Annotated in this window: 48 protein-coding genes and 1 pseudogene (2 of these 49 cut by a window edge); 26 read left to right on the plus strand and 23 right to left on the minus strand. The window is 61.5% G+C overall.

Annotation, left to right across the window (positions count from 1 at the left end; all coding sequences use genetic code 11):
- Positions 1 to 1,677: the 3' portion of a sensor domain-containing phosphodiesterase gene (locus H6851_03840; protein ID MCB9942740.1), read on the plus strand. 1,137 nt of this gene lie to the left of the window's left edge; 1,677 of the gene's 2,814 nt are visible here — the last part of the coding sequence; the start codon falls outside the window, past its left edge; its stop codon occupies positions 1,675 to 1,677.
- On the opposite strand, the gene H6851_03845 is transcribed toward H6851_03840, so the two are convergent.
- The gene (locus H6851_03845; protein ID MCB9942741.1) at positions 1,639 to 2,142 is read right to left on the minus strand and encodes a pentapeptide repeat-containing protein; all 504 of its coding nucleotides are present in this window, start codon (positions 2,140 to 2,142) and stop codon (positions 1,639 to 1,641) included. The genes H6851_03840 and H6851_03845 overlap by 39 nt on opposite strands.
- A 46-nt stretch (positions 2,143 to 2,188) precedes the next feature.
- Positions 2,189 to 2,809, minus strand: a complete 621-nt coding sequence (gene lipB, locus H6851_03850; protein MCB9942742.1) for a lipoyl(octanoyl) transferase LipB — start codon at positions 2,807 to 2,809, stop codon at positions 2,189 to 2,191.
- 143 nt (positions 2,810 to 2,952) lie between these two features.
- Here lipB and H6851_03855 point away from each other — a divergent pair, with 143 nt between their 5' ends.
- From H6851_03855 to H6851_03865, 3 genes are all read left to right on the plus strand, one after another.
- Positions 2,953 to 5,241 carry an NADP-dependent malic enzyme gene (locus H6851_03855; GenBank protein ID MCB9942743.1) on the plus strand — a complete coding sequence of 763 codons (2,289 nt, stop codon included), beginning with the start codon at positions 2,953 to 2,955 and terminating at the stop codon, positions 5,239 to 5,241.
- On the plus strand, positions 5,238 to 6,641 hold the full coding sequence (mgtE, locus tag H6851_03860; protein ID MCB9942744.1) for a magnesium transporter: 1,404 nt from the start codon (positions 5,238 to 5,240) through the stop codon (positions 6,639 to 6,641). The genes H6851_03855 and mgtE overlap by 4 nt, the downstream gene beginning before the upstream one ends.
- Before the next feature lie 70 nt (positions 6,642 to 6,711).
- A complete protein-coding gene (locus tag H6851_03865) occupies positions 6,712 to 8,118 on the plus strand; it encodes a hypothetical protein (GenBank protein ID MCB9942745.1) in 1,407 nt (468 codons plus the stop codon).
- Here H6851_03865 and H6851_03870 read toward each other — a convergent pair.
- The 7 genes from H6851_03870 to H6851_03900 all read right to left on the minus strand — a co-directional run bounded on the left by H6851_03870 (position 8,075) and on the right by H6851_03900 (position 16,843).
- Positions 8,075 to 8,569, minus strand: coding sequence for an RNA pyrophosphohydrolase (locus H6851_03870; protein MCB9942746.1), 495 nt, complete (start codon positions 8,567 to 8,569; stop codon positions 8,075 to 8,077). The two genes, H6851_03865 and H6851_03870, sit on opposite strands and share 44 nt — an antisense overlap.
- A gap of 168 nt (positions 8,570 to 8,737) precedes the next feature.
- Entirely contained in the window at positions 8,738 to 9,817 is a 1,080-nt protein-coding gene (locus tag H6851_03875) for a divergent polysaccharide deacetylase family protein (GenBank protein ID MCB9942747.1), read from the minus strand.
- A gap of 33 nt (positions 9,818 to 9,850) precedes the next feature.
- A complete protein-coding gene (locus tag H6851_03880; protein ID MCB9942748.1) occupies positions 9,851 to 11,161 on the minus strand; it encodes a S41 family peptidase in 1,311 nt (436 codons plus the stop codon).
- The gene (locus tag H6851_03885) at positions 11,125 to 12,456 is read right to left on the minus strand and encodes a peptidoglycan DD-metalloendopeptidase family protein (protein MCB9942749.1); all 1,332 of its coding nucleotides are present in this window, start codon (positions 12,454 to 12,456) and stop codon (positions 11,125 to 11,127) included. Before H6851_03885 ends, H6851_03880 begins: the two co-directional genes overlap by 37 nt.
- 4 nt (positions 12,457 to 12,460) lie before the next feature.
- Positions 12,461 to 13,993 carry a 2,3-bisphosphoglycerate-independent phosphoglycerate mutase gene (locus H6851_03890; protein ID MCB9942750.1) on the minus strand — a complete coding sequence of 511 codons (1,533 nt, stop codon included), beginning with the start codon at positions 13,991 to 13,993 and terminating at the stop codon, positions 12,461 to 12,463.
- A gap of 218 nt (positions 13,994 to 14,211) precedes the next feature.
- Positions 14,212 to 14,652 carry a hypothetical protein gene (locus tag H6851_03895; protein MCB9942751.1) on the minus strand — a complete coding sequence of 147 codons (441 nt, stop codon included), beginning with the start codon at positions 14,650 to 14,652 and terminating at the stop codon, positions 14,212 to 14,214.
- A gap of 199 nt (positions 14,653 to 14,851) precedes the next feature.
- Positions 14,852 to 16,843 carry a TolC family outer membrane protein gene (locus H6851_03900; protein ID MCB9942752.1) on the minus strand — a complete coding sequence of 664 codons (1,992 nt, stop codon included), beginning with the start codon at positions 16,841 to 16,843 and terminating at the stop codon, positions 14,852 to 14,854.
- Positions 16,844 to 17,174: 331 nt separating this feature from the next.
- Here H6851_03900 and H6851_03905 point away from each other — a divergent pair, with 331 nt between their 5' ends.
- The 4 genes from H6851_03905 (at position 17,175) to H6851_03920 (ending at position 23,250) form a co-directional block, all read left to right on the plus strand.
- Positions 17,175 to 19,406: a type I secretion system permease/ATPase gene (locus H6851_03905; protein ID MCB9942753.1), complete on the plus strand. Its 2,232-nt coding sequence runs from the start codon at positions 17,175 to 17,177 to the stop codon at positions 19,404 to 19,406.
- Positions 19,407 to 19,410: 4 nt separating this feature from the next.
- Positions 19,411 to 20,754, plus strand: coding sequence for an HlyD family type I secretion periplasmic adaptor subunit (locus H6851_03910; protein MCB9942754.1), 1,344 nt, complete (start codon positions 19,411 to 19,413; stop codon positions 20,752 to 20,754).
- 175 nt (positions 20,755 to 20,929) lie between these two features.
- Positions 20,930 to 22,423, plus strand: a complete 1,494-nt coding sequence (locus H6851_03915; protein ID MCB9942755.1) for a UbiD family decarboxylase — start codon at positions 20,930 to 20,932, stop codon at positions 22,421 to 22,423.
- A complete protein-coding gene (locus H6851_03920; GenBank protein MCB9942756.1) occupies positions 22,420 to 23,250 on the plus strand; it encodes a 3'(2'),5'-bisphosphate nucleotidase CysQ in 831 nt (276 codons plus the stop codon). Before H6851_03915 ends, H6851_03920 begins: the two co-directional genes overlap by 4 nt.
- Here the strand turns inward: H6851_03920 and H6851_03925 are convergent.
- Together H6851_03925 and kynU are read right to left on the minus strand one after the other, a co-directional pair.
- Positions 23,184 to 24,002, minus strand: coding sequence for a tryptophan 2,3-dioxygenase (locus H6851_03925; GenBank protein MCB9942757.1), 819 nt, complete (start codon positions 24,000 to 24,002; stop codon positions 23,184 to 23,186). The two genes, H6851_03920 and H6851_03925, sit on opposite strands and share 67 nt — an antisense overlap.
- A complete protein-coding gene (kynU, locus tag H6851_03930; GenBank protein MCB9942758.1) occupies positions 23,999 to 25,246 on the minus strand; it encodes a kynureninase in 1,248 nt (415 codons plus the stop codon). Before kynU ends, H6851_03925 begins: the two co-directional genes overlap by 4 nt.
- Positions 25,247 to 25,351: 105 nt before the next feature.
- Between kynU and H6851_03935 the strand changes: the two genes are divergently transcribed.
- The 5 genes from H6851_03935 (at position 25,352) to H6851_03955 (ending at position 30,014) form a co-directional block, all read left to right on the plus strand.
- Positions 25,352 to 26,437: a malate/lactate/ureidoglycolate dehydrogenase gene (locus tag H6851_03935; protein ID MCB9942759.1), complete on the plus strand. Its 1,086-nt coding sequence runs from the start codon at positions 25,352 to 25,354 to the stop codon at positions 26,435 to 26,437.
- A 4-nt stretch (positions 26,438 to 26,441) separates the two neighbouring features.
- The gene (locus H6851_03940) at positions 26,442 to 27,545 is read left to right on the plus strand and encodes an NAD(P)/FAD-dependent oxidoreductase (protein MCB9942760.1); all 1,104 of its coding nucleotides are present in this window, start codon (positions 26,442 to 26,444) and stop codon (positions 27,543 to 27,545) included.
- 170 nt (positions 27,546 to 27,715) lie between these two features.
- Positions 27,716 to 27,907 (plus strand): hypothetical protein, encoded by a 192-nt coding sequence (locus tag H6851_03945; protein ID MCB9942761.1) that lies wholly within the window; start codon positions 27,716 to 27,718, stop codon positions 27,905 to 27,907.
- A 209-nt stretch (positions 27,908 to 28,116) separates the two neighbouring features.
- The gene (locus H6851_03950; GenBank protein ID MCB9942762.1) at positions 28,117 to 29,454 is read left to right on the plus strand and encodes a GGDEF domain-containing protein; all 1,338 of its coding nucleotides are present in this window, start codon (positions 28,117 to 28,119) and stop codon (positions 29,452 to 29,454) included.
- Between the two features lie 128 nt (positions 29,455 to 29,582).
- A complete protein-coding gene (locus tag H6851_03955) occupies positions 29,583 to 30,014 on the plus strand; it encodes an EF-hand domain-containing protein (GenBank protein ID MCB9942763.1) in 432 nt (143 codons plus the stop codon).
- A 74-nt stretch (positions 30,015 to 30,088) separates the two neighbouring features.
- Here the strand turns inward: H6851_03955 and dnaE are convergent, their stop codons facing one another.
- Both dnaE and fghA read right to left on the minus strand, forming a co-directional pair.
- Complete coding sequence (dnaE, locus tag H6851_03960; GenBank protein ID MCB9942764.1) at positions 30,089 to 33,562, minus strand: DNA polymerase III subunit alpha; 3,474 nt, start codon at positions 33,560 to 33,562, stop codon at positions 30,089 to 30,091.
- Between the two features lie 108 nt (positions 33,563 to 33,670).
- Positions 33,671 to 34,507: an S-formylglutathione hydrolase gene (gene fghA / locus H6851_03965; protein ID MCB9942765.1), complete on the minus strand. Its 837-nt coding sequence runs from the start codon at positions 34,505 to 34,507 to the stop codon at positions 33,671 to 33,673.
- A gap of 331 nt (positions 34,508 to 34,838) precedes the next feature.
- Here fghA and H6851_03970 point away from each other — a divergent pair, with 331 nt between their 5' ends.
- From H6851_03970 to H6851_03980, 3 genes are read left to right on the plus strand one after another with little or no spacing between them, the layout of a single operon-like run.
- Complete coding sequence (locus tag H6851_03970; protein MCB9942766.1) at positions 34,839 to 36,767, plus strand: propionyl-CoA synthetase; 1,929 nt, start codon at positions 34,839 to 34,841, stop codon at positions 36,765 to 36,767.
- A gap of 36 nt (positions 36,768 to 36,803) precedes the next feature.
- Positions 36,804 to 37,460, plus strand: a complete 657-nt coding sequence (locus H6851_03975; GenBank protein ID MCB9942767.1) for a rhomboid family intramembrane serine protease — start codon at positions 36,804 to 36,806, stop codon at positions 37,458 to 37,460.
- A gap of 28 nt (positions 37,461 to 37,488) precedes the next feature.
- A complete protein-coding gene (locus H6851_03980; protein ID MCB9942768.1) occupies positions 37,489 to 38,226 on the plus strand; it encodes a sulfite exporter TauE/SafE family protein in 738 nt (245 codons plus the stop codon).
- A gap of 356 nt (positions 38,227 to 38,582) precedes the next feature.
- Here H6851_03980 and H6851_03985 read toward each other — a convergent pair whose 3' ends face one another.
- The 3 genes from H6851_03985 to H6851_03995 form a co-directional block, all read right to left on the minus strand.
- Positions 38,583 to 39,305 carry a Bax inhibitor-1/YccA family protein gene (locus H6851_03985; protein ID MCB9942769.1) on the minus strand — a complete coding sequence of 241 codons (723 nt, stop codon included), beginning with the start codon at positions 39,303 to 39,305 and terminating at the stop codon, positions 38,583 to 38,585.
- Between the two features lie 103 nt (positions 39,306 to 39,408).
- Positions 39,409 to 41,934: a hypothetical protein gene (locus H6851_03990; protein MCB9942770.1), complete on the minus strand. Its 2,526-nt coding sequence runs from the start codon at positions 41,932 to 41,934 to the stop codon at positions 39,409 to 39,411.
- Positions 41,931 to 42,644, minus strand: coding sequence for an ABC transporter ATP-binding protein (locus H6851_03995; protein ID MCB9942771.1), 714 nt, complete (start codon positions 42,642 to 42,644; stop codon positions 41,931 to 41,933). Before H6851_03995 ends, H6851_03990 begins: the two co-directional genes overlap by 4 nt.
- Before the next feature lie 77 nt (positions 42,645 to 42,721).
- Between H6851_03995 and H6851_04000 the strand changes: the two genes are divergently transcribed.
- From H6851_04000 to H6851_04025, 6 genes are all read left to right on the plus strand, one after another.
- Positions 42,722 to 43,357, plus strand: a complete 636-nt coding sequence (locus H6851_04000) for an arylesterase (GenBank protein ID MCB9942772.1) — start codon at positions 42,722 to 42,724, stop codon at positions 43,355 to 43,357.
- A gap of 373 nt (positions 43,358 to 43,730) precedes the next feature.
- The gene (gene acs, locus H6851_04005; GenBank protein ID MCB9942773.1) at positions 43,731 to 45,662 is read left to right on the plus strand and encodes an acetate--CoA ligase; all 1,932 of its coding nucleotides are present in this window, start codon (positions 43,731 to 43,733) and stop codon (positions 45,660 to 45,662) included.
- A 454-nt stretch (positions 45,663 to 46,116) separates the two neighbouring features.
- Positions 46,117 to 46,605 carry a hypothetical protein gene (locus H6851_04010; GenBank protein MCB9942774.1) on the plus strand — a complete coding sequence of 163 codons (489 nt, stop codon included), beginning with the start codon at positions 46,117 to 46,119 and terminating at the stop codon, positions 46,603 to 46,605.
- A gap of 395 nt (positions 46,606 to 47,000) precedes the next feature.
- Positions 47,001 to 47,354: an HPr-rel-A system PqqD family peptide chaperone gene (locus H6851_04015; GenBank protein ID MCB9942775.1), complete on the plus strand. Its 354-nt coding sequence runs from the start codon at positions 47,001 to 47,003 to the stop codon at positions 47,352 to 47,354.
- The gene (locus tag H6851_04020) at positions 47,351 to 48,268 is read left to right on the plus strand and encodes an HprK-related kinase A (GenBank protein ID MCB9942776.1); all 918 of its coding nucleotides are present in this window, start codon (positions 47,351 to 47,353) and stop codon (positions 48,266 to 48,268) included. Before H6851_04015 ends, H6851_04020 begins: the two co-directional genes overlap by 4 nt.
- Positions 48,265 to 49,374 (plus strand): nucleotidyltransferase family protein, encoded by a 1,110-nt coding sequence (locus tag H6851_04025; protein ID MCB9942777.1) that lies wholly within the window; start codon positions 48,265 to 48,267, stop codon positions 49,372 to 49,374. The genes H6851_04020 and H6851_04025 overlap by 4 nt, the downstream gene beginning before the upstream one ends.
- 44 nt (positions 49,375 to 49,418) lie before the next feature.
- Here the strand turns inward: H6851_04025 and hisN are convergent, their stop codons facing one another.
- Positions 49,419 to 50,189, minus strand: coding sequence for a histidinol-phosphatase (hisN, locus tag H6851_04030; GenBank protein ID MCB9942778.1), 771 nt, complete (start codon positions 50,187 to 50,189; stop codon positions 49,419 to 49,421).
- 472 nt (positions 50,190 to 50,661) lie between these two features.
- Between hisN and H6851_04035 the strand changes: the two genes are divergently transcribed.
- Positions 50,662 to 50,970: a hypothetical protein gene (locus tag H6851_04035; GenBank protein ID MCB9942779.1), complete on the plus strand. Its 309-nt coding sequence runs from the start codon at positions 50,662 to 50,664 to the stop codon at positions 50,968 to 50,970.
- Positions 50,971 to 51,216: 246 nt separating this feature from the next.
- The gene (locus H6851_04040) at positions 51,217 to 51,906 is read left to right on the plus strand and encodes a hypothetical protein (protein ID MCB9942780.1); all 690 of its coding nucleotides are present in this window, start codon (positions 51,217 to 51,219) and stop codon (positions 51,904 to 51,906) included.
- Between the two features lie 41 nt (positions 51,907 to 51,947).
- Here the strand turns inward: H6851_04040 and H6851_04045 are convergent.
- A pseudogene (locus tag H6851_04045) lies at positions 51,948 to 52,748 on the minus strand (IS630 family transposase).
- Between the two features lie 304 nt (positions 52,749 to 53,052).
- Here H6851_04045 and H6851_04050 point away from each other — a divergent pair.
- Positions 53,053 to 53,328 (plus strand): AbrB/MazE/SpoVT family DNA-binding domain-containing protein, encoded by a 276-nt coding sequence (locus tag H6851_04050; protein ID MCB9942781.1) that lies wholly within the window; start codon positions 53,053 to 53,055, stop codon positions 53,326 to 53,328.
- The gene (locus H6851_04055; GenBank protein ID MCB9942782.1) at positions 53,315 to 53,704 is read left to right on the plus strand and encodes a type II toxin-antitoxin system VapC family toxin; all 390 of its coding nucleotides are present in this window, start codon (positions 53,315 to 53,317) and stop codon (positions 53,702 to 53,704) included. The genes H6851_04050 and H6851_04055 overlap by 14 nt, the downstream gene beginning before the upstream one ends.
- A gap of 80 nt (positions 53,705 to 53,784) precedes the next feature.
- Here H6851_04055 and H6851_04060 read toward each other — a convergent pair whose 3' ends face one another.
- The 5 genes in view from H6851_04060 to trbL are tightly spaced (at most 3 nt apart) and all read right to left on the minus strand, a layout consistent with a single transcriptional unit that may run on beyond the window.
- Positions 53,785 to 54,006 (minus strand): DUF2274 domain-containing protein, encoded by a 222-nt coding sequence (locus tag H6851_04060; GenBank protein MCB9942783.1) that lies wholly within the window; start codon positions 54,004 to 54,006, stop codon positions 53,785 to 53,787.
- Positions 54,007 to 54,009: 3 nt separating this feature from the next.
- A complete protein-coding gene (locus H6851_04065) occupies positions 54,010 to 55,140 on the minus strand; it encodes a TrbI/VirB10 family protein (GenBank protein ID MCB9942784.1) in 1,131 nt (376 codons plus the stop codon).
- Positions 55,130 to 56,134 carry a P-type conjugative transfer protein TrbG gene (gene trbG / locus H6851_04070; protein MCB9942785.1) on the minus strand — a complete coding sequence of 335 codons (1,005 nt, stop codon included), beginning with the start codon at positions 56,132 to 56,134 and terminating at the stop codon, positions 55,130 to 55,132. Before trbG ends, H6851_04065 begins: the two co-directional genes overlap by 11 nt.
- Positions 56,131 to 56,820 (minus strand): conjugal transfer protein TrbF, encoded by a 690-nt coding sequence (locus tag H6851_04075; protein ID MCB9942786.1) that lies wholly within the window; start codon positions 56,818 to 56,820, stop codon positions 56,131 to 56,133. Before H6851_04075 ends, trbG begins: the two co-directional genes overlap by 4 nt.
- Positions 56,817 to 57,671 carry the 3' portion of a P-type conjugative transfer protein TrbL gene (gene trbL, locus H6851_04080; protein ID MCB9942787.1) on the minus strand. It continues 498 nt past the right edge of the window, so the window shows 855 of its 1,353 coding nt (coding positions 499–1,353); the start codon falls outside the window, past its right edge — the gene reads right to left on this strand; the stop codon is at positions 56,817 to 56,819. The genes H6851_04075 and trbL overlap by 4 nt, the downstream gene beginning before the upstream one ends.

The following is a 57,671-nucleotide window of genomic DNA, read 5'->3' on the forward strand; positions in this document are numbered from 1 at the left end:
CACAACCTGCACATTCATCTCGCGACGACGGCGGCGTCAGGATTGTGGCACCTGTCGCCATCCGAACTGGAAGGTCAACCAATCAGCGCATGGCTGGACCCTGGAGACGATGCCATCGGCTTCGATCCGACAATGGCCACCTTCCGGCTGGACGATCAGGAAATGCGCTTCAATGCGCATTGCCGGCGCGCCGATGGCAGCCGACTCGCCGTCGGCGTACGCCTGCTCAGGTCCCCTTCCCTGGCCATTGGCGCGTTCGTCCTGCTGTTCAACGAACAGCATGATCGGGACAGCGACCGCGACCATTTCCATCAGCTCGCCTATCACGATCCTGTGACCCGCCTGCCCAACCGACTGCTGTTTGCCGACAGTCTCGCGACACTGATCGAGCGGGCGGAACGGGATGGACGGTCTCTGGCGGTGATGATCATCGATATCGACAGATTTCACATGTTCAACCAGTCATTGGGCATGATCTCGGGCGACCGGCTGCTCGAGGCGTTCGCCGACCGGTTGGCCGGGCAGGCGGCCGGACGCGGGCACGTCGCGCGCCTGTCTGCCGACCATTTCCTGCTTGCCATCGAGAACCTGACGGGTTCGATGGATCTTGAAAGGGATGCCCGCACCCTTCTCGCGCGCATTGAGGAACCGCTTCGTCTTGACGACCAGCAACTCACCATTTCAGCTCGCGCCGGCCTTGCCATCCACCCTGAAGCGGGCCGCGATGCCGAGACCTTGGTCAGGCATGCCGATATCGCGCTGAGTCATGCGCGGCCGCAGGGGCATGGCCGGCTCGTGCGTTTCACCGACGAGATGACGTCGCGCGCCATCCTGCGGCTGACGCTGGAGACACAACTGCGCAAGGCGCTCGAACATCGTCAGTTGACGGTCTACTATCAGCCACAGATTTCCGTGAGCGACGGGTCGCTGATCGGCTTCGAGGCGCTGATGCGCTGGCAGCATCCCGAGCTCGGCATGGTTTCACCCGCCGACTTCATTCCGGTGGCCGAGGAAACCGGCCTCATCATCGAAATCGGCCAGTGGGCGCTGACCCGGGCCATGCGCCAGGTCCGCCGCTGGCACGAAGCCGGTCACGATGGCCTTAGGCTGGGCATCAACCTCTCGGCCCGCCAGTTCGAGCAGGAAGACCTGCCGCAGAAAATCCGCGAGGCCATCGAAGATACGGGTTTTCCCGCCTCGATGCTGGAACTGGAGCTTACAGAGAGCATGGTCATGAAGGACAGCAGCGATGTCGTCGAGCGGCTGTCCCTCCTGACCACATCAGGAGCCAGTCTCGCCGTGGATGATTTCGGCACCGGTTACTCTTCTCTCGCCTACCTCAAGCGTTTCCCCATCCGTTCGCTCAAGATCGACCGCTCGTTCATCGCCGACATCGACCATGACTCCAACAGCGCTGCCATCGTTCAGGCGATCATTGCCATGGGCAGAACATTGGATCTGAAGATCGTCGGAGAAGGAATCGAAAGCGAAGGTCAGCTCAAAGTTCTGCGCGATTTCGGCTGCGACGAGGTTCAGGGATTTTTCTTCGCAAAACCCATGCCGCCCCAGGACGTGGCCGAATTTCTGGCACGCAGCAGCGATGGCCGCCGCCCATCGTCCAGACGTCGCAACGGTCGGTCAGCGCGCCCGATGACACCGCCCGATCGACCCGGCTGAACAGCGGGTCTCGCCATCGGTCCAAAGAGCTCCCGAAAAGTCGGCCCGCAACATATCGGCCCCCTCGAGGCGGGCGCCGGTCAGGTCAACACCACGCATGTTGGTGTTGAACAGCTTGGTACGGCTGAGATCGGCATCGCGCAGGATGGCTCCTTCAAGGTCGGCGCTGGTAAGATCCGCCAGGCCGAGATTCGCCCCCACCAGACTGGCACCGCGTAGCGAAGCCGATACCAGCTTCACCCGCCTCGCATCGACACCATCGAGAATGCTGCCATCGAAGACGCTCCTCTTGAACGAGGAATCACGAAACACCGCGCCGCTGAAATCCACGCCGCCCAGATCCTGCCCATCGAGAACACAGCGGCGCCAGTGCACCTCCGGTGCAGCAAAATCCGCGCACTCCGCTCTGGCCTCCATCGGCGGGAGAAGTGCGGACAACACCGGCCCGGCCAGCAGCACAAGCATCCGTCCCGCAGCGGACACGCGGCTCATGGTTCGCCCGGTCCTGCCCTTACGAAAAAACACGATCAAAGCTCTCCTTCAGGGCCCTGTCGACATCATCCATGCCCGCACCGGCCCCCAGTGCCGCGAGCGAGGTCACACCATAATCACCCAGACCACAAGGAATGATCGCGTCGAAGTGGCCAAGATCGGGATCGACATTGATCGAGATGCCATGCCAGGTCACCCATCGGCGTACACGCACTCCCAGCGCCGCGATCTTGGCCTCGCTGCCATCGTCCCGAACGACCCAGATGCCGATGCGGCCCTCGCGTCGCTCGCCCCTGATGCCCAGCGAGGCGAGCGCCAGGATAATCCATTCCTCCAGATTGTGGACATATCGGCGCAGATCACGGCCGCGGCGTTCGAGATCGAGCATGCAGTAGGCCACGCGCTGTCCTGGTCCATGGTAGGTATAGCGACCTCCGCGTCCGGCATTGTGAACGGGGAACCGCATCGGGTCGATGAGTTCGGAAGGGTCGGCCGAGGTGCCGGCAGTCAGCAAGGGCGGGTGTTCGAGCAGCCAGACGAGTTCGGGGGCCTCCCCGGTGCGGATGGCGGCAACCCGCTGCTCCATGACCTTGAGAGCCCGGACGTAGTCGACCGGACCCGACTGGCCTCGCCATTCCACAGATGCACCGCCGCCCTTCATCCCCTCCACATCCCGCTGATATATTGCCCCGCTCATCGACTTCATCTACCTCATTTCTTCAACATGCAAATTACCCGTCGGCACGGCCGACACATTCACAAAACTGTGGTGAGGATGCCGCCATGCCAAGCCGCCTCGATCAGGATGCGCTCGAATACCACCGTGGCCCGGTAGCCGGAAAGCTCGAGGTCACGGCAACCAAACCGCTTGCCACGCAGCGCGACCTGTCGCTGGCCTATTCACCGGGAGTGGCAGCGGCCTGCCGGGCCATTGCCGAGGATCCCGCCGAGGCATCGTTGCTCACCACCCGAGGCAATCTCGTGGCGGTGGTGACCAATGGGACCGCTGTGCTCGGACTGGGATCGATCGGTCCATTGGCGGCCAAGCCCGTCATGGAGGGCAAAGCCGTCCTGTTCAAGAAATTTGCCGGTATCGATGCGTTCGATATCGAGATCAACGAACAGGACCCGATAAAACTTGCGGATATCGTCGAGTCACTCGAACCGACCTTCGGCGCCATAAATCTTGAAGATATCAAGGCTCCGGACTGCTTCATCATCGAAAAGCGCCTGCGCGAGCGGATGAACATTCCGGTGTTCCACGACGACCAGCACGGCACTGCCATCATCGTCGCCGCCGCCGTCGTCAACGGCCTGCATCTCGTCGGCAAGGAGCTTGAGGAGGTCAAGCTCGTGAGCAGCGGTGCGGGTGCGGCGGCCCTGGCTTGCCTCGACCTGCTCATCAGCATGGGGCTGAAGCCTGAAAACCTCATCCCGACCGATATCGAAGGTGTGGTCTACAAGGGGCGGACGGCACTCATGGACCCCTGGAAGGAGCGCTTCGCTGCCGACACCGGAGCTCGCACCCTGGCCGAGGCCATCGTCGATGCCGACGTATTTCTCGGTCTGTCCGCGGGAAATGTTCTCAAGCCCGAAATGCTCGCGAGCATGGCGAAGGACCCGCTGGTGCTGGCGTTGGCCAACCCGACCCCCGAGATCGACCCGCAGCTTGCCCGCGAGGTTCGCGAAGACGCAGTCATTGCCACCGGCCGCTCGGATTATCCCAATCAGGTCAACAATGTCCTGTGCTTCCCCTTCATCTTCCGCGGTGCACTCGACGTCGGTGCGACGACCATCAATGACGAGATGAAGCGCGCCTGCGTCACGGCGATTGCCGGTCTTGCCCGGATGACCACCCCCGACACGGTGGCGTCGGTCTATGGCATCGAGAACCTCGCCTTCGGTCGGGATTATCTCATTCCGAAGCCCTTCGACCCAAGGCTCATGGTCGAGGTTCCGGCGGCAGTCGCACAGGCCGGCATGAGTTCTGGTGTCGCCACACGTCCCATCGAGGATATCGACGCTTATCGTCAGACACTTTCGCAACGGGTATTCCGCTCGGGCCTGTTGATGAAACCGCTGTTCGAGAGGGCCAAGAGCGACCCCCAGCGCCTTGTCTACGCCGACGGCGAGGATGTCAGAGTGCTGCGCGCCGTGCAGGTGGTGCTCGACGAAAGGCTGGCCATGCCTATCCTCGTCGGCCGACCCGAGGTCATCGAGACCAGAATCCACAGGCTCGGACTGCGGATGTCGATGGGCCGCGACTTCGAGGTGTGCAATCCCGACAGCGACCCCCGATATAACGATTACGTTGCGTATTATCTCGAACGGATGGAGCGGCGAGGCATCACCCCGGATGCGGCGCGGGACATCGTCCGCACCCGCCGTACCGTCATCGGCTCGATCATGGTCTCGCGCGGCGAGGCGGACGCGCTCATTACGGGACCGGTGGGTTCCTTCGGCAGCCATCTGCGCCACGTGCACGACGTCATCGGTCTCACGGACCAACTGACCGAAGCCTCGACGCTGCACGCGCTTGTTCTCGATTCGGGCATCCTGTTCATTGCTGATACCTATGTCAGCTTCGATCCGCCCGCCGAGGAGATTGCCACCACCACGCTCAAGGCGAGTGACGCCGTGCGTCGTTTCGGCCTCCAGCCCAAGGTTGCCCTCATTTCCCACAGCAATTTCGGCAATCGCGTCAACCCGTCGTCACGCAAGATGCGCGATGCGCTGGAAATCGTGCGCCAGGCCGCTCCAGACCTCGAAGTCGATGGCGAAATGCACGCCGACTCGGCCCTGTCGGAGACCATCCGCCACCGGCTCCTGCCCAGCTCGTCGCTGACCGGCCGAGCCAACCTGCTGATCATGCCCAATCTCGACGCCGCCAATATCGCCTACAATCTGGTCAAGTCGGTGACCGGCACCGTATCCATAGGACCTATCCTGCTGGGCGTGCGCAAACCCGCCCATATCGTGACCTCGTCGATCACGACCCGGGGACTCGTCAACATGAGTGCGCTGGCCTGTGTCGATGCCATCACCCAGAAGATCGAGCATGAAAACGCATGAGCGAAGACCAGCTCGAAGAGGCCCGCAAGACAAGTGACGGCGAGGAAGGCACTTCGGCGCATATCGGCCTTGAGGATGGCCTGGTCAAGGAGGTCCGCCATGCGCTGGCGGAGAACAACGAAGCCCTGGTGGCGGCCCTTTGCGCTCCGTTGCATCCGGCCGATCTCGCGGACCTGCTGCAACTCGTCGATCACGAGGACCGGCAGTTCATCGTCAATGCTCTGGGGCCGGCGTTCGATCCCGATACGCTGCCCTATCTCGATGACGGCGTTCGCGAGGAACTGTTCGACAGTCTCAAGCCCGAGGACGCGAGCAAGCTCATCTCCGAGCTGGAGACGGATGACGCCATCGACGTTCTCGTCGACCTCGACGACGACCAGAAGGATGCGATCCTCGCATCCCTGCCGCATCCCGATCGGGCGCTGCTCGAACAGGGCCTCGCCTATCCCGAGGACAGCGCCGGGCGCCTCATGCAGCGGGACACCGTCATGGTGCCCGACTACTGGGTTGTAGGCCAGACCATCGACTATCTCCGCGCTACGCCCGACCTGCCCGACGAATTCTACGACATCTACATCATCGATTCGCAGTTCCGTCCCGTGGGATCGGTGCCTTTGAGCAATGTTCTCCGGAACAAGCGCAACGTGCCGATGAGCGATCTCAAGATGAAGGAATTGCATCTCGTTCCGGCGACCATGGATCAGGAGGAAGTGGCCTTCCTGTTTCGCCAGTATGGTCTCGTTTCGGCACCGGTCGTCGATGAATCCAACAGGTTGCTCGGTGTGATCACCATCGACGATGCCGTGGACGTCATGCACGAGGAGGCGGAGGAAGACATCCTCAAGCTCGGAGGCGTCAGTGAGACCGATACCTTCCGTTCGCCCGTCCGGACCCTGATCCAGCGCCTGCCATGGCTCATGATCAATCTCGTCACCGCGGTGGTGGCCTCGATGGTCATCGCCCAGTTCGACGAGGCCATCGCTAGGGTGGTGGCTCTCGCCGTGCTGATGCCCATCGTAGCGTCAATGGGCGGCAATGCCGGTACCCAGACACTGACCGTCACCGTTCGCTCCCTTGCCGTTCGCGAACTGACCACGGCCAACGCGTGGAGAATGCTGACCAAGGAATTCCTTGTCAGCGTGATGAACGGCGCCATCTTCGTCGTCATAGGCTTTGCCCTTGCGCTGGCATGGTTTGGCGACTGGACTTTGGCATGGGTTTTTTCTGCAGCGATGCTGATCAATCTCATCGCCGCAGGTCTCGCCGGTATCGCGATCCCGCTGGTCATTGACCGTTTTGGCAGCGACCCTGCCGTATCCTCGGGGGTGTTCTTGACAACCGTGACGGATGTTGTGGGATTCTTTTCGTTTTTGGGCTTGGCTGTTTATGTGCTGAACTGACTCCGATCCCGACTAGGGATCGAAGGGTCTTGTGCAACGGGTGCGTCCAACGACACAAGAAGGCGTAACTTTGAGCAACGACGTTCAACTTCTGGTCGCCCTTCGCGACTTCAATTGCTGCGAAGCCTCCCTGCAGGCATGGCTCGTCCTGAGGCTTGGCGGACTACCCTTCGAAGCCCACTGCGACGTGATAGAAAGACCGCCTCATGCGCCCCCCCTTCCGATGGGGCGACTGCCGGTGCTGTTCGCCAGCGAGTGGCCGATATGGGACAGCCTTGCCATCAGCGAATTCATCGCCGAACTGCAACCGGGCGTATGGCCGCATGACCCTCAGGCGCGTGCGCACGCCCGATCGCTTGCGGGTGAAGCGCATGCCGGTTTTCAGGGATTGCGCCACCTCCTCCCGCTCGACCTGCTGGGACATTTCAGCCCCCCCGGCAAGCTCACACGGAAAGTCCATACCGAGCTGAACCGCCTAGTCGAGATATGCGATCATTGCGCCAGCCATTACAGTGCCGACGGTCCCTTCCTGTTCGGCGCCTATTCGATCGTCGATGCGATCTTCACGCCGCTTGCCGCCCGCATCATCACCTACTCCCTTGACGTCACCGGATCAGCTGCCGCCTATGTCGACAACCTGATGACCTGGCCACCAATGATCGAATGGCAGGAACTGGCGAGTGCGCGAATCGAAGCCGTTTCAGCAGGTGACGATCCGGACGATATCCCCAGCCGCTGGATCATGGACGGGAACGCAACGATTATCAGCCAGACGGACACCCGGAATCCCGCAAATCAGTCCAATCGTTCGACGGTTCCCACGATATCCGTCGAATTGGAACCGAGAGTGGTGGCAGCGACAGAAAAAGAGCAACCATCGGGTGCCGATGATCCTCATGCCACGCCGGAAATGCCGGTAGACGACGAACCTGATCCCTTCCTCCAGCACGGCAGGATGACCGTGCGTGCGCACGACGCCCCCGCCGATGATGAAGATGAAGATGAAGATTTGGACGAACAGGTAGTTTCCGCCCTTTGCCTGGATCTTCCTGATCAGCCCCGAGCCCGACCAGAGGAAACCGAACCTGAATTCCGCCCCCCCCCACCGATCCTGCCCGAGCCAGAAACCGGGGAAGAACCTCTTCGCAGGCGCCCTATCAAGCCGCGTAACCTGCCTTGGCTGCGCGATCCCGAGACGGAGCAGTCCGGTCATGACGAGGATGGAAGCGCCATGAATGCGCCCCGACCGGCTCCCGCGCTGCCGGAAGCGATGCCTGTCCCGCAGAATCCGCGTAGCGGCGGGCTTCGTCGCCGGCCGCCGGAGCGCGACCTTCCGGCTCCACCGTCGCCACCAAGCCGTCCCGCCGGCACCGACGATGGCCAGCCTCGCCGGGCGGCAACAGAGGAACAGCCCCCGCCACGGGAACGGCCCATCACGATTCAGCCCATAGGTGCCGGAACTCGTCGACGACGCTGAGATAGACATCGCGTTTGAATGGAACGATCAGGTCGATGATGTCATCGGGATCGGCCCATTGCCACTGGCTGAACTCGGGGTGCCGGGTGTGGATATTGATTTCCCGGTCAACGCCCGTGAAACGAAAGGCCATCCATCGTTGGGTCTGACCGAGGTAGGCACCGTTCCACATGCGTTGCGCTATTTCGGCGGGCAGGTCATAGGAGCGCCAGACATTGCTTCCCATGAGCAGGTCGGCGGAGCGTGTGCCGATTTCCTCACTCATCTCGCGCAAGGCGGCGGCATGCTCGTCTTCATTATCGTCGATGCCGCCTTGAGGCATCTGCCAGCCCCCATTGTTGCCCGCGTCAATTCGTCGTCCCACAAGGACACGATGCTCGCCATTGAGCAGCAGGATGCCAACACACTTGCGATAGCCCGGCTTTGGCCCGGTGGTGACGTGACAGCCCATGCTTCCCCCAAACTGCACTTATTGCGACCGTCAGAGCATTGTACGGCCATTCCCGGTTGCTCGAATGGTATTGCCCTCATCTCAAACCGGCAAAAGGCTCGTCAGCCGCCACCTTCACCCCTGCGCATCCTGTTATCGAACAGGTAACGGCTCCGACAGACAAGGAACTCAGCCTGGTGACTGCATCAACTCGGACACGGGCACCAGAGTGATCCCTTTTTCCGATAACCCCTGGCTCCAGTTCCAGATGCGATCGAGAACGACCGGAACGGGTCTTGTATAGGCCGTCCCCACACCACTGGCCAGTGCAAGCCGCTCGAGGTCGCGAAGCTGTCGGTCAATCAGGGCGGGTGTGAGATCATTGTCCAGAGCCATGGTCATGGCGGTGTAGGGAAGTCCTTGTTCCGCGGCAATCTGCTGGAGAAAGGTTCCGCCGATTTCGACGAACCCCAGCCCGCGCCCGGCCAGATCGCCCGCAACCGCAGCGAAAGCCTCCGGTTCGACGGCGAAGCTGTTGGCAGCTCCGGTCAGACCGATGTAACCCAGCCCCCGCGACATGACCTGCTGGGCTTCGTCAATGCGGTCGGCATCACTTCCGTCCACGGTCAATGCAAGGGCGCCTTCATCCTTTTCATTGGGGTTGGAGGTCTCGACCGGCATCATGGTGAGTGTTTCGTGTCCGTTCCAGCGCATGAAGCGCTGCCAGTCCGCAGTCGTCGAAACGTACGGCGAAACTCCAAACGACAACGCCGGCGGCAACGCCACGCTCTGACTCGATACCTGCTTGTCGAGGCCAAGGTCGATCACCATGATCGCGATCCGAGGCCCCGACGCCACCGCATTCACCGCGGGCCCGGAACCGCCCTTTGCCTCGGCAACCGGCTCCGCCGCAGCGTAGGTACGAAGCGACGTGCTGCCATCCTCCGACCGCCGAGGAATACGGCCATATGGGGAATTTTCCAGGAGTTTGGTAAAAATCTCCACCGGAGGCCGTGTATTGATCCGTTCCTCCTTGGGCAATGGTCCCGGGCCCGGACTGTGCCAGTCAACTCCATAGATCATTTCGGTAGGTGCCGGCACCTCTTCATGCAGGGTGGCCGGCAACGGCATCACCACCTCACCCTGCGTTCCCTCGAGCGAGACATCGCCACGAATGTCAAACAGCCACATCGTGGCCGCTCCGAGCCCGATACCGAGCAACAAAGCGACCATGCCGAAAAACGGCAACCGCGAAGATTTCAGGTCCATGGTGTCACGACCGGACAGATATGCCGGCCAGTCCTATTGACGGGCCTCGTAGAGCGAAATACCACGCAGCAGGTCGATCGCCCGGGCAAGCTGGTAGTCCTCGGCATCGACCATGTGGGACTCGTTTCCGGGTGTTTCCCCTTCCTTCAGCTGGTCATTCTCCAGCCTGCCACGCAGATCCGCCTCCCGGCGCCCCGGGCCCTGATCGAGGACCTCGACATTGGCCGGCAACACCTCGATATCCGGCGTGATCCCCTTGGCCTGAATGGAAGTTCCGGCCGGCGTGTAATACCGGGCCGTGGTCAGACGGATGGCTCCCTGATTGCCGATCGGCATGATCGTCTGCACCGAGCCCTTGCCGAATGACTGGGTTCCCATGACAATTCCGCGACGATGATCCTGCAGTGCCCCGGCAACGATCTCGGAAGCCGAGGCCGAGCCACCATTGATGAGAACGACCAGAGGTAGCCCCTCGATGATGTCTCCGGGACGCGCGTTGAAACGCTGGATGCTGTCGGGGCGACGACCGCGTGTCGAAACGATTTCCCCGCTGTCGAGGAAGGCGTCCGACACGGCTACCGCCTGATCGAGCAGACCGCCGGGATTGTTGCGCAAATCGAGCACCACGCCCACGGTATCTTCGGTGAGCAACTCCTCAACCTTTTCGCGCATGGTGCTGTTGGTCTGCTCATTGAACGTGGTCAGGCGGACATAGAGCGTATTGTCCTCAACCCGTGCGCGAACCGGCGAGATCTTGATGACCGCACGATCAAGGCTGACATCGAAGGGTTCGTCCTTGCCCTTGCGAATCACCTTCAGCGTGATCGAGGTGTCCACCGGACCGCGCATCCGTTCGACGGCCTCGTTCAGGGTGAGCCCCATGACCGGCTCGCCGTCGATATGGGTAATCAGATCGCCGGCTTCCATGCCGGCGCGCCACGCCGGTGTATCGTCGATGGGCGAGACCACCTTGACCAGGCCGCCTTCCATCGTGACCTCGATGCCGAGACCGCCGAACTCGCCGCGGGTCTGGACCTGCATGTCACGATACTTGCTGGTATCGAGATAGGAGCTGTGCGGGTCAAGCGACGTCAGCATGCCGTTGATCGCCGATTCGATCAGTTCCTGATCGCTGACTTCCTCGACATATTCCGCGCGAACCCTCTCGTAGACTTCACCGAAAAGCTTGAGATAGCGGAAGGTATCGTTCGAGTTTTCGGCGTTGGCAGGTGTGGCCAGGATCATGGTGGATCCGAGTGCCAGCACGGAGACCGCACGAATGATAGGGTTCGAAGCCGTTTTGCTCATCAACCACGCACCTTGTCTGACCTTGCCGCCAACCATGGCAGCGGATTGACCGGGATCCCTCTCGAGCGGAGCTCAAGATATAACCGGGGGTTGCTGTCCTGGCGTTGTGCCAGTCTGCCGACCTTTTGGCCAGCCCTGACTATGTCTCCCTCCGCAGCATCGATCTCGTCGAAGCCGGTCAATAGCGTATGATACTCATTCCCATGATCAATGATCAACAGCAGACCATAGTCCTTGAATGCCCCTGAGAAAACGACACGACCGCCGACGGGAGCAATCACCTCGTCCCCTGCCTCACCCGCAATCGTAATACCGCTGCTCATCCGGACACCATCGTGCTCACCGAATTTGTGCAGAATCCGGCCTTGAATCGGCAACGCATCGAGCTGGATGGACGGACCGCCACCGAAACTGCGTTCACCATCGCCGTCAGCGAGAGCGGCCAGGCGCTGGTCGCCGGCACCCGATCCGGACTCGTCCGCAGAATCATCCGGATGCGACGCTCCGACATCCGCGACAATCACCGCCAATGCGCCTGCGGAAGGATGCTCGCGGCGGCGGCGTTCACGGTCATCGGCTGCCATCCAGACCTGCTGCCGCACCGTACGCAACCTCTTTTCCGCTGCCAGCAGCTTCCATTCCTGACGGGTCAACAGCAGGTCCTGGAAATGCCTCACGCCAAGCCGTGGTTCGAGTTGCCGGTCGAGTTGGGCCATCGACAAGCCCAGGGCCTTGAGGGAACGCTCCATCGCGGCGCCACGTCCAGCCAGGTTCTCGCCACTTTTGCGCATGGCTGCCTGCTGCTGCCTGGCCAAGGCCCGCTTGCTGCCCAGCGTCGCGATCCACGCCCTCAGGCCAAGCGTCTTCTCCTCGCGATCGCCGGATGATGCCTGCCGTTCCTGACGAACCAACGCCACGCTCGCAGCCTGCAACGCCTCGTCGAGATCGCCTACCCGCTTGTCGATCCCGGCGCGCTCACCCTCGAGCGCGCGCTTGTCCGCATGGACGGCATCCAGCATCTGCTTGAGGCGCTCGATCGCCGCAAGCATTGCACGCCGGTCGGCGGTGAGAGCCTGCCGCTCCAGTTGCATGGCTTCAAGCTTGCCCTCGATACGTCGCGCGATCGAACGTTCGTGTTCAACTTCCAGGCGGACAAGGGCGATGGCAATGGCGGGATCGTCACTCCCGTCACGACGAACCAGAGCCCCGTTGGCATGGTGCACGACCAGCAAGGTCGAAACACCCGCCAGCGCCACCATCGCGGGCCGCCAGGGCAGGCGGGCCGTGCCGGACGGTCGTCCATCCCGGCGGAAGCGCAGGTGAAACCTCACCCGATCAGGCCCCGGACAACAGACTGGAACCCGTCATTTCAGCGGGTTGCCCGATATGCATGAGATCAAGAATGGTCGGCGCGACATCGGCAAGAATGCCGTCACGGAGCGTCGCTCCCATCGGAGCTCCAGCAAGGAAGCACGGCACCCGGTTGGTGGTGTGGGCGGTATGCGGCTTGCCCGTCTGCGGATCGATCATCTGTTCGCAATTACCATGATCTGCGGTGACGAATACCCGGCCACCGAGGCCCAGAATACAGTCCAGCACGCGACCGAGGCAGGTATCAACCGTCTCCACCGCCTTGATCGCCGCTTCAAGAATGCCAGTATGCCCCACCATGTCCGGATTAGCAAAATTCACCAACACGAAATCAGGGCGTTCGCGTTCGATCCTTTCCACCAGTCTGTCGGTCAATTCGATGGCGGACATCTCCGGCTGGAGATCGTAGGTTGCAACCTTGGGGGAACTGACCAGCAAGCGGGACTCCCCTTCACGCGGCGTTTCTTCACCGCCATTGAAGAAGAACGTCACGTGCGGATATTTTTCCGTTTCGGCCGCACGTATCTGCGTGCAGCCGTGATCCGCCAGCACATCACCCAGAATGTTGGTCATGCTGTGAGGCTCGAACAGGGTCGTCATATGTTCCGCGAGGTCATCAGAATAGCGGGTCATGCCCGCCACTGCGGACCACTGATGGCGGCCACGGTCGAAGGTATCGAATTCCGGCAACACCAGAGCGCGCATGATCTGCCGCACACGGTCGGCGCGGAAATTGGCGCAAAGGAAGGCGTCGCCATCCCTTGCCCCGTCATACTTGCCAATCACGTGCGGTTCGATGAATTCATCGCCGACATTGGCCGCATAGGCCCGGCGGATCCCCTCGATCAGGCTTTCCGCCCGGTTACCGCGCGCATCGACAATCGCCCGATAGGACTTCTCGGTCCGCTCAGCACGATTATCCCGATCCATCGCATAGTACCGACCCGAAAAGGTCGCGACAGACCAACCTTCCACATCCTCCAAATCGTCAAGGAACTTCCGGGCAAATTCCTCGCCGCCCTGCGGAGGCGTGTCCCGTCCGTCAAGGAAAACATGGATGAACACCTCGAGACCCCGCGCAACGAGAATGCGGGTGAGCGTCACCATATGATCCTGGTGAGAATGGACCCCACCTGGAGAAAGAAGCCCCATCAGGTGCAATCGACCGCTACCCTTACGGCAGCACTCGACAAGCCGCGCCAGCGCCTCATTCGTTTCGAGACTGCCATCGCGGCACGCCTTGTTGATGCGCGGCAGTTCCTGCATCACGATTCGGCCGGCACCAAGATTGAGATGCCCCACTTCCGAGTTGCCGAACTGGCCCTCCGGCAACCCCACCCTTTCGCCATCCGTTCGCAGGAAAGCATGCGGCACCTGTGAAAAAAACCGATCAAAGACGGGTGTATTCCCAAGAGCCACGGCGTTGGCTTCTCGCCCTTCCCTGTATCCCCAGCCATCGAGGATACAAAGTGCGGTCGGGGCACGATCCCTTGCAATGTTATCGCTCACAAATCCCGCCTGCCATGTCAGAATTCCGGAACACGAACACCCTGAAATTCTACCGGCTCGATTACCGAAAACCTAGACCTTTCCAACACTGACATGCAAATAAGCTGGCGAAATTCTCCTATGAGGGGAAATTTCACAGTACCAATCGCCTGCAACAGGCAGATACCCGCCCAAGCTGCCTCACACACGTCAATTTCGCGCGCCGATCAGATCAGTTCGCCAATTGTCACGGCGACGTCGAGACCGCTCGGGTAGTAGATGGTCGGGCCATGATCAAACACCATGAAGGCGAACCCGCTCACATCCTCGCCACCAACCATGGTATGCGGCATCGCCACTCCCTGATCGACGACATTCTGCGCAGTGTGAATTTCAACGGGTGCGTCACCGGAGAGCACCAGCGCACCACTGTCATCGGTCAACAGATCGGAAAGATCGAGCGCAATCGGTGGTTGCTCAATAAAGTCACCAATCGCTGAAGTCCCATTGAATCCGAATTCATCACCGTTGCCAATAATCGACATGGCAAGTTGCTGAAGTTCCGGGTAATCCGGCGTGGAAAAATCGCCGCTGTCGCCATCGGAAAACGAAACGTCATGCAGATCGCCATCATGCGACAACGGATCAATGACTTGCTGTCCGGCCATGGAGTCTCTCGCCCTGCTGTCTTTACCCGAACACGATGAACGGGTTGATGACTGGAGTTTAGGTTCGAGCAGTTAACCTCTGGTTAATTCGACCACCAATTTACGTATCATGATACTTATTTGAATATATGACACCCCGAACGCAAAAGGGCGGCTCTCCTTTCGGGAGCCGCCCTCAATTCTCGCGGATCAGGCCCGGTTACTTCATCCCACCGCCGAACAGGTTCGAAAACAGACTGCCGAAACTGTCATAGGATGCAGGCTGCCCGGCTCCCTTGCTCATGACCATCGCGGCTCCTGTCTCCGGAGCGGGAGCCGCACCGTCAGCTTCAGTCAACGGCTGTGGATCGGAAACTGTCGCGGTCACGACAACCGGCTTCGCCCCCTCTTCGGCCGCATCACTTCCAAAAACACTGGAAAAAAAGCTTGGATAATTGTCATAATCGGACGAGGGATCGCCAGACGATTGTACAGCGACCGTCGTCTCCGGCAGAGGCTCTTTCTCTACCAGAGCGGGAGCATCCACGATCGGAAGACTGGCTATATCGGTCGACCGCGTCGCCAGATTCGTAGCTGGTGTCTCCAGACGACTCTCTACATCGACCTTCGATGCCGGAACACCGTCGACAGAGCCTGCTCCGACGGCCCCCGGGTCATCGCTGCCCAACGGCTTCGGACTTCCAACGAACGGTGCCGAATCGGGCGCATCGGCTGGCGCTTCACCCGCCTCCTCGCTCCGCAACGGGCGAGGTTCGGCCTTCGGATCGGAAAGCTCCTTGCTCTTGCGTTCGATGGCCTCGGGGGTCTGCTCATCGGATACACCGCGTTCGATCGAAACGTTCTCGCGCGGACGAGCGATATCGAACGTATTCAGCAATTCACCAACAACGGCGAGCACACGGTAGACCGCAAATTCCTCCGTATACTGGGCCGTCACCAGGCTCACCCGGTCGAGGAACAGTTCGTTTTCAGCGTCCAGCACATCAAGCAGGTCACGCTGACCGATCTCGAACTGGCTGGCATAGGCATCGCGAGTGCGACGCTGCGCCTCGGTCTGGTTGGTCAGGGCAACGGTACGCGCACGCGCCGTCTCCAGCGCATTGTATGACATGCGCGCCTCTTCCTCGGCACCACGCCGGGCCCTCTGCAGCCTTGACCTGGCTTCATTGGCGCGATGGAACGCCTCGCGCTCAAGCGCCATGTCGCCACCGCCACGGAAGATATTGTAGCGCATCACGACCAGCGCCGACGCGTCGACATTGCCTCCCTTGGTACCATCAAGATTCTCGCCGGCGGTAGTTCCAAGCTCGAGATCGAAGCGCGGGTAGAAACCACTGCGCGAGGCACGCAACTCGGCTGCGGCCACATCGACATCGGCAGCGGCAATCATCACCGTCGGGCTGTTGACCGATGCCACGCTGGCCGCATCCTCCTGAGTGGGCGGAATGGCCCCAAGCGGTGCCTTGTCATGGTCGAGGTCGGCCGGACGCTCACCCACGATGCGCTGATAGCTTGCAACAGCATCCGCGAGATTGCCTCGTGCGACAGCAAGAGTCTCCTGGGCCCGTGCCAGACGCGCCTCGGTCTGGCGAAGGTCGGCTATATCGCCCCGTCCGCTCTGCTCCAGCTCGCGGACCTGCTGCAGGATGCGATTGTGCTGTTCGATATTACGCTCGTTCAGCGCGACGATCTCTTCATTGCGCAGGATGTCGAGATGCGCTTCGACCGCATCGAGGCCGACGAATTCGGCTGCTTCGTGAACACGATAGGCCGCACTGTCGACGCGGGAACGCTGGCGCGCCACTTCGCTATCCGTGGCAAAACCGTCAAACAGCATTTGGGAAAGGCGGAGCTGGGCTTCGGAACGAAAGAGGGTCGTGTGGCCATCTCCATCTGCCGGACGGGTCGACCGACGACGGGTGCTCACACTGTTCGTATATTCAGGACCAGCCGCAGCGCGAAGATCAAGGGCTGGCAAATACTGCGACCGCGCGAGACGGAGCTCCTGATCGACGGCCAGACGATCGGCCTTGACGACACCGACCTCGGGATTGGTCTGCAATGCCGTCCTGACAGTGTCTTCGAGTGACCCGGCGTGTGCGACGCTGACCCATGCGAGCAACGATGCTGACGCCAATAGCGATTGCAGCGACACAAACCCCCTGGTCGCCACAGCCATCCTCTTCTCCATGTGCCCATCCGCCAAGTTGCTGCATAACCCGCGGAAATCCTGAGAAATCCAGCGGAAGAACGAGCGTTTGATATCTGGTGCACATATTATCGTCAATGGAAATCCCCGGGAACGCCACAGCTGCCTGATAACTGTGATTTTTTTACGCACGGGTTGCGCACAGCACCACCACCTCTAGAATCCGGAAGCATGTCCGGACCATGGAGCCGTGCTTTCAGGCACCCCCAAGTTTATGTTCAATTCCTTATCGATACATTAATGGTATTCGGATATTGACGGAAGTCGTTCGATCCACACGGAGCTGTTGATGGCGGGTATTTCGACAAGTAGCATGGAAGTCTCGAGTCCCGACCAGCCGACGAGTACGGCCAACCGCATCCCCTCCCAGGAGGGTGGCGACCCGACGGCGACCGGGCAACAGCAATGGCATGTTCCACGCTATGACCGGACGTTGGTCGACCCGCTTCTCTCCTCGCTGGAAACCCTTGCCTATCTGCTCGACCGTCCGACATCGGCCGATGCCCTCAAAGCCGGCCTGCCGCTGGATAACGGGCTGCTGACACCACAACTGTTCGAACGAGCTGCCGCCCGCATCGGTCTCTCCGCACGGATCGTCCATCGCCCTCTCGACGAGATCCGGGCGCACGAACTTCCCTGCGTGCTGCTGCTGGAAGATCGTCAGTCCTGCGTGCTCGTCGGCGATCTGCAGGATGGTCGCCTGGAGATTATCCGGCCCCTGACCGACCGTGGTGTCGACGAGGTCGAGCAGGGAAAGCTCGCGGACGCCTATTCCGGCCTGTGCATCTTCGCCCGTCCCACCCTGGCCTACGAGCAGCGTGCGAGGGAGATCCAGCAGGAGTCCGTGGGCCACTGGTTCTGGTCGACCTTCCTCAAGCAATGGCCAACCTATTCCGAAGTCCTTATCGCTGCCGTGATGATCAACATGTTCGCGCTGGCGAGCCCGCTTTTCGTCATGAACGTCTATGACCGCGTCGTGCCCAACAATGCCACCGACACCTTGTGGGTGCTCGCGATCGGCGCGGTGACCGTCTTCGGCTTCGATTTCCTGCTCAAGACCCTGCGTGGGTATTTTGTCGATGCGGCGGGGCGAATTACCGATGTCAAGCTTGCCAGCAACATTTTCGAGCAGGTGCTTGGCATCCGCATGGCGCAGCGGCCGCCATCGGCCGGCGCCTTTGCCAGTCAGCTGCGCGAATTCGAGTCACTGCGGGAATTCTTCACATCAGCAACGATCACGACACTGGTAGACTTACCGTTCGTGATTTTTTTCCTCGTCATTATCAGTTATATTGGTGGACCGGTCGCTTGGGTGCCCGCGGTCGCTGTACCGATCGTCATCGCCATCGGCCTCCTGCTGCAGTTGCCTCTCAACAAGGTCGTTAAACGCACCGTACGGGAGTCGGCGCAAAAGCACGGCGTGCTGGTCGAGGCCATCAACGGGCTCGAGACGATCAAGTCGATCGGAGCCGAGGGCCGTTTGCAACGGGCCTGGGAAGGCTTTGTCGCGGCCACATCGAAATCGGGCAACCAGGCGCGATTGCTGTCGGCGATCACCGTCAATGTCGCCGCACTCGCCGCGAATCTGGTCACCGTCGGGGTCATTGTCGTCGGTGTCTATCGTATTGGCGAGGGATTGATGACCGTTGGCGCCCTTGTCGCTTCGACGATCATCTCCGGCCGGGCCATGGCCCCTCTGGGACAGGTGGCCGGCCTGCTCACCCGCTTCCATCAGGCCCGCACATCCTACGAGACGCTGAACAAGCTGATGGCGCTGGAAGTCGAACGGCCTCCCGGGAAGCGGTTCGTCGACCGCCGCAACCTGCAGGGCGCGATCGAGTTCAAGAATGTCAGCCTGACCTATCCGAACCAGAAGCTGCCCGCACTGAGTGGTGTCAGCTTCCGTATCCAGCCGGGCGAACGTGTAGCCCTGATCGGCCGTATCGGATCCGGCAAGACCACCATCGAGAAACTCGTGCTCAATCTCTACGAACCGCAGGCCGGTGCGGTCCTGGTCGACGGAACCGACGTTCGCCAGATCGACCCGGCTGATCTCCGACGCAACATCGGCTGCGTACCACAGGATGTCTTCCTGTTTCAGGGGACAGTGCGCGAAAACATCACCATGGGAACGCCGCTGGCCGACGATGCGGCCGTGCTGAGGGCATCGGCGATAGCGGGTGTCGACCAGTTCGTCCACCGGCATCCAATGGGATACGACATGGCGGTGGGAGAACGCGGCGAAGCACTTTCGGGCGGACAGCGCCAGGCGATAGCGGTTGCCCGCGCCCTTCTTCTCGACCCGCCCATCCTCATTCTGGATGAGCCGACCAGCGCCATGGACAATGGTTCCGAAAACCGGCTCAAGAACAAGCTGGCCAGCGAACTGGTCGGTCGCACCCTGATCCTCGTGACCCACAGGGCTTCCCTTCTCAGTCTCGTCGATCGGGTGATCGTCCTCGATAGTGGCAGGATTGCTGCCGACGGGCCACGCGATCAGGTTCTCAAGGCGCTGGCCAGCGGCCAGATCAAGAGTGCGGGGTGACGACATGAGTGCCACGATCAAACTTCCCGGTCGTCCGAAAAACCGCCAGCACCAGCTGAAATCGGCCTTCTACTCCACTGATGACCTGAAGCCGCGCCTGTTCAGCCACCTGCTGCTCGTCTTCATCGTCGTCATCCTCCTGGTCCTCGGAAGCTGGGCCGCGTGGGCCCGTCTCGACGAGGTGACCCGCGGTACGGGCAAGGTGATCCCGTCCCGCCAGACCCAGATCGTGCAAAATCTCGAAGGTGGGATCGTTGCCGAACTGTTGGTGCATGAGGGGCAGGTGGTAGACGAGGGCGAGGTGCTGATGCGCATCGACAACGTACGGGCAGCCAGTGACTATCGTGAGACGAAGGCCCGTTATCTCTCCCTGCTGGCGACGATCGCGAGACTCCGGGCGGAGGTCAGCGAGTCGGCAATCGATTTTCCCCAGGAGGTTCTTTCCGGAGCGCGGGATCTTGCGGAAAGCGAAACGGCATTGATGGCCTCCCGCCAGACAGAACTCGAATCCCAGTTGAGCATATTGCGCAGTCAGGTGAGCCAGCGCGAGCAGGAACTGGCCGAACTCAAGACCAAGCTCAACCAGTATGACCGTTCCTACAAGCTGGCGGCCGAAGAACTTGCGCTGATAGCCCCCCATGCCAGGACCGGCGTTGTCTCGAAGTCGGACTATCTGCAAAAGCAGCGAGAAGTGAATGATCTGAAGGGCCAGCTCGACCAGACCCGTCTTGCCGTTCCCCGTGCCGAAAGCGCCTTGCGCGAAGCCAACCAGCGCATCGAGAGCGCCTACAGCACCTTCCGTTCCGAAGCCCAGAAGGAACTGAGCCGGAATCGCGCGGAACTCGCCGGCATCAAGGAGATTGTCGCGGCCGGCGAGGACCGTGTCCGCCGGACGGAGGTACGCTCGCCGGTTCGCGGCACGATCAAGAGCATTCATTTCAACACGATTGGGGGCGTCATCCAACCCGGAGACGATCTCGTCGAGATCGTTCCGCTGGAGGACAACCTGCTGGTCGAAGCTCAGGTCCGTCCCGCCGATGTCGCATTCCTGCGCCCCGGCCTGCCCGCGATGGTCAAGATCACCGCCTATGACTTTTCGATCTATGGCGGCCTTAAGGGAACGGTGGAGAACATCTCGGCTGACACCATTGTCGATGATCGTGGGGAAAGCTTCTACCGGATGCGGGTGCGCACCGAGGAAAATTCGCTCAAAAACGGCGATACCGCGCTCGACATCATCCCGGGCATGACCGCCGAAGTCGATGTGAAGACGGGCGAGAAATCGGTGCTCGATTACATTCTCAAACCGATCCTCAAGGCCCGGGATCACGCCCTCCGCGAACGCTGAAGTCCGCCATCTGCCGGACCCTGCCCAGCTTGGTGGTTATATTGAATACCACCGACAAGGCGGCGTTGTTATCATCCACGGCCGATGTGGAATGTCGCGAGTGTCGTCATTTCACCGGCACGCTGTTATGGTCGGACAAAGAACATTGCCCATCAGCAACCGGCCGACATCATCGATGCAGAACTTCGCCTCACTTCGCGACTTCATGACATTTCTGGAAGGTCGCGGCCAGCTGGTCCGGGTACGAAAGCCCGTGTCGCCAGAGCTGGAAATCACCGAGATCCACACCAGGCTTCTGGCCGAACAGGGACCTGCGGTCCTGTTCGAAAAGGTGGAGGGGTCCGGGCTGCCGGTCCTCACCAACCTCTTCGGTACGGTCGAGCGGGTCGCCTGGGGCATGGGCCGCGAGCCGGGGGAATTGCGTGCCGTAGGCGAGATGCTGGCCTTCTTTCGCCAGCCGCAACCACCGGAGAGCTTTCGCGAGGCCGTCGAAATGGTGCCGCTGATGAAGGCAGCCCTGTCGATGAAACCGAAAACGCTCGGCTCGGGCCCCTGCCAGGAAATCGTGCTGCAGGGAGATGACATTGATCTGGGCATCCTTCCGATCCAGTCCTGCTGGCCCGGCGAGCCGGCGCCGTTGATCACCTGGCCGCTGGTGGTCACCCGCGGCCCGGGCGGAACTCGCGAGGACGGCTTCAATCTCGGCATCTATCGCATGCAGGTACTGGACAGGAAGCGCACGCTCATGCGCTGGCTCAAGCATCGCGGCGGAGCGCAGCATTACCGTCGCTGGAAAATGGAACGCCCCGACCCGTTGCCGGCTGCCGTCGTCCTTGGAGCCGATCCGGGGACCACGCTTGCGGCCGTGACCCCCGTGCCCGACACGATGAGCGAGTACCAGTTTGCCGGCCTGTTGCGCGGGAAACGCGTGGAGCTGGTCGACTGTGTGAGCGTTCCCCTCAAGGTGCCCGCCACCGCCGAGATCGTGCTCGAAGGCCACGTGCTGCTCGACCGGCATGGCGATGAAGGTCCCTATGGTGATCACACGGGCTACTACAACAGTGTCGAATCCTTTCCCGTTTTCGAGATCAGCGCGATCACCATGCGCCGCGACCCGATCTACCTTTCCACCTTCACCGGACGGCCGCCCGACGAACCTTCGGTGCTTGGCGAAGCGCTCAACGACGTGTTCCTGCCACTCATCCAGCAGCAATTTCCGGAAATTGCCGATTTCTGGCTGCCGCCCGAGGGGTGCTCGTACAGGGTTGCCGTCGTTTCCATCCGCAAGGCCTATCCCGGGCATGCGAAACGGGTCATGATGGGCGTATGGTCCTACCTACGCCAGTTCATGTACACCAAGATTGTCATCGTGGTGGACGATGATATCGATGCGCGCAGCTGGATCGATGTCATCTGGGCAATGTCGACCCGGTTCGATGCCAGCCGGGACCTCGTGACCATCGATTCGACGCCGATCGACTATCTCGACTTTGCGTCACCGGAGTCGGGACTAGGCGGCAAGCTGGGGATCGACGCGACCAACAAGTGGCCGCCCGAGACGACGCGCGAGTGGGGACAGAAAATCCGCATGGATCAGGAGATCATCGACAAAGTGAGCAGGAACTGGGCGGACTACGGACTTCCCGGATCCGGAAAGTCCATCTGGTGATGCAGGTCGACAGCGCCATGGCGCTTGCCCGCATGGCCGCGAGCGAGGCAGGTCGAATCGCGATGCGTCATTTCCGCAGCGGCCACGCAAGCTGGGAAAAGGGGCCGGGCCAGATCGTCACCGATGCCGATATCGAGATCGATGTCTTTCTGAAAAAGACCCTGCTTGAAGGAAGTCCTCCGGGTACAGGCTGGCTCAGCGAGGAGACCACCGACGATTCGTCGAGACTGCGGGCTCCCCGGCTCTGGGTTGTCGACCCCATCGATGGCACCCGCTCCTTTGCCGATGGCAAGCCGGAATTCACCATTTCGATAGCTCTGGTCGAAGGCAGCGAGACCCGTTGCGGGATCGTCCTCAACCCGGCAACGGGACAGCATTTCGAGGCGGTACGAGGCGTCGGGGCGACGCTCAACGGCAGGGCCATCAAGGTTAAAGCTAGAAACACCATTGAGGGAGCTTCGATTGTCGTCAGCAAGACAGAGAACGGGAGGCGCGGATTTGACCGGATGTTCTCGATGGCCGACGTCCGCAGCATTGGCTCGCTGGCGCTTAAGCTCGCCCTGGTCGCTGCCGGCCGCTTCGATGGCTTCTTCTCATGGCGACGTTCCCATGACTGGGATATTGCCGCAGCCGTGTTGCTGATTGAGGAAGCCGGCGGGCGCATCACCGATTCCTTCGGAGTCCCCATCGCGCTCAATGCTCCCGTCCCGCAGCAACAGGGATTGATCGCAGCCGCTCCGGAATTGCAGTCGGCACTGGTTCAAAGCTCGGTACGCAAGCGCCAGAGCTCGGGAAACAGCGAAATGTCGAGTGCGCGACGCAGGTAGCCCACCCCTTCCGTGCCGCCCGTTCCCCGCTTCATGCCGATGATGCGCTCGACCGTCGTCAGGTGCCGGAAGCGCCATTGCCGGAACCAGTCCTCGACATCGACGAGCTTTTCCGCGAGTTCGTACAGGTCCCAGTACCGTCCGGTATCCGCATAGATGGCCCGCCACACCGCCGCCACCGCATCGTCCGCCCGGTAGGTCGTCGTCAGATCTCGTTCGAGTACGCGGGCCGGCAGCTCGAAACCGCGGCGATGAAGCAGCGCCAGGGCCTCGTCATGCAGCGTCCTCTTCGACAGTTCCGCCCGGAGAGCGGCGTGGATCTCCGGGCGGTGCCGGAACACGGCAAGCTTCTTCTCGCTACGGTTGCCCAGCATGAATTCCAGCATGCGGTACTGGTGCGACTGGAAGCCCGATGCCGGACCGAGCTTGTCCCTGAATGCCAGATATTCACTGGGAGTGAGCGTCGACAATACGTCCCACGACTGGATGAGCTGCGCCTGAATTCGGCTGAACCGGGAGAACATCTTGAAGCTCGGCCCCAGGTCGTCCCGCGCGATACATTGCCGCGCAGCCCCCAGTTCATGCAGCGCCAGCTTGATCCACAGTTCGCTCGCCTGATGGATGATGATGAACAGCATCTCATCGTGGCTGTCGGAGACCGGATGCTGGATATCGAGAAGCCGTTCGATCTCGAGATACCCCGGATAGTCCAGTCTGCCGGCAAGGTCCGTATCGACACTGTCGCTCGTCATGTGACCCTCGATCGTTGCTGGAACCGCGCCTCGCGCCACCTTCCGTCCGCCATTACCCTTTCGATCCGCTCCACCGCATCGAGCATGTCGACATGGCGCAGGTAGAGCGGGGCCATGCCGAAACGGACGATGTCGGGCGCACGGAAGTCACCGATGACACCGGCTTCGATGATGGCCTGCATGATGGCATAGCCACTCTCGTGCGCGAATGACACCTGCGATCCCCGGCGCCCAGCCTCCCGCGGCGACGCCAGCGTGAAGCCGAAGCGCCCCAGCTGTTGCTCGAACAGGTCGAGGAACACCTGAGTCAGCTCCATGCTCTTGCGCCGCACCTGTTCGATCGGGGCCCGCGATGCGACATCAAGACCGGTCCGCAAGGCGCGCATGCCGAGGACCGGCGGGGTACCGACAAGAAACTTTGAGATACCCGCGGCCGGAATGAAATCCGTACCGAACTCGAACGGCGATGCATGACCGAACCAACCCGAGAGCGGCTGGACCGCCTCGGCGAGGTGGTGGCGGGCGAGATAGAGAAAGGCAGGCGCCCCGGGACCGCCATTGAGATATTTATAGCCGCACCCGACGGCCATGTCGATGTTCATGGCATCGAGCTGAACCGGCAGGGCGCCGGCACTGTGGGCAAGATCGACGAGGATTAATGCACCGGTGGCGTGGCAGCGCCGGGCCAGTTCTGCGATATCGTGGAGCAACCCGCTCCTGAAATCGACATGGCTGAGCATGACAAGTGCCACATCCTCGTTCAGCGCCGCCTCGTATTGCCCCGGATGGTCGAGTTGCCGGAATTCCAGGCCGAGGAAGCCGGCGATACCCTGCGCCACGTAGAGATCGGTGGGAAAATTCGTGGCATCCGACAGGATGATCCTGCGGTCCGGCCGAAGTCGCGTTGCCGCCGAGATCAGCTTGAACAGGTTGACCGACGTGGAATCGCAGATGGCGACCTCGTCCTCGCTTGCGCCGATCAGGGGGGCAAGCAACCGGGCATTGTCCTCGCCAAGCGCGATCCACCCATGCCGGTTCCAGCTGGTGATGAGATCTTGGCCCCATTCGCGCTCGACGGTCTCCCCGACGGCGCGGCCCGCCGCGATGGGAAGGGCTCCAAGAGAATTTCCATCAAGGTAGATGATCTTCTCCGGCAGCACGAAAAGCTCACGCATCGACGCCAGTGGATCGACGGCATCGCGCCGCTCCAGTTCTTCGCGGGTGAGGTTGTTTCCCTTGTTCATGACCTGTTCGCCTCGATCTTCATGACGGGAATGCAGGAACGGAGGATATGGCCTCAAGGCCGTTTGTCGTGCAAAAAAACGACGTTCTTTCACGGGGAGTTAATCATGGACATGCACAATCTTGAACCTGCACTGCTGGAAAGGCTGGCCTATGCGACCGGACGGGCGATCGGCAGCCCGCATGACGAGGCGAGCGAAATGGCCAGGCACCTGGTTGGCGCGAATCTGGCCGGCCATGATTCTCACGGCGTCGGAATGCTGCCCGACTATGTCCGCATGGCTGCGGCAGGACTGCTGGTTCCGGGCCGGGAGCTGCGCACGGTTCTCGACATGAGTGCGCTTCTGGTGGTCGATGCAGGCCGCGGCGTGGGACAATGGATGGCGACATCGGCAATCGACATGGCCATAGAACGGGCCCGGAAAATGGGGAGTTGCACCATGGCGTTGCGCAACAGTGCCCATATCGGCCGCATCGGTCACTATGCCGAACAGTGTGCGCAGGCTGGCATGGTGTCGATCCACTTCGTAAATGTCGCCGATCACGACCCGCTGCAGGCTCCATGGGGATGCCGCGACGCGCGGCTGGGTACCAACCCGTTCGCCGTGGCCATTCCCGGCAAGGATGGTCCCGCGCTGGTGCTCGACATGGCAACGAGCGTCATTGCCTTCGGGAAGGCTCGGGTTGCCCGCAACAAGGGCATCGCCGTGCCGGAAGGCGCACTGCTTGACGAGAACGGCGAGCCGACGACCGATCCCACGACCTATGTCGATACGCGGCGCGGGGCGCTGAGATCGTTCGGCCAGCACAAAGGATCGGGTCTTGCGATCATCTGCGAAATGCTCGGAGGGGCGCTTACCGGCGGGCTCACCATCCAGCCGGACCACCCGCGCCAGGAGGGTACTGTCAACTCCATGTTGACGGTGGTCATCGATGCGGGTGCGATGGACGATGGCCAGCAGCGTTTTGTTCCCGAGGTCGAGGCGATCAAGGATTATATCCGCCAGTCACGGGTGGCGCCGGGCTTTGACGAGATCCTCATGCCCGGCGAACCCGAGAACCGTTCGCGTACCGGGCGCAGTCGTGACGGCATTCCGATCGACGACAAGAGTTTGAGTGACATTCTCGAAGCGGCACGCAGTGCCGGTGTGGAACACGGTGTGATTGCCGAGATCGAGGCGGCCAGGAGCTGAAGTGATGGATCAGGTCGAATGTGTGGTCATCGGCGCGGGCGTCGTAGGTCTGGCCGTGGCCAGACGCCTTGCCATGGCAGGCCGCGAGGTCATCGTCATCGACAAGGAACCGCTCATCGGGAGCGAGACGAGTTCGCGCAACAGCGAGGTCATCCACGCCGGCATCTATTACCCGACGGGCAGTCTTCGCGCCCGTTATTGCGTCGCCGGCAAGCAGTTCCTCTACCGGTATTGTGTGGAGAAAGGCATTAATCACCGCAATTGCGGCAAGCTGATCGTGGCGACCTCGCCCGACCAGAACGAGCGGCTGCTGGCGATCAGGCAGAAGGCCGCGGAGAATGGCGTCGCCGATCTTGAACTCTGGCCGGCCGAACGGGCCATGGAGATGGAGCCGGCCCTGTTCTGCACGGGAGCCCTGTGGTCGCCATCGACCGGCATCATCGACAGCCATGGATTGATGCTGGCCTATCAGGGGGATGCCGAGGACCATGGAGCCTTCATAGCACTCAACACCCCCTTCGAACGGGCCAGGGTCACGGCCGACGGCATCGTCATCCAGGCCGGCGGCGATGCGCCGATGGAGCTGCTGGCGAAGATGGTGATCAATTCCGCCGGCCTTCACGCCCCGAATGTTGCGCGTCTGATCGAAGGTATCGACGTGAGCAGCCTGCCGAATGCATACTATTGCAAGGGCAACTATTATACCCTGCCGGGAAGGTCGCCTTTCACCCGGCCGATCTATCCCATGCCGGGCAAGGACGGCCTCGGCGTGCACGTCACGGTCGATCTCGGCGGCCAGTGCAAGTTCGGGCCCGACACGGAATGGATCGACAGGATCGACTATGAGGTCGACCCGCGTCGTGCCGACGTGTTCTACGATGCCGTGCGGCGCTACTGGCCTGCCATCGTGGATGGCTCGCTGGAGCGTGGCTATGCCGGTATCCGCCCGAAAATCGCACCGGAAGGGGCCCCGGCCGAAGATTTCGTCATTCAGGACCCGACATCCCATGGAGTGCCCGGCCTCATCAATCTACTCGGTATCGAGAGTCCGGGCCTGACCAGCTCTGCAGCCATCGCCGAGGCCATCGCCGCAAAACTCGGGGCATGAAATGAAGGATGTCCTGCACAATTATCAATCAATAGGAGAAAGTCTCATGATCAATTACTAGGCGAACCCTATTGCGCAGGATCACCTTTCGGATGTAAGTATGTCTCCCGATAAAGAAGGTTTGCGCCGCAAGACGGGTAGTCATGCATCTCGACAGGGTGGCTGAACAGATGAATAAGATAGCGATGTGGCGGCAACAGCCGTTGTTGTGGCGTACGGTACGAGTCGACGAGCACCGCATCGACCGTCACTTCTACAAGCACAATACCGAGCTGGGCATCAACGGGCGTCTGGTCATTTGCGCCATGAGTCTCGCACTGTGGACCGGTATCGTAATGGTTGCCAGCATCATCGTCGGTTGAACCGGCCATGGGGTTTCTTTGATTGATGGCGAAAGCCGGCGGTGTGCAACGGTAGGTCCGTGATGTTGCCCGTGGCCTGCAAGGAGAGTTGTGGGCTTCCTGAAACAGGCTACCGTTCCACCGCAAGGCACCCTTAACCTTTCGCAGCTATCATTTCGTCTCCAGTTTGCACCGGCATGTTGTCCGGCCCAACCGAAACGAGACGGATCTTGTTTCAAGAACAACAATCCCTAGTCGCCGACGGACCGGACAACGTGTTTTACTGGCAGTATCGTCATGATGGCGAACTGATCCAACTGCTGGCCATTCCTGCAGCACTTTCCCCACTGATCGAAAGCAGCCACTTCGGAATTCCTCTTTCCCGGTTCGTTTCCAGTGTCCATGGACCACCATTGGCCGTGCTGAAGGAGTGGCTGACCGATGGCAGGGAAAGATCTCCACTGCTCCTCACACTCCAACCGCCAGCCGCTCTTGAGCCTGACGGAGATGCACTGACAATCCGCCTGCAGCATCTGCCGTTCAAGCCCCCGCAGGGCCAGTCTCGCGGTACGGCAGTTCTGCTGCAGCCGCCCGTTCCGTCCGCGCCGGCCGACGATATCGCAGCACTCGTTCGCCATCTGCGAATCGTGCCCGATGCAGCCTTCCTTTATGTCGTGGACAACGGCTGGACATTTGCCAATCCCGCGGCAAACGCCCTTCTCGAACCGGATACCGGCTCTCGTGACCAACGACTCGAGTCGCGCATGCCCACCAGCCTCGCCAGGCTGATGGGACACATGGCCGAAGGTGTGATCGGCGGCAGCCGGCATCGCAGGGTCGAGTTCTCCGCCACGCACCAGACCCTTGGCATGCGCTGGTGGTCGGGATTATGGCTTCCGATACCAGGAGCCGAAGGCGGGATCCTCGGGGTCTGCGCCATTCATCGCGATGTATCGGAAGAAATACGGTTGCGGGGCGACCTCCTGCGTGAACGCAAGGCGCTTGTGAGACTGGCCTCGACCGATCCGCTCACCCGCCTCGCCAATCGCCGGAGCTTCCTCGAACGGTTTGCCGAAACAGCCGTCACCCTTGCCAGCACCCAACGTCAGGTCGGCCTCATCATCTTCGATATCGACCGGTTCAAATCGTTCAATGACAACTACGGCCATGCGGTTGGCGACCGGATCCTGACCCGGGTCGCCGATGCCGTCAGGCAATGCAGCCGGCCAGGGGACATCCTTGCCCGTTGGGGAGGTGAGGAATTCATCCTCTGCTTGCCCGAAGTCGCTCTCGAACAGACGATCGCCGTAGCCGAACGGCTTCGGTCGGTCATCGAACAAAACTGCGGCATGGAACATCGCGGAGAATGGCTGAACGTGACAGCGAGTTTCGGCGTCACGTCCAGTCCCGCCATTCAGCTCACCATCGACAATGCCATCGAGCACATGATCCATCGTGCCGATACCGCGTTGTACGAGGCCAAGAACTCAGGCCGGAACCGTGTCTGTCAGGCAGCCGTCGAAAGCGACGCTCAGGCCCCGACGGCCGACGATACTTTTCTTTTCTGACTCTCCTTCTCCGCTGCATCCTCGCGAACAGGCGTCACCGCCGAACCCGGTCTGACAGGCAATATCTCTGGCATCGTTTGCAAAGTAATATATCATCACATCGAGATATAATGAATGGAGGAAGATTCATGCGCCTTTTCCGCCTCGCCGCCCTGTTGCCTTTCCTGCTGGTGACAGTGCCCGTTGCCGTGGCCCAACAGCCGGGTCAGCATTTCCTCGACAACTGGGATCTCGACGAAAGCGGCGATGTCAGCGTGGACGAACTGAGGGAACGGCGTGGCGATGTCTTTTCATCGTTCGACCATGACGACAACGGGGTGCTCGACGAAGACGAGTACGACGTTTTCGACGAGGCTCGCCACAGCGACATGCAGAACGAGCCCGGCAGGGGCAAGGGCATGGATCATGTCATGCGCGGGCTCGAACGGCAGAACAATGATGCCGACGGCGATGGCCTCGTGAGCCGCGAGGAGTTCGTGGGTAACAGCGACGCCTGGTTCCGCTCGCTCGACCGAAATGAGGATGGCATCGTCAACACCGACGATTTCGGCCGCCACTGACCGGAAGCCGGGGAAGTTCCTCATCCCGGCAGGAACGCGGATTGCCTCTCCCGGCCGTTTCAACCCGAAGCAATTCAGTTCGCCACGCGCAGTCGCGTTTCCGTCGGTGCCTCAAGCAGGCGGGCATGACGGACCGAGTCGATGTCGCCGACGCGATCGAACGGCAACAAATGCTGCTCGGGAAGTTCGACCACTGCGTGGCAGTTGCGCCCGGCCGGAACGTGCAACATCACCCGCGCGCCACCACCGCTCGCTTCGGTGAGCATGTCGCGGATTTCGGCCAGCGCCTCGATCCGCTCGAGTTCGATGGTGACCTGCGATCTCACTGACTTGGCCCGGTTCATCAACGGTTCGATCGATTGCGCCTGGAGCTTGACCTCGCCATTGTCGACCCGTGCGTCGACCACCACCAGAAGTGGTGCACCGATCTCCATGAGCGGGCGGCTCAGTTCGAGAAGTTCGTTGAACATCATGACTTCGAACTGGGCACTGAGATCGGAGAGACTGAGAAAACCTATGCGGGAACGTTGCGTCTTGCGCTCCTGCTTGCCGACCACGACTCCGGCCAGCCTTACGGGCCGTCCCTCGATGGTCCGCTCGGGATCGAGGATCTGGGCGGCCTCCATCGTGCCGACTTGTGCCAGAACCGGGCGGTAGCCCTCGAGCGGGTGCGATGAGAAATAAAAGCCGATGACATCGAATTCATGGGCAAGCCTCTGCATCTGCGGCCATTCGGTGATCTCGACCGCCTTGGGACGCGGCATCTCGATCCCGCTTGCGCCGAACAATCCGACCTGACTGCTGGCCATACTCTCGCTTTCGGCATGAGCATGCTGCAGCGCCCGCTCGATAGTCTCCATCAACGAGCGGCGATTGCTGCCAAACCCGTCCAGGGCGCCAGCCTTGATCAGCCCCTCCAGCAGGCGCCGGTTGAGCGTGCGATTTCCTACCCGGGTGACCAGATCGAAAATATCCGTATACAGGCCACCTCGTTCGCGCTCGGCTACAAGAGCTTCCATGGCCTGTCGACCGACACCCTTGATGGCGCCAAGCGCGAACCGGACGCTGGCCCCGCTTTCTCCCTTCCCTTCTTCCACCGCGAACTGGGCATGAGACGCGTTGACATCGGGCGGCAGCAGCTCGATGCCACGCCGTGCCATTTCCTGGCGATAGGCCGCGAGCTTGGGCTGGTTGCCCATTTCCATGCACATCACTGCAGCGTAGAATTCGACCGGATGGTTGGCCTTGAGGTAGGCCGTATGGTAGGCGAGCAGTGCATAGGCGGCGGCATGGGACTTGTTGAAACCGTATGACGCGAACTTGGCCACGCTGTCGAAGATCACGTTGGCCAGGTCTTCGTCGATGCCGCGTTCTTTCGCACCGGTGACGAAGGTCTCCCGCTGGGCATCCATCTCCGCCTTGATCTTCTTGCCCATGGCCCGGCGCAACAGGTCGGCACCACCCAGCGAATAACCTGCGAGCTGCTTGGCAATCTCCATCACCTGTTCCTGGTAGATGATGACGCCATTGGTTTCCTTGAGGATCGGCTCAAGCAGCGGATGGAGATATTCGGGCTCCTCGAAACCGTGCTTGACCGCAATATAACGCGGAATGTTATCCATCGGGCCCGGCCGGTAGAGCGACACCATGGCGATGATATCCTCGAAGCAGTCGGGCTTGAGCTGCCGAAGCGCATCACGCATGCCGCCCGATTCCAGCTGGAAAACACCGCTGGTCTCGGCCCGGCTCAAAAGGTCGTAGGATGGCGGATCGTCGAGCGGCAGCGTCGAGAGGTCCAGCGCCGTGCCGCGTCGATTGACCAGATTTTCCGCCAGCTTGAGCATGGTCAACGTGGTGAGGCCGAGGAAGTCGAACTTGACGAGCCCGGCCTTTTCCACATCCTTCATGTTGAACTGGGTAACGGGCATCGAGGACCGCGGATCGCGATAGAGCGGAACCAGTTCCTCCAGCGGCCTGTCACCGATGACGATACCGGCTGCGTGGGTGGAAGCATGGCGCGGCATGCCTTCGAGCTTGAGGGCAACCTCGATCATGCGCGCCACGGCGGGGTCATCCTTCTTCGCCTCCACCAGCCGCGGCTCCATGTCGAGCGCTTGCGCCAGCGTTGGCGGATTGGCCGGGTTGAAGGGCACCATCTTCGAAATCCGGTCGACAAGACCGAACGGCAGTCCAAGAACCCGGCCGACATCGCGCAGCGCAGCCCGTGCCTGCAACTTTCCGAACGTGATGATCGCAGCCACCCTGTCGCGGCCATACTTCTCCTGGACGTAGGCGATCACCTCGTCACGCCGGTTCATGCAGAAGTCGATGTCGAAATCCGGCATCGACACGCGCTCGGGATTGAGGAACCGCTCGAACAGCAGGCCAAAGCGCAACGGGTCGAGATCGGTGATCTGCAGTGACCAGGCGACCACGGAGCCTGCACCCGAGCCACGGCCGGGGCCGACGGGTATGTCGTTGCTCTTCGCCCACTTGATGAAGTCGGACACGATGAGAAAATATCCGGGAAACTTCATCTGGACGATGACGTCGAGCTCATATTCGAGACGGGCACGATAGGGTTCCGGGTCCGCAATGCCGTGCCGGGCGATACGTTCCTCCAGACCGTCGTGGGCTTGCGCCCTCAGTTCGTCATCCTCGTCACGCCCCGCCTTGCTGTCGAAAGGCGGCAGGATCGGCGCGCGTGCGGGTGCGGCGAATGCACAACGCCGCGCAATCTCCAACGTATTGGAAATGGCCTCGGGCAGGTCGGCAAACAGCTCGACCATTTCGTCCTGCGACTTGAAACGGTAATCAAGCGAGAAATGCCGACGATCCTCGACAATCACCTGGGTGCTTTCGGCAATGCAGGTCAGCGCATCATGCGCCCCGTGCATGCTCTCATCGATGAAATGCACATCATTCGTAGCGACGATCGGGATGTCATGCTCGTAAGCCATGTCGAGAATCGGTTTCTCGGTTTCGAGTTCTTCAGTCTCGTCATGGCGACCGATCTCGACATAGAGCCTGTCACCGAATGCGCGCTTCATGTCGAGAAGCAGGCTGCTTGCGGCCTCCCGCTCGCCTGCAAGCACCAACCGCGCGACCGGCCCTCCGGCTCCGCCGGTGAGCAGGAGCAGCCCCTCGTTCATGGCATAAAGGTCATCCATGGCGAATGTCAGGTCCGCTCCCGGGTCGCTTTCGAGATAGGCGCGGCTCATCAGCCTGAGCAGGTTGCCATAGCCGATCTCGTCCTTGACCAGAACCACCACGGATGGCGGGCGCTGGTTGCGCCGTGCCGCCGGAGAGCCACCCGTGCTCGTCTCGATGTATACAGGCAGCACCGAGCCCAGAATGGGCTGTATACCGCCACCCATCGCCGCCCCGCCGAAGGGCATGACCCCGAAGAGATTTGCCCTGTCGGTAACACCGACCGCGGGCATGTCCGCCTGGCGGCATGCATCCACCAGCGCCGCATGGGTGATCGCGCCCTCCAGCAGCGAGAACGAGGAGCGGACACGCAGATGAACGAATCGCGGTTCAGGCATCGTCTTTCCGGATATGATAACAGAACTGGAGGCGAGATCGTGATGCTGCAACACTGGGAGTCTCAAGAAAATCAACTCAAGATAGGTTAATCTTGGAGTTACATCACCCTAAAGACGCGCAGCATGCCAGTCGACATGATCGGTCATGAAGCTGGAAATGAAGTAGTAGGAGTGATCGTAGCCCTCATGACGGCGGAGCTCCAGCGCGATGCCTGCATCGCCGGCAGCCGCCTCGAGCAATTCCGGCTTGAGTTGCTCAACGAGAAAGCTGTCGGCAAGCCCCTGGTCGACGAGGATAGCGGGCACACTCGCGCCATCCTCGATCAATGCCGTGGCATCGTAGTTCCGCCATGCAGCGCGATCATCGCCAAGATAACCTGACAATGCCTTCTCGCCCCAGGGACAGCGCATGGGCGAGCAGATCGGCGCGAACGCCGAGACGGAGCGGTAAGTCTGCGGATTCTTCAGAGCAATGGTGAGCGCACCATGCCCACCCATGGAATGCCCCAGGATGCCCTGCCGGCCGCTGTCGACCGGGAAATTCGTTGTCACGAGCTGCTGCAATTCTCCGGTGACATAATTGTACATCCGGTAATGAATCGACCACGGCTCGCAGGTTGCATCGACATAAAATCCCGCTCCGCTGCCGAAATCATAGGCATCGTGTTCACCGGGAAGGTCGAGCCCGCGTGGACTGGTGTCCGGACAGACGACAATGATGCCATGCCTGTCGGCAGCCTGTTGGAAAAAACCTTTGGTTGTCACATTCTCCCAAGTGCAGGTCAGCCCCGAAAGATACCACAATACCGGGCAATCGCCACGTTCCGCCGACCGGGGCAGGAAGATGGAGAAGGCCATGTCGGTACCGGTTTCCGTCGATGCATGCCTGAAGACCTTCTGCCATCCGCCGAAACTCTTCCAGGCGCTGATCTGTTCGAGGCTCATGGGCACAGTTCCCCATTGTCCAGTGTTTTTGATATCGGTCCAGTGTCACACGGGCACCGAACATTCATCTGGCAACGGACGTGACCCCGCAAATCCGCTAAACCCCGTACCAGCCATCTCGTTGCCTGCTCGTGTCCGACACTGCCCAAACGATGCGACTGGCTCAACCACAATAATATCCACAACAACGATCCCCATGGGCGGTCCGCTGTACCGCGGGCACCCCTTCTTCTCCCTGCGGTCACCGAGGGGGCGTTTCGCCGCGCCGGACTAGGCGGCGATCATGGAGATTGTTAGATTGAATCAGCAGAACAGACGCTCAGGGACGCCCATGTCGACAGCAAACACCGGTTATCAGCCGATCTATCGCCAATCCCTCGAAGATCCGGAGACATTCTGGGCCGAAGTTGCGCAGGAACTCGACTGGATCCGGCCACATGATCGGGTGCTCGAAACCGACGAAAGAACCTACTACCGCTGGTTTGTCGGGGGCCAGATCAATACCTGCTACAACTGTGTCGACCGGCATGTGAAGGCCGGGCACGGCGATCGCCTGGCCATCATTCATGACAGCCCGATCACCGCCAGCCAGCGCAAGATCACCTACGCCGAACTTCAGGACCTCGTGAGCCGTTTTGCCGGAGTCCTCCGCTCCAGAGGAGTGGAAAAGGGCGACAGGGTCATCATCTACATGCCGATGGTCCCCGAAGCGCTTGTCGCGATGCTGGCTTGCGCCCGCCTCGGTGCGATCCACAGCGTCGTCTTTGGCGGCTTTGCCTCCAACGAACTCGCGACCCGTATCAATGACTGCACTCCGAAGGTGATCGTCGCCTCGTCCTGCGGCATCGAGCCCGGCCGTGTGATCGCCTACAAGCCTTTGATCGACAAGGCTATCGAGATGGCGGTACACAAACCGCAGACGACCATCATCCTCGCTCGCGAACAAGCCGCCGCGGAACTGGTCGAAGGACGCGACTTCGATTGGGCCACAGAGATGGCGTCGGCGGAATCCGTCGATTGCGTACCCGTGGAAGCTACGGATCCGCTGTATATTCTCTACACTTCGGGCACTACCGGGCAGCCCAAGGGCGTGGTGCGAGACAATGGCGGGCATGCCGCAGCTCTTCTCTGGTCGATGAAATACATCTACGCGGTAGAGCCCGGCGATGTCTATTGGGCCGCCTCGGATGTAGGCTGGGTCGTCGGCCACTCCTATATCTGCTATGCTCCGCTGCTCAATGGCAACACCACCATCGTCTATGAGGGCAAGCCCGTCGGCACTCCCGATGCCGGGGCATTCTGGCGTGTCATCAGCGAACATGGCGTCAAGGTGCTGTTCACCGCACCCACGGCCTTCCGCGCAATCAAGAAGGAGGACCCCGAGGGTCGTCTTCTTCAGGACTACGACCTGTCCCGCTTCGAGCGCCTCTATCTCGCCGGCGAGCGCTGCGATCCCGACACCCTGCTCTGGGCCGAGAAGGAACTGCGTGTACCGGTGATCGATCACTGGTGGCAGACCGAAACCGGCTGGTCGATCTGCGCCAACCCGATGGGTATAGAACCGATGCCGATCAAGCCCGGTTCGCCCACCGTTCCCATGCCCGGATATGACGTCCAGATCCTCGACGAGGAGGGCCTGCCCGTCAGCGGGCATGGCGATATCGGGGCCATCGTCGTCAAGTTGCCCCTGCCGCCCTCCTGCCTGCCGACCCTGTGGCATGCGGAAGCCCGCTTCCACCAATCCTATCTCAGCCGCTATCCGGGTTACTATCTGACCGGCGATGCGGGCTTCAAGGACGAGGACGGCTACCTCTATATCATGAGTCGCATCGACGATATCATCAACGTAGCCGGCCATCGCCTGTCAACCGGGGGCATGGAGGAGGTGCTCGCAGGCCACCACGACGTCGCCGAATGTGCCGTGCTGGGCGTCAATGACCAGCTCAAGGGCGAACTGCCGATGGGCTTCGTCGTGCTCAAGAGCGGCGTCGACCGTCCTGCGGAGGAGATCGTCCGGGAACTGATCACCAAGGTGCGCAACGAGATCGGCCCGGTCGCCGCCTTCAAGCTCGTGGCAATTGTCGGTCGACTTCCCAAGACCCGTTCTGGCAAGATCCTTCGCGGAACGATGAAGGCCATTGCCGATGATGCCAGTTGGAAGATGCCCGCCACGATCGATGACCCGGCCATCCTTGACGAGATCGCCGAGGCTCTCAGGGGGTTGGGCTATGCACATTCGCACCCGACCCGGGGTGCCTGACGCCGGGCATCGGGTCTGCCTTCGAAAATGCAGGCCATGAGCGGCTGGGGCGATCGCCGCCAGCAGGGCGGCGGACGACCGGACAACGTCACGCCGTTCCGTCGCAACGGGGGCCGGCAGCCTGGGCACTCGTCCTCGCACCCCCCTGCCATCAACCTGCCGCCCGCGACGAAGGTGGTGGCGCTGGTCCTCGTCGTCATCCATGTCCTCGACTGGATCAGCGGTGGAGCGATCGCCCGCTATTGCGTCTTCACCGGCCTGCGGTTCAGCCTGCACAGCCTGATCACGCTCTTTACCTATGCACTGATCCACGCCAATCCAGGTCATCTGGCGATGAACATCGTCAGCCTCGCGATCCTCGGCAAGGTGCTGGAGCCACGCATTGGCGCCCGGTGGCTCGTCATCATGCTGGCGATGGGGTCAGGCGTCGGTGCCATCGTCCATACGCTGATCTCGTCGGGCTATCTCATCGGCATTTCTGCCGGCGTCGGAGCGCTCTACGGCGTGGCGCTTCCGGGGGCGAAAACGGGTCGTTTCGGCCCCTATGACCGGCTCATCATCCTGCTCTCGATCCTGTTCGTGGCGGTGAGCGTACTGGGCCTCATGCTGCCGATCCTCCCCGGTGTCGCCCATGCCGCCCACCTTGGCGGCTTCCTTGCTGGCCTGTTCATGAGCCATCGCCTCATCCGCTGATCCCAACCCAAGACAGGAAATTCGAACAATGTTCGGTGAAGTAATCGGTGACGGGACGGCGTGGCTGCTCATCCTCGCAAGCGCCGGCACATCGCTCTTCACGGCTGCGTTCGGCATCGGCGGCGGGATCCTGCTGCTAGCCCTCATGGGCCTGTTCCTTCCCGCCACGGCCCTCATCCCCATTCACGGGATCGTCCAGATCGGCTCGAACGCCGGCCGTGTGGCGATCATGGTGCGCAACGTGCAGGTGTGGGTCCTGGCACCCTTCGTCGCAGGCAGCATTCTCGGGGCCGCGCTCGGCGGCTCGATTGCCGTGCAACTGCCACCTGCGTGGATGAAGATTGGCCTGGGATGCTTCATCCTGTTTTCCGTCTGGCGCCCGACGGCCACAACTCTGCGGAACCATTCGCTGGTCGTCGGTGGTGCCTTTTCCAGCTTCCTGACCATGTTCTTCGGCACCACCGGCCCGTTCGTGTCCACCCTCATCAAGTCCCTGAAACTCGAACGACTGGCCCATATCGCCACCCACAGCGCATGCATGACTGCCCAGCATACCGTCAAGGTCATGGCCTTCGGCATCCTCGGCTTCGCCTATGTGCCCTGGCTGCCGTTCATCGCCGTCATGATCCTCAGCGGCTTCATCGGCACGCTGATTGGCCGCCGCCTGCTCATGGCGATGACCGACACCCACTTCCACACCATCCTCAAGTGGATCCTGACCGCTCTCGCCCTGATGCTGGTACGCGAAGGTTGGTCGCTCCTGTAGAAGCTTCTGCATACAGCAGCAGCGACATTGCGGAGATCGACCGGCGCCTTCTCCACCGGGTCTCCCGCTGGAAGGCCGCGCAGCTGTTGAAGGTCTGCTGGATGGTAAGCGGTTCGTCGTTCCCGTGGTTGCGGTCTGTATCTAATCGGCGAAGATTGAGCGCTGAGTAGGCGGGTTACAGGTTGAGGGTATTCGCGCGTGGTCCATGATCCTGCGGCTGGTAATGCGGTTTTCGGCCGATAGGGGACTTGCCTGAACATGGAACTGACTCCAACCGGAGAACCGCCCGAAAGAAAGAAAAGCCCGCTTCGCAAGAAGCGGGCTTCCTCAACCCATCCGCGTGAACGGCTCCGGGTTTAATCGCGATTACCGAACAGCTGCAGCAGCATCATGAAGAGATTGATGAAGTCGAGATAGAGCCGGAGGGCGCCCATGATCGCACCCTTGGTCTGAATGCCGCCATCGGCGTATTCGAGACCGCCGACATATTCTTCCTTGATCGCCTGGGTGTCGTAGGCGGTGAGACCGATAAACACCAGCACACCGATTATGCTGACCGCAAACTGAATGGCCGAACTGCCGATGAAGATGTTGACCAGGCTGGCGATGATGATACCGATCAGGCCCATCATCAAGAACGAGTGGAACTTCGACAGGTCGGTCTTGGTAGTGTAGCCATAAAGGCTCATGGCACCGAAGGTTGCTGCCGAGATAAAGAAGACCCGGGCGATGCTCTCACCGGTGAATACCAGGAATATGCTGGCGAGCGACAGGCCCATGACCACGGCAAACCCCCAGAAGGTCAGCTGTGCCGCGCCGGTGCTCATCTTGTTGATGCGAAAACTGAACAGCATGACGAAACCGAGCGGGGCCAGCATCACCACCCACTTCAGCGGCGTACCGAAGATGAGCTGGAGCATGGCAGGGCTCTGCGAGGTTGCAAAGGCGGTCAGGCCGGTGATCACCAGGGCGATGGCCATGTAGTTGTAGACCGACAGCATGTAGCTGCGCAGCCCCTGGTCCAGACGCTCGGCGGAAAGCCCGGCCGGCGCCGAATTCGTCATGGAACGAAGATCCATCTGGGGTATCCCTCCAAAATCCGTCAGATACAGTGTTACTTGTGGAAAGATATGGTCGTCGGCCGTTCCTGTTCAAGGAAGAATCGCCTCCGATCACAGCCGATCACGAATGTCTGAGAATCGTTGCTGCCGGCACCGTCAGCGTCCGGCGCAGGACGATGGCACCGATCGCGGCCGCGAGCACGATCGCAGCCAGCGCCGTCAGTACCACGACCCGCCAGGCCAGGTCCCAGGACAGTCCCATCACCGGCGAGATCAGGATCCACGCACCAAAACCGCCTAGAGCGCTGCCGACGATGGCAGCAACCACCCCAAGCCCCGCATGCTCCAGCAGCAGGAGGTTCATGATGTCACGCCGCCGCCCGCCCAGTACCTTCAGCAGCACCGCTCGACGGATCTGCTGCCGCCGCGAGGCGACGACGGCACTGGCCAGTACCAGCAGCCCGGTTGCCAGCGTCACCACCGCGACCACGCGGATCGCCAGCGCGATCCTGCCCAGCAACTCGCCCACCCGCTCGACGGCATCGCCGATGGCGATAGGCGTCACATTGGGAAGTTCCCGGGCCATGCGGTCCATCAACCGTATCTGCGCATCCGCAGGCAGGTCGATCGCCGCAACGGTGGTATGCGGCGCTTTCTCGATCAGTCCGGGACTCATCACGAAGACGAAGTCGAGACGGCCGCGCGACCAGTCGATCTCCTTGCGCAGATTGGCGATTCGAGCCTCCAGCGTGCGACCCAGCACGTTGAAGCCCAGGGTGTCGCCGACCCCGACACCATAGCCCCTTGCAACCTCCTCTTCCACCGACACGAGTTGCTCGCCGTCGTGGTCCGCCGGCCACCACTCGCCGGCGACAAGCTCCGTGCCTTCCGGCTCGCGCGCCTGATAGGTCAGGCCGCGGTCGCGACGGGTGGTCCAGCGCACATTCTCGGCGATGCTGACCTCGTCGACAGGCTTGCCGGCGATCCGCACCACCCGGGCGCGCAGGACCGGAGCCAGTTGCAGGATGGCCGCCTCCGGTTCTTCGCCCACGAGTTGCCTGAAACGCTCGACCTGGTCGGGCTGGATGTCGATGAACACGAGCTTGGGAGCCCGGTCCGGCAACTGGGTGAGCAATTCGCGCTCGATGTTGTGCTGGAGCAGGCCGACCATCACCAGGGCCGCCAGTCCTGCACCCATGGCGACGACCACGCTGGTCGCACCGTTCCCCGGTTGGGAAAGCGTGGCAAGCGCCATGGACAGCCGCGGCCCTGCCACCGGCCGCAGGCTCCTTGCCGCGAGCAGGAACAGCCGCGCGGCAACTGCCAGCACCAGCATCACCGCGATAACCGATGCGAGGAACACTGCGGCAATCTCCATGCGCGGCGCGCCCAGCACGACGAGCGCAGCCAGCGCGACGGCGATGCCGGCGAGAATTGTGTAACGCGACCGCCGCGCGGGTGTACGTCCCTTCTGTATACCGGAACGAAACAGATCCGCCGGAGCCACGTCGCGGCAGCGCGCGAGCGGCAACCAGGCGAAAAGTGCCACCGTGAGAAATCCCACGGCTCCCGCATACAATAGCGGCACGATCTCGATGGCAGGCTCCAGCGCGACCGGGAACAGCCCGCTCACGAGCGGTGCCGCGACAAACGGTACCAGCTGGCCGAGGACCATGCCCGCAACGGTGCCGCCGAGCGCGAGCGCGGTGAGCTGGCTGCCATAGATCTGGCCGATATCACCGGAAGCAGCACCGATGGAACGCAGCGTGGCGATGCTGTCCGTCTTGGTCTCGAGATAGGCGCGCACCGAAAGGCCGATGCCGAGTCCGCCGATGACCAGCGCGGTCAGGCCCGCCATCATCATGTATGTCGCCAGACGGTCGGTAAACCGGGCCACCTGCGGCTGGACATCCGCCTTGCTGCGCACGCGCCATGGCGCATCCGGATGGTCGCGCTGGAGCCGCTCGGCGGTTTGCACCGCCTGTCGGGAGTCCGTCAGCGCCATGTTGTATTCGTAACGTGCAAGCGCACCCGGAACCAGAATGCCCAGGCCGTCCAGCGTTTTGCGGTTCATCATCACCCGCGGGCCCAGCGCGATATAGCCGCCGATCCGGTCCGGTTCGCGCAGAAGCAGACCCGAAATGGTGAGCATCTGCGAACCGATGCGCACCTCGTCACCTACGGCTACACCCAGCCGCGCAAGCACGGATGGCTCGACGAGCATGCGCCCCGGTGCCAGCATGTCGGCCAGAGGCGCCATCGGCTCGCGGTCAAGTTGACCGAACAGCGGATAAACATCGTCTACAGCCTTGATCTCGACGGCGATGTTGCGCTCCTGGCCATCCTCTCCGCTGCCGCCATAGACGATGGCATTGGTGCGCACATTCGAAGTCACCCGTGCTCCTTCGGGTGTCAGATCGCGCAACTCGGCATCGGCGAGGTCGATATTGGGCTGGCCAATGGAGATGTCGCCACCGAGCAGCGCCGCGGCGTCGCGCTCGACCGCACGCTCGATGGTCGCATTGAGCACGCCCACCGAAGCGATCGTCGCCACCCCCAGCGCTGTACAGGCGAAGAAAATCACGAATCCGCCAAGACTGCCGCGCAGGTCACGCCGGGCGATCTTCCACAGTTCCAGCAACCTCACGACGGACTCCCGACCAGTTCCGCCTGTGGATACGACCGCCCTGCCGTCCCAGCATCGCGCAGGCGACCATCCTGCATCGTGACCGACATGTCGCACATCGTCGCAAGGCCCGGATCATGCGTGACCAGCAACAGCGTGGTGGATCGGTTGTTGCGAGTCTCGAACAACAGGTCGATGATCTGCCGTCCGGTCCCGGTGTCGAGATTGCCGGTGGGCTCGTCGGCAAGCAGCAGGTCGGGATCGTTGACGAGCGCACGGGCGAGTGCAACGCGCTGCTGCTCGCCGCCTGAAAGCTGTCCCGGATAATGGGTCAGCCGGTGCGACAGGCCCACTTCGTCGAGTCGCTCCGCCGCCTTCCTGTCGGCATGGCCAATACCGGCAAGTTCGAGCGGCAGGGCGACATTCTCGGCCGCGGTCATGGTCGGGATGAGATGGAAGGACTGGAAGATGATGCCCACATGCCGCCGGCGAAACAGCGCCAGTTCATCCTCATCCAGCGCGGTCAGCTCGGTATCGGCCACCCTGACCGATCCGCCGCTGGCCTTCTCGATACCGCCGATCACCGCGAGCAGGCTGGACTTGCCCGAACCGGATGGCCCAACGACACTGGTGGACGTACCCCCTTGGACATTCAGGTCGACGCCCTTGAGAATGTGAACCTTGCCGGCCTGGCTTTCGAGTTCCAGATGCACATCATGGATTTCAATCATTCCCGGAACATCCAATGTCAAAACTGTTCGCCGCAGCACAACAGATGGACCGCCTGGCCATGCGTCTCAAGGTCCGGATGCAGTTCGTTACATTTTTTGCCGCCGCCGCAACGGTCGGGATGGTCATGTTCAATACTCCGGCCGCCGCCGTTGAGTCATGTCGACTGGCCGTGCTGGGCGACAGCCTGACAGCGGGTTACGGCGTTCCCGAAGGAGAGGCATTCCCCGATCAGCTGCAGCATGCCCTGAGCGAGCGGGGCGTCGACTGTCAGGTGATCAATGCCGGCGTTTCGGGCGACACCTCTGCTGGCGGAAGGGCACGACTCGACTGGGTGCTCGCCGACAAGCCCACTCACCTGCTCGTCGAACTCGGAGCCAATGACGCCCTGCGCGCCCTGCCGGTGGACCAGCTTCGCGACAATCTCGATGCCATCGTCGGCACGGCGCAGGGACAGGGGATATCGGTGATGCTCGCGGGCATGCTTGCGCCGCCCAACCTGGGAAACCAGTACGGCAGGGACTTCGCCGCGATCTACCGGGAGGTGGCGGAACGTCACGGCATTCCGCTCTATCCCTTTTTTCTCGAAGGTGTGGCCGCCAACAGGGAGCTGCTGATCGAGGATGCCATGCATCCCAATGTCCGGGGAATCGCCACGATCACTCGATCGATCATTCCCTCGGTCGTGGATTGGATTCACTTGGGAATTGAGTAAAATTTGATCTGTTCTATTCCTACTTGACATAGAGATGGCCCGGAGTCATCAAGTGGCGCAGCCAGCGGTTCCACTCCCGGCTGAGCGCAAAATGGGGTTGTCACCCGGGCTGGACCGGCCGCGAAGAGTTGCTTCGATCCCTTGAATGCAAGCACTTACCCACAAACTGTTGATAAGGATGGGGATAGCTCCAGGCCTGTGCACATCTATGTGGATAAGCCCGGTATGGCCCCTTGCGATGGTCAACCGTCCAGGTCCCGCCGCTTGCGGCAAAACGTCGTGGCGTCGTTGAGTTCCCGGGGTCTAAAATGTGAACAAGTTGGCGACCAATGGCGCATGAGCGCCGAACGGCCGCTGTATCCAGGGAGGTTCAATGCAGAACATTTACAAGGTACCCGAGTCTCTGAGCAGGACGGCGCTTGTCGACAACGCGCGCTACCGGGAGATGTATCGCCAGTCCATCGAGGATTCGGCGGGTTTCTGGGCCGAACAGGCCAAGCGCCTGGACTGGTATACCGAGCCGACCCGGATCAGGGATGTCGACTTCGCCAACGATGCGCGCATCCGCTGGTACGAGGACGGCGCGCTGAACGTCAGCTATAACTGCATCGATCGCCACCTCGACAACCGCGGCGACCAGACCGCGATCATCTGGGAGGGCGACGATCCCTCGGCGGATGCCCATATTACCTATCGCGAGTTGCACGACCAGGTCTGCCGCCTCGCAAACGTGCTCAAGGACATGGGCGTCAAGAAGGGCGACCGGGTCACGATCTACCTGCCGATGATACCGGCTGCGGCCTACGCCATGCTGGCCTGCGCACGTATCGGGGCTGTGCATTCGATCGTCTTCGGCGGCTTCTCGCCGGACAGTCTCGCAGACCGGATTGACGGTTGCCAGAGCGGAGTCGTCATCACGGCCGACGAAGGATTGCGGGGCGGGCGGAAGGTACCGCTGAAGGCCAATGCAGATGCCGCGATCAATCGCGCGCCGCATGAGGTCAAGGTACTCTGTTTCCGCCATACCGGAGGAAAGGTGCCGTGGAACGCCTCGCGCGACATCGATGCAAACAAGGCCATGGAGGCGGCGAGCACCGACTGTGAGCCGGAACCCATGAACGCCGAGGATCCGCTGTTCATCCTCTACACTTCGGGTTCGACCGGCAAGCCGAAGGGTGTGCTGCATACCACCGGCGGCTACCTTGTCTATGCGTCGATGACCCATGAATATGTGTTCGACTACAAGGACGGCGACATCTACTGGTGCACGGCCGATGTCGGCTGGGTCACCGGCCATAGTTATATCATCTACGGGCCGTTGGCCAACGGTGCCACCACGCTCATGTTCGAGGGAGTGCCCAACTATCCGACCATTTCCCGGTTCTGGGATGTTGTCGACAAGCACAAGGTCACCATCTTCTATACGGCTCCGACCGCCATCCGTGCATTGATGCAGAAGGGTGACGAACCGGTAACGAAGACATCACGCAAGAGCCTGCGTTTGCTCGGTTCGGTGGGCGAACCGATCAATCCGGAGGCATGGCGCTGGTATTACGAGGTTGTTGGCGAAAGCCGATGCCCGATTGTCGACACGTGGTGGCAGACCGAAACCGGCGGCATTCTCATCACGCCGCTACCGGGTGCCATCGACCTCAAGCCCGGTTCAGCGACGCTGCCGTTCTTCGGCGTGCAGCCGGCACTTGTGGACAATGAGGGGAACCTGCTCGAAGGAGCGACCGAAGGCAATCTGGTCATTCTCGACAGCTGGCCGGGCCAGATGCGGACGGTCTATGGCGACCACGAGCGTTTCGTGCAGACCTATTTTTCCACATTCAAGGGAATGTACTTCACTGGCGACGGCGCACGCCGCGACGAGGACGGCTATTACTGGATCACAGGCCGCGTCGATGACGTCATCAATGTCTCGGGCCATCGCATGGGAACTGCCGAGGTCGAGAGCTCGCTGGTCGCCCATCCCGCTGTATCGGAAGCGGCCGTTGTCGGCTTCCCGCACGACATCAAGGGTCAGGGCATCTACTGCTACGTCACGCTTCAGGCGGGCCATGCCGCCACCGACGAGTTGCGGCGGGAGCTCGTCCATCACGTCCGCAATGATATCGGCCCAATTGCCAGTCCCGATTTCATCCAGTGGGCACCGGGCCTGCCCAAGACCCGCTCGGGCAAGATCATGCGCCGTATCCTGCGCAAGATCGCGGCCAACGAGCACGAACAGCTCGGTGACACCAGCACGCTGGCCGATCCTTCCGTGGTCGACGATCTGGTCGCGAATCGCAAGGGCAGTTAGTTGACCCCGATCGGGATACCACCAACGGGAGCGGCCTGAATCGGCCCTGACCGTTCATTGAGGGGCCGGACCGAGGCGACATGTCGTCCCGGTCCGACCCTTCTTGGTCTTGTTACCCATGGTTGTGAACAATATCATATCATATTGATTGCCGGAGAAGAAGATGACCGACAGGAGACCGGAAGGCCGTCATTTCACAAAGTGATCGAAGATGGAAGAATCGCCTTACAGGTGTAAAAGAAGAATAGAAGCCGGTTTATTTCATCTCCAAATTTATATTGCTCAAGAGACTCTGTAAATTGAGTGCTATGGTATGATGCGTCCGTTTCTATCCCTATTGAGGATGGAGCGGGTCAAAGCTAGTTTCCAGAACAGAGATTGAAGCGCCCTGCGCCGTCAGGGTGCGATGTCACGCTGACTGCTTTTGGGCCCGCCTGATGGCCACAAGGCGGAAATGACTGCATATTTGGAGGATTTGCTCGTGGAATCGCCTCATTCAAAAGCTCCTGAGAACCAGGACGACGTTGCGCGGGCTGTCCTTTCAGCGGGTCGAGAGCGGCCGGTGAAACGCGACGGAAGTGTCCACAGCCGTCGTCGCCTGTTGGGCATGGGTGCCGGCATGACACCCTTGGTGCTTACCTTGGCAAGTCGCCCGGCGCTCGGTAACGAATGCACCAACTCCGCCCTGCTGTCCGGCAACAATTCGACATCGACGCGCCGTGATCCCAACTATTGCTATTATCAGGAACTCGATCCGATTTCTTCGGCATTCGTGGCTGAGCAACAGCGGATCACGACTGAACTCAATGCCGCTTGGGCCGCCGGTGACTCAACTCTCGCAGCCCAACTGCAAGATGAGTACTATGCCTTGGTCGACGATTACAATGCCCAGATGGCTGCCCTGAAGTCGAAATACAGCGTCTATCCGGGTTTCAGCGCCTGATCATTGTCTGCATCCGGTGAATTGTGCCACGCAAGGACAAGGGCGGCTTCCCCGGAAGTCGCCTTTCCTTTTGATCCGAACGAAAACATGACCAACGACCATGTGCCCCATAGGGTGATTTTCTTCATGGCAACGCAGAAATCCTGAGCCGATCCGGTCCATAATCATTTTCCGATTGGTCGGAAATCTGGCGGATGGCGTGATCAACCGATCTAAACCGGCTGTTAACCGCAACGTCACATGATCCCGCAGGTTAGGGCTGTTCCCCACCCGGGTGACATTGGCGGGGTGAACGTGACGGTCAGCGCGACGGACCGGCAAGGCCCTTGTTCCTGTTCCGACCCATCGGGATAGGGTACTGGTGGCGTTCGATAGACGGTCGACGGGAGTGATGGATGAGCGGCAGGTCTGTGCGATTATCGGCAGAATTCGGTGAAACGCTGACCATGCGCGCATGGGCTGGCGAAGCCGTGATCTATGACGACATGACCGGCGACACACACTTCCTCGCCGAAAAGGCTCTCAGGCTCGTGCGCCTTCTCGAACAGGGCGAACAGTCGGTGGAAGCCATCGCCAACCTGCTCGACCGGGATTTCCACCCGCCCTCCCCTTGCGGCAGCCGGCCACTGCCGGATCTCCTCGAACAGCAGACCACGGGCAATATCCACACGGAAGCCATCCTGGCCAATCTCGTTGAAATCGGCGTGGCCGAGCCCTGTGTCGATGGCATCGTGCGAGGGCGGTCATGAGACTGGAAGAGCGCGGCGCGCGCTGGTGTCGCGATGCCCTCGCCGGCGACGGGCTGAACCTGCGCCTCGGACCATTTCGCGTCCGTGCAAGCTCACCGATCGCCTCGCTCGGCGATGAACTGTACGAGCTCTACGCAGCTCATGAAATTCTCGACACCGATGAAACCTGCGATTTTGATATCGCGCTCTCCACCAAGGGCGGCATTCGTCGTTTCTGGCGACCGCAGGTCACGTTCACCAGTGATGGCACGCCACCCTTTTATCCCCTTCCGCTCGATCAGGCCGCCGCCTTCTTCGAGTGGGGGCTGAATTGGTGCATTGCCTCCCATGGCCACGACCATCTCGTCATCCACGCCGCCGTCCTGGCCAAGGATGAGCGCGCCCTTGTCATGCCCGCTCCCTCCGGTGCCGGAAAGAGCACGCTGACCGCCGCACTGGCATTTTCCGGCTGGCGGCTGCTGTCCGACGAGCTTGCGCTGATCGACCTTGAAAGCGGCGCGGTACGTCCCCTTGCCCGGCCGATCAACCTCAAGAATCGTTCCATCGACATCATCGGAGAGCGCTTCCCCCATCTCAGCTTCACCGGCGTTGCCGAAGGAACCGTCAAGGGCAAGGTCGGACTGTTGCGACCGCCCGACGACAGCGTGCGCCGGATGCGCCAGGAAGCACGTGTGAACTGGATCGTGCTGCCGCGCTACCTTGCCGGCAATCCCGTCCGCTTCAGTCCGCTTTCGCCGCCCCGCGCCCTCATGCAACTGGCAGAAAACGCGATGAACTACTCGATTCACGGCCGTCGGGGCTTCGACCTGCTCTGCTCCCTCGTGGACAAGGCCCGCAGCTTCACCTTGCTCTACAGCAATCTCGACGATGCCTTGCAGGTCCTGGATGACATGACTGACGGAAGATTCGCATGACCGACGTTGCCTTGCTCGTCCAGGTGCTGCGTGACCCGTCGACTGCCTGCGGCCTGGACGGAAAGGCATGGGACACGCTTCTGCGCCAGTCGCGCAGCGCCGGCGTATCGGGCAAGCTCGGCCTGCTGCTGGAGGCGGCAATGCCGCGGGCGAACATCCCCGAGGCCGTCCGGCGCGCCACGGACAGCGCCCTTACCATCGCCGCCAAGATCGAGCGCGATGTGCGCCTCGAACTCTACGTTCTGGCCGAACTCTTCGCCGACATGCCGGAACCGGTCATCCTGCTCAAGGGCACGGCCTACGTCGCCGCCGGACTGGAGGCTGCACGCGGACGCGTGTTCGGCGACATCGACATCCTCGTCCCTCAGGCGTCACTGGCTCCGGCCGAGAGCAGACTCAAGCGGGCCGGCTGGTCGTTCGGGCCGATCGATGCCTATGACGAGCGCTACTACCGCTGCTGGACGCACGAGTTGCCGCCCATGGAGCATCAGCTTCGCGGCACGCTGATCGACGTGCATCACGCGATCCTTCAGGAGCGGAGGGCAGCTCCCGACGCGCGGGTCAGGATGATCACCGATGCGCAGGCCCTGGACGACCGCTTCCGGGTCCTGCAACCGGTCGACATGGTCCTTCACGCCGCCGCCCACCTCTTCAGCGACGGCGAATTCGACAAGGGACTGCGCGACCTGCTCGACATTGTCTGGCTAATCCGGGATTTTGCCGTCCGCGATACCGGCTTTTGGGATGCACTGCTGGAACGGGCGACTGTCATGCGGCTGCGCCGGCCCCTCTATCACGCCCTCGATCACGCCTCGCGCCTGCTCGGGCTGGAGGTACCGGTCTCGGTATTTCGGGGGCTCGACGGCGAGAAGCGGTTCGACCCGATCATGCGGCCGGCTATGCATCGCGGACTGATGCCGCACCACCCCAGTGCCGCGGACGGCCTGACACAGCTGGCTCACCACTTCCTCTATCTTCGCGCCCACTACCTGCGCATGCCGCTTGCCAATCTGGCCCTACATCTCGCCCGCAAGGCGCTGCGGCGCGACCCCGTTCGCGAGAATCATCCCGCACCCGGTGCACCTCCGGCACCCCAGCGCGGCTGAGCCTGCCCCAAACGGGACGAGGAGTTGCCTGGTGCCGGAACCGCTTACCTGGCAAGGACATCCAGCACCTGAGCATGCAGTTCGCGCGAGGCGGTGGCGAGCACGTCACCGCCCGATTCCAAAGTCAGCGGCTTGCCCGACCAGTCGGTGATGACTCCGCCGGCCTCCTCCACGACCGTCACAAGCGCCATGTAGTCATAGGGTTGCAGACCAGCCTCGATCATGATGTCGATATGCCCTGACGCGAGCTGCGCATAGGCGAAACCGTCATAGCCGTAGCGATGGAGACGGCCATGGCGGAAAAGCCGATGCATCCGCTCGCGCATGCGGTCGTCGTCAGGGTCGTGCCCAGCTATGTAGACGATGGCGTCATCAAGTTTTGCACAACCACTGGTGTGGATCGGAGCGTCATTGAAGAAGACTCCACCACCGCGCACCGCATGATAGCGCTCGGCGAGTGCCGGCACGTCGATGATGCCGATGACCGGTTGCCGATCATCGAGCAGGGCGATAAGCGTCGTGAAGAGCGGCATGCCGGTGATGAACGATCGGGTGCCGTCGATTGGATCGATGACCCAGATGAAGCGGCGGTCGAGTCCCCGCTGGCCGTGCTCCTCGCCATAGATCCCGTGGTCCGCGCAACGGGCGTCGAGAACCGCTCGCATGGCCAGTTCGGTCTCGCGGTCGGCAACGGTGACCGGCGACAGGTCGCCCTTGGTATCGACAGCCAGCGGCTTGCGAAAATAGCGGAGCGGAACCGGTCGCGCCGCATCCGCCACCTCGATGGCGATGCTGGCAAGTTCATGAATGACCACACCCCATCCTCCCGCAATTCGGCCTCAAGCCCATAATGCAAAATCCCTGCAATGACCAGAGGACCTACCGTAATCCTCCAGTGAGACTTTCAGTTACCCACAAGTGAAGGTTTTGATTCATTCGCGGCTATGACGACCACCGGATCAATGTAACTGCTTCTGTGGTTGCCGCCCGTGATGCAAGAAGATTTCGAACCGATTGGTCGTGTGATCGAATGCGGTCTTCTGTCAGGCCTTTGATGGCGGCGCTTTCAGAAGCCGCTGGCCGGTATGGTGATCTGCGGATCGGGTCCAACTCTCACCGGAGGACTTGCCGTCCTGAGCAGTTATCTGGTTTTCCCGATCCGGATCTGTTCGATCGTTGCGCCCATTCGAATCGTCGACTTCTCACTCCCCGTTGACCGATGCTAGCGTTGGCGGCTTGATCGTCGCTCAGGCCGCAGCCAGCTCCGGATCCCGATAATCCTCCTGTTTGGTCAGCATCGCCCAGATCGCCCGCGCCATTTTGTTCGCCAGTGCGATGGCGACCAGCATCCGTGCCGATGTCGACGCGCTCGACCAGCAGCGCCACGATGCGGGTCTGTTCGGCGGGGAACAGTTCGTCCCACAGCGGATCGAGCTGCTACAGGGCTGCTCGGGCGTCGGTTTCGGTGATGTTGGTGTCGGCGCGTGCTGCCTTCCACTTGCCCACGATAATCTCGGGCTCGCGGAAGACGGCACGCAGTTGGTCGATGACGGCGGCCTCGATCTCGCCCGCAGGCACGCGGCCCACGGGGCATGACCCGGCACCATGCTTCAGCACCGTCTGGCTGACGTAGTAGCCGTAGAGTTTTCCGCCTTTGCGGGTGTGTGTGTCGGCGAGAACGCGGCGCCATCGGGACTGAAAAGAAGCCCCTTCAGCAGCGCGGGTGTATCGACGCGGGTCCGAGTCGCCCGTTTGCGCGGACTCTCTTGCAGGATCAAATGTACCCGGTCCCATGTCTCACCGTCGATGATCGCGTCGTGCTCGCCGGGGTAGCTGTCACCCTTGTGGACCGCCTCGCCGATATATGAACGTCCAACCGGCACATCTCGCCGGGTGCAGATTTGCGACATCAAATACAAACAACGACCGAAGGCAGTTGAACGCATCTTTTGGACGAGCGGCTTAGCCGATGCGCTTGATATTGACGGGGCCTATGTTGCTACGACCGTGCGCAAAAATCTTCGGTCGGTGGCAGAGAAGCTCGACCTACAACTGATCGATAGCACGGACATCCAGCGCATTCAGAATAACCAAACCATTCTCTACCCGGAGAGAATGGGCGATGAACAATTGATTGCTGAGTTGCAGGCAGTAGATAAGAGCTTCCGAAACAAGAACCTACAGGACGCACGAATTGACATTTTGTCGGCCCTTTCCGAGGGATTTGGCGCTCCATCTGCGGTCAGAGCGCTGGAGGGGTTTTCACGCTTGGCCACCGCAGCCGCTACATATCATCCAGACTCGCAAGCGGCTCGTTCGGCAGGTCGTCTGATATACCTTGCTGGAGCCATTGCCTGCCAAAGCCTCGATTATGTGAGCGTGGGTGCAGCCTTTCGGACAATGGATGAGAGGCGTGATCTCATCCTGCGGGCCGTGCGACTTGGAGCGTTGGGTGACGAAGATGGTCAGCGAACCCTTCGCATGGCGATGGCGCTGGTCGAGAAATACGCGCCCGGTGGCAGAGGAACGTAAGCGGCCGCCGGTTGACGCCTACTGGGTTTGGTGTCTGAAATCTAGTGGAATGATTCCAACATTTGGAACCCGCGATTTCGAGTAGCGATGATTTCGTTTGGGTCGGCGCGCCATGTGAATGGCTTTGCCTCGGTGTCGTTGTGCTCTGTTATGAAGCGCTGGATTGCGGCTTGCAGGTCGGCGACGGAACTGAAGGCCCCGTATTTCAGCCTGCGCTTTGTCAGCTTGGCGAAGAAGCCCTCGACGGCGTTCAACCATGACGCCGATGTTGGCGTGAAATGAAAGGTCCAGCGGGGGTGGCGTTCGAGCCAGCGCCTGACTTCTTGTGTCTTGTGCGACGAGACATTGTCGAGCACGACATGCACGGTCTTTCCGGTCGGGATTTCCTGTTCCAGCGTGTTCAGGAAGCGGAGGAACTCCTGGTGCCGGTGGCGCGCCATGTTCTGCCCGAACACCTCGCCGGTCAGCACATTCAGTGCGGCAAAGAGCGTGGTCGTGCCGTTGCGCTTGTAGTCATGCGTCATGGTCTCGACGATCGGGCGAGACGTTCGATGACCAGGGCCGGAACATTGCCGATGGAACCAGGGACAAGCTCTTGTGTCCGGATCGCATCGATAGGGCCTGTCCACGCCTTCGCTACGAAACCGCTCCTGCCAGCGCCAAACGCATTTCTTCGACTTCCCCGTCGCGCGCGCAATCGCCATCGTGCCGAGACCATCACCGCTCAAAACAACGATCCGGCAGCGCCAAACATGCTTTTGCCGCGTCGACGGATGCAATGCGATCCCCTCAAGCCGAGTGCGATCTTACAGCGATAATGTCAAACCCGTTCCTGTGCTCATCACTCAATCTCGCACAACCGGAACCAATCGTCTCGATCAATCCACTAGTTCATGGGCCAGGAAAAGCAAAAACCTCCGCGGCGGGGCCTACGGAGGTTTCGCAATTATCGTTGGTTGCGGGGGCACGCAACTACCGATGCCGACACTCATTACAGGCGGCGATTTAGGCGGACCTCGCGCCGCCATTGAATCTACATCGGCGGCGACATAGCCGGAACACCGGAACACCCTACCCCACGCTCCCACTTGCACCAAACCAGCATCTCCACTATCTTACCCTTGTCTTACTTCTGGATTCGAACCCATGGCGCAACCTGACACGCTGATCACGACTGTCTCGACCAAGGGCCAGGTCATCCTGCCCAAGGCGATCCGCACGCATCGGAAATGGGATGCCGGCACGCGGCTTGTGGTCGAAGAAACCCCGGATGGCGTCCTGTTGAAACGCGCGCCCGCCTTCGCGCCAACCCGGCCCGAGGATGTCTTCGGCATGCTGCCCTCCGCTGGCGCGCCGAAATCGCTTGAGGACATGGAGGCCGGCGTGCTGGCCGAGGCCCGCCGACGCCATGATCGCAATTGATACGAACATCGTCGTCCGTTACCTGACCGGCGATCACCCCGAGCAATCGAAGCGCGCCCGCGAGATCGTCGACGGCCAGCCCGTATTCGTGCCTCTGACGGTGGTTTTGGAGACCGAGTGGGTGCTACGCAGCGCCTATGGCTACAAGCCGGAGGCTGTCGCGCGGGCCATGCGCGCCTTCGGCGGCCTGCCGGGGGTGTCCATCGAGGACGCAGCCATCGTGGCCGCCGCGTTCGACCACGCCGAGCGGGGCATGGACTTCACGGATGCGCTGCACCTTGGCCTTTCCGAAACACATGGTGCGCTTCTGACTTTCGACCGGAAGTTCGTGAAAGCGGCGAAAGCGGTAGGGGTCGATTTCGTCCACGAGGCCTGACGGGCGTCCGAATCCAAGCAATGTCATGGCTTGCAGCGTTCCAGTATTCCTGATGCGTCTGGCGCCGATACCAGCCATTTTCAAAGCATCGTCTTTCGCGCCTTGGCAAAACCTCGATCCGTCGCAATAAACCGCTCCAGCATGGGCACGATCAGCCTGATGGGATCGGCGATGGTCTGGCCGGTTTCACGGGCCAGCACCTCGGCATAGGCGGTAAGGTCGCGGTGGAGCGACGCGGGCAGTTCCAGCGTCACCTTGACGGGCTTGTCGTCGGGCAGCGGGCCGAGTTTCAGTTTTGTCATGGGTCAGTCTCCGGTTGGCTCAAACACAAGATCGCGGGTGACGATAATCCTGACCGGGAAGCCGGGGCGGATGGTCAATGTCGGGGCGACCTGCAACTGGCGCTGGACGATCTGCTGTCCGGCCTGATTGATGGTGTCCTGCGCCCCGTCGCGGATGGCGCGGATCAGGCGGTCTTCGCTGTCGCTGGCGAGTTCCGTGCCGATGCCCAGCAGCGTGGAGAGACCAGCGGCCTTCATCACATCCCACCAGTGATGATCGACGCCATCCTCCAGCCCGGCATAGCCGCTGGCATCCGCGCCCGGCAGGCGTTCCAGCACGATGGAACGGCCGCCGGGCAGGATCAGGCGGTTCCAGACCAGCAGCACTCGGCGCTGCCCGAAGCCTACGTCATCATCATACTGGCCGATGATGCGCGTGCCCTGCGGGATCAGCAGAAGGCTGCCGGTCGGGCTGTCATAGACATTTTCCGTCACCTGCGCGGTGATCTGACCGGGCAGATCGGAGCGGATGCCGGTAATCAACGCGGCAGGAATGACGGCCCCGGCCTGCAGGATATAAGGCGAGGCCGGCGGAGATACCCGATCCGGCGCAACAGTCTGCCGGTCCACGGGGCCGTTGAGGAAGGCAGCATTGCGGTCCTGTGTTGCGGGCTGACTGCCGGACTCAAAGCCCGCCAGACTCGGCATGGCCGTGCTGGCTGGTGCCCCAGTGCGCGGGCCAGACTGGAAAAACACGCCGCTCATGCGTGCGGCTTCTTCCTCGGCGAGACGGCGCTGTTCTTCTGGATCGACAGCGGGTGTTGCCGTGACGGGCGGCGCAACCGGCTGTCCTCTCTGCTGCGCATCAAGGATCGGCCCGCCCAGATCACCGGGCAGTGCCGGTCCCAGAACCGGGCCGGTATAATCGCTTGGCAGGCCGTTCAGCCCGTCCGCCGTGTTGCGGTTCTCGGTGGAATAAAGTTCGCCGCCGCCCTGTCCGGCATCACGGGTCTGGAGCGCATAGATCAATGCGCCGCCAATGCCGAGAAGTGCAATAGCGCCAACGCCCGCCAAAACTTTCCGCGACAGACGGGTGACACGGGGCGGCTCGGCCCGCAGGCGCATCGGGGCTGCGGTGTCGGTGTTATCGGTCATGGCGGGCCTCCGTGGTAGTGGTGGAATCGCTCGCCACCTTTTGCTGCTGTTCAACGCGGACGATCCTGACCACCTGCTGGCGCTTGCCAGAGCCAAGGCGCAGTTCCGCCGCACCGAAGAGCCGGTCCACGATCAGGATATTCTGGTGGATGCGAGAATTGACGATCTGCGGCTCGCCATCTGCGCCAATGACAAAGAGCGGCGGCATCTCGCCCTGCACGATGCCGCGCGGGAAGACGACATAGACCCGGCGGCCATCGTCAAAGACAGAAACCGGTCGCCATGGCGGGCTGTCACCCTGAACCTGCAATCCGTAGCGATAGTTGCGGGAAGATTGAGCGGGAATGACAGGCGCTGATGGCACACTCGGGCGACGGGTGGCGGGCGTTGCCGGATAAGCCCAGGCAACGGCAGGCATGTAGAGCGAGTCCCGTGCGTGCAGCTCGATCATGTAGCTGCGCCGGTCGGTGGTAACGACAAGGTTGGTGGAAATGTCCGGCCGCGTCGGCTTCACCAGAATCTGGACACGGGCATTTGCGCCAGAGCCGGATTCCGTGTCGCCGATGATCCAGCGAGCGGTATCACCGGCGGCAATCGGGCCTGCACCACTCAGGCGCTCGCCCGGCTCCAGCGCGATGGTGGTGATCTGCCCGACAGCGGCATAGACCTGATAGAGTGCGCCTTCGCTCCAGGGGTAAATCTGGATGGCGTTGTAATAGCCCTCACGGCGCGGCTCGATCCGGGCGGCGGCATTGGCGTTCTGCACCCGGCCCGTGGGCGTGGCGGATGCAGGGCCGCCATGGGCGACGGTCCATGCGGGTGGTGTGTGCAGCGGCTTGGGCCTGTCATCGATTGCAGTGGTCTGCTGCACCCTGGGCAGCGGCGGCACGCTGGAATCATAGCTGAACTGCGGCTGTTTCGTTGCGCAACCGGCCAGCATGGTGGCGGACAGAAGGATGACAACGGCAGAATGCGTGCGGATCGTCATATTCATTGCCCCATCTCCCGTGACCACGAGATTGCATTGACATAGATGCCAAGCGGATTGGCGCGCAGCTTCTCGGCGCTGCGCGGCGGCTGGATGACGATGGTGAGAATGGCCGTCCAGCGTTCAGTGGTGGAAAGCTGGCCGTTCTCGTAATGGCGTTCGGTCCAGGCCACGCGAAAGCTGTCCGGCGACGCCCGGATGACGCTGGAAACCTCGACAGCGATCTGCTGCTGCCCGACCTTGGCGAATGGGTCATTGGCGCGGGCATAGTCATTGAGCGCCGCCGCACCCCGGTCGGTGGTGAACTCATAGGCGCGCAGCCAGTTCTGGCGCACGATGATGGCGTCTGCGGGGATCGACCGCACCTCTTCGATGAAGCGGCCCAGATGAAAGGCGATCTGCGGGTCAGAGGGACGGTAATCGGCTGTGGCGGGCGCGACAGCTTGTGCTTGCCCGAGATTATCGACCTGCACCACCCAGGGCACGACGCTGCCGCGCGCCGATTGCCAGACCAGCGCCGTGGCGAATCCTGCCGACAGGATCAGGCAGCCAAAGGCCATGATGCGCCAGTTCTTCGCCTGCACGCGGGCGGAGCCGATGCGGTCATCCCAGACCTGCGCGGCCTTCTGGTAGGGTGTCTCGGGTTGCGGTGTCTTGCCGTAATGGGCGGCGGGTCGTTTGAAGAGGCTCATGAGCGATCACTTTCGGAAAGGGTAACGGATGCGCCGCCGCCATGGCCGTCACCAGCGCGAACGGCATGGGCGGCCATGGTGGTTCCGTGTGAGAGGGTTTGCCGGTGCTGCATTCGCCGCGCCCAGGCAGGCGGATTGCCGGATGGTTGGGTGGCGGCATCGGCGCTGGCGCTACCAACCGTTCCCATGGTGGAAGAACCGCCGGTCGCGCCGAACCCGGCCTTCGCGCCTTGGGCAAAACTGGATTTGACGCTTTCGGACGCCTTCGCGGCGGTGCGCTTCAACGGGGACGCTGCGGCAGAACCGGCTGCGCGCGCAACGCCGCCCATACCAGATACCACGCCGGATGCCCCGGATTTGCCGAGTGAGCCGACACTATAAGCCGCACTTGCACCACCGGCGGCGGTTGCGCCGCCACGAACGGCGGCGGCTCCACCAGACAGTATTGCAGCGCCGCCCTTTGCGGCCAGCATGGTGCCCCCGCCAGCAGCAAGGGCAGCGCCGCCAACCGCAAGGCCGGTGCCGACTGCGGCGCCCGCACCAAGCTGCGGGCCACCCGAGACAAGCCCGTTGGCGATGCCGGGGCCGAAGATGCCGAGGCCAAGGAGCGACAGTGCGGCAAGAACGATGGCCATGGCGTCGTCAATAGTCGGCGTTACACCACCAAAACCTGCTGTGAATTGCGAGAACAGCGTGCTGCCGATGCCGATGATGACGGCAAGCACCAGCACCTTGATGCCTGAGGATACGACATTGCCCAGCACCCGTTCGGCCATGAAGGCCGTTTTGCCGAAAAGGCCGAAGGGGATCAGGACGAAGCCCGCGAGCGTCGTCAGCTTGAATTCGATCAG

The organism is Geminicoccaceae bacterium (genome assembly GCA_020638465.1).
Classification (GTDB): Bacteria; Pseudomonadota; Alphaproteobacteria; order Geminicoccales; family Geminicoccaceae; genus JAGREO01.

Coding starts and splice junctions, on each gene's coding strand:
- H6851_03845 (MCB9942741.1), bottom strand. CDS start 2,142: ATGCTTGTGCTGCTGGCCGGGCCGGTGTTGTCCGCACTTCTCCCGCCG.
- H6851_03855 (MCB9942743.1), top strand. CDS start 2,953: ATGCCAAGCCGCCTCGATCAGGATGCGCTCGAATACCACCGTGGCCCG.
- mgtE (MCB9942744.1), top strand. CDS start 5,238: ATGAGCGAAGACCAGCTCGAAGAGGCCCGCAAGACAAGTGACGGCGAG.
- H6851_03870 (MCB9942746.1), bottom strand. CDS start 8,569: ATGGGCTGTCACGTCACCACCGGGCCAAAGCCGGGCTATCGCAAGTGT.
- H6851_03875 (MCB9942747.1), bottom strand. CDS start 9,817: ATGGACCTGAAATCTTCGCGGTTGCCGTTTTTCGGCATGGTCGCTTTG.
- H6851_03880 (MCB9942748.1), bottom strand. CDS start 11,161: ATGGTTGGCGGCAAGGTCAGACAAGGTGCGTGGTTGATGAGCAAAACG.
- H6851_03895 (MCB9942751.1), bottom strand. CDS start 14,652: ATGGCCGGACAGCAAGTCATTGATCCGTTGTCGCATGATGGCGATCTG.
- H6851_03900 (MCB9942752.1), bottom strand. CDS start 16,843: ATGGAGAAGAGGATGGCTGTGGCGACCAGGGGGTTTGTGTCGCTGCAA.
- H6851_03905 (MCB9942753.1), top strand. CDS start 17,175: ATGGAAGTCTCGAGTCCCGACCAGCCGACGAGTACGGCCAACCGCATC.
- H6851_03910 (MCB9942754.1), top strand. CDS start 19,411: ATGAGTGCCACGATCAAACTTCCCGGTCGTCCGAAAAACCGCCAGCAC.
- H6851_03915 (MCB9942755.1), top strand. CDS start 20,930: ATGCAGAACTTCGCCTCACTTCGCGACTTCATGACATTTCTGGAAGGT.
- H6851_03925 (MCB9942757.1), bottom strand. CDS start 24,002: ATGACGAGCGACAGTGTCGATACGGACCTTGCCGGCAGACTGGACTAT.
- kynU (MCB9942758.1), bottom strand. CDS start 25,246: ATGAACAAGGGAAACAACCTCACCCGCGAAGAACTGGAGCGGCGCGAT.
- H6851_03935 (MCB9942759.1), top strand. CDS start 25,352: ATGGACATGCACAATCTTGAACCTGCACTGCTGGAAAGGCTGGCCTAT.
- H6851_03940 (MCB9942760.1), top strand. CDS start 26,442: ATGGATCAGGTCGAATGTGTGGTCATCGGCGCGGGCGTCGTAGGTCTG.
- H6851_03945 (MCB9942761.1), top strand. CDS start 27,716: ATGAATAAGATAGCGATGTGGCGGCAACAGCCGTTGTTGTGGCGTACG.
- H6851_03955 (MCB9942763.1), top strand. CDS start 29,583: ATGCGCCTTTTCCGCCTCGCCGCCCTGTTGCCTTTCCTGCTGGTGACA.
- dnaE (MCB9942764.1), bottom strand. CDS start 33,562: ATGCCTGAACCGCGATTCGTTCATCTGCGTGTCCGCTCCTCGTTCTCG.
- fghA (MCB9942765.1), bottom strand. CDS start 34,507: ATGAGCCTCGAACAGATCAGCGCCTGGAAGAGTTTCGGCGGATGGCAG.
- H6851_03970 (MCB9942766.1), top strand. CDS start 34,839: ATGTCGACAGCAAACACCGGTTATCAGCCGATCTATCGCCAATCCCTC.
- H6851_03975 (MCB9942767.1), top strand. CDS start 36,804: ATGAGCGGCTGGGGCGATCGCCGCCAGCAGGGCGGCGGACGACCGGAC.
- H6851_03980 (MCB9942768.1), top strand. CDS start 37,489: ATGTTCGGTGAAGTAATCGGTGACGGGACGGCGTGGCTGCTCATCCTC.
- H6851_03985 (MCB9942769.1), bottom strand. CDS start 39,305: ATGGATCTTCGTTCCATGACGAATTCGGCGCCGGCCGGGCTTTCCGCC.
- H6851_03995 (MCB9942771.1), bottom strand. CDS start 42,644: ATGATTGAAATCCATGATGTGCATCTGGAACTCGAAAGCCAGGCCGGC.
- H6851_04000 (MCB9942772.1), top strand. CDS start 42,722: ATGCAGTTCGTTACATTTTTTGCCGCCGCCGCAACGGTCGGGATGGTC.
- acs (MCB9942773.1), top strand. CDS start 43,731: ATGCAGAACATTTACAAGGTACCCGAGTCTCTGAGCAGGACGGCGCTT.
- H6851_04010 (MCB9942774.1), top strand. CDS start 46,117: ATGACTGCATATTTGGAGGATTTGCTCGTGGAATCGCCTCATTCAAAA.
- H6851_04015 (MCB9942775.1), top strand. CDS start 47,001: ATGAGCGGCAGGTCTGTGCGATTATCGGCAGAATTCGGTGAAACGCTG.
- H6851_04020 (MCB9942776.1), top strand. CDS start 47,351: ATGAGACTGGAAGAGCGCGGCGCGCGCTGGTGTCGCGATGCCCTCGCC.
- H6851_04025 (MCB9942777.1), top strand. CDS start 48,265: ATGACCGACGTTGCCTTGCTCGTCCAGGTGCTGCGTGACCCGTCGACT.
- H6851_04050 (MCB9942781.1), top strand. CDS start 53,053: ATGGCGCAACCTGACACGCTGATCACGACTGTCTCGACCAAGGGCCAG.
- H6851_04055 (MCB9942782.1), top strand. CDS start 53,315: ATGATCGCAATTGATACGAACATCGTCGTCCGTTACCTGACCGGCGAT.
- H6851_04060 (MCB9942783.1), bottom strand. CDS start 54,006: ATGACAAAACTGAAACTCGGCCCGCTGCCCGACGACAAGCCCGTCAAG.
- H6851_04065 (MCB9942784.1), bottom strand. CDS start 55,140: ATGACCGATAACACCGACACCGCAGCCCCGATGCGCCTGCGGGCCGAG.
- trbG (MCB9942785.1), bottom strand. CDS start 56,134: ATGAATATGACGATCCGCACGCATTCTGCCGTTGTCATCCTTCTGTCC.
- H6851_04075 (MCB9942786.1), bottom strand. CDS start 56,820: ATGAGCCTCTTCAAACGACCCGCCGCCCATTACGGCAAGACACCGCAA.